A 56865-nucleotide genomic window follows, 5' to 3' on the forward strand; every position below is an offset into this window, starting at 1 on the left:
TGAGTTTATGCTCTGGGCTATTCTGCTGTTTTTTATTCCAGCAGTTGATGAGCCCGCTTTGAATGACGTGAGCGAACTCAATAACCAGCGGGATTTCTGGGGTCTGTTGGCGCTGACGCTGCTGGTGCTAATTGTCTTACCTGCGCCTGCCGCCCTCACGCGCCTGCTGTTTTAGGCTGTGGTATTGACGCATTTAGTCCTGTTGTCTATGTTTCAGTTAAATATTCGGTTTCCAGCATGACAGGCGATATTACCCAGTGGCTGACTGAAATCAGAAACCTGCAGCGACAGCTAGCTGACACGCTCAAGGAGCGAGATGCTGCCTACAAAAGCGCTGCCAACTGGCGACAGCTTTACGAGACAGAAGCCCAACAGCGACGCAGCACGGTTGAGCAACTGCAAACTAAAAATCAGGCACTACAGCAGGTCATCAATCAGCTCAGACAGCAGCCAGCCTCAAACCAAAGCCAAAACGTAGCTGAAATTGAGCAGCGAGTTGAGCAAATTGCAGATACAGCCGCACTGCGGCAGCAGCTAGTCGCGGCTTTGGCCCAGTGCGATCGCCTTGGTCAAGCGCTCAAGATAGAACAGTCAGAACATGCGCAAACCCGGCAAAGCCTCACAATGGCCTTAGGGGATGCTATTGATATGCTGGCCAAGGAGTCTCCGACCGCAGCCGCTTCAGGCAGCCCTGCTACCGACAGTGACTAAAACCCCATCGCGGCCGCTAAGCTCTCTAGGTTAGGTTCGATTCCCTGATGAACCTGGTTTTGACTGTGCTCAATAGCAGACTCTGGGTCTTTCAAGCCGTTGCCTGTAAGGACGCAGACTACCGTAGCTCCTGTCGGCACCTGATCTTTCACCTTTAGCAACCCGGCTACAGAAGCAGCGCTGGCCGGTTCACAAAAGATACCTTCTGCCGCTGCCAATAGCCGATAGGCCGCCAGGATTTCTGCATCAGTGACCGCATTAAAGGCGCCTTGGCTCGCTGACTGTACGGCCAAGGCGCGATCGCGATTGGCCGGATTACCAATGCGAATCGCCGTAGCCAAAGTCTCAGGTTGGGGGCAAGGTTTGCCAGTCACCAGCGGCGCTGCGCCAGCGGCTTGGAAACCCATCATTCGCGGCAGGCGATCGCAGCGTCCCTGAGCGTGATATTCACAAAAACCCATCCAGTAGGCTGTGATATTACCCGCATTACCCACCGGAATGCACAGCCAGTCGGGCACATTGCCCAGCGCATCAACTACTTCAAAAGCTGCCGTTTTCTGACCTTCTAAGCGATCAGGATTAAGGGAGTTTACTAACGTTACCGGGTATTTATCAGCGCTCTGACGCACCATTGTCAAAGCCTGATCAAAGTTACCTTCAATCGCTAGAATCTGAGCACCATAGAGCAGTGCCTGGGCCAGTTTTCCCAAAGCGACATAGCCATTGGGAATCACAACGAAGGCTCGTAGTCCTCCCCGCAGAGCGTAGGCTGCGGCTGCAGCGGAGGTGTTGCCCGTACTGGCACAGATGACCGCTTCAGCGCCAGCTTCCTTAGCCTTAGAAATTGCTAGGGTCATACCTCGATCTTTGAAGCTACCCGTGGGATTAAGGCCATCATATTTGACAAAAACCTGAACAGATCTGCCAATACGAGCGGCAATTGCGGGCACTGGGATCAGCGGCGTATTCCCTTCTAGAAGAGTTACGACAGGCGTCTGTTCACTGACGGGCAAGTAAGCCCGGTAAGCCTGGATCAAACCCGGCCAGCGATTCAGCAAAGTGGAGGGCTGAGTCGAATAGCTGTCGGGCAATAACTGATTGGGATTGAGACTAAGGGTCACGGGTTAATTCAGAATTTGAGCGAAAAAATTAAAGACGACAGCAGCCAGCAAATCTGGCTATTCAAGTCTACCGCGTCCCTCAGGCAAGCAGCGCATCGCCGCTATCCTAGCCGCTTGAAGAGCTGGCATAGCCGATCGAGGGTAAAGATTGGCGGCTGTTACGATTTTTGGATAAAGCGTGATAAGTATAAGATTGGGCCAGTGCCCTTGCTAAGTATAAATTCTCATCGTGTGTTTGAGATGAACGTTTCTTCCGCCAGTTCGCCTGCCGCGCCTAATTCTGAACCAGAGAGAACTGCTAACCAGCCAGAGGGCGAAAAAGTTTGCTGGATAGAGGTCAAACAGTCTGCTTTCCAGGCCAATCATCAAGTAGAACTGCTGCACCTGCTAGCAGAGGCAGACGCACTGCTGCTCCAGCTACAAACACTCAGTTCCAAGTAGCTGAAGCTGGCTGGTAAGTTGGTTGGGGCTAAAGCCGCAGCAGTGCTAGCGGTTCCAGGACGCTTCCCTGTTTTCTCCAGACAGGCAGGAAGCTGATTATCTTTGACAAAACTCAGTGATCCGATTGTCAGAGAATTGGCTATCCTGAGTGAGAATTGTGGGGATTAGCGTATGAAACAACTCAAGCCCAAAGCAACCTGGATTGCGGCTGCGATCGCGGTTGCTGTGAGTGTCGGTAGCGTAGCAGGCTATTTACAGCGTTCCGCTCGGCAAGCGGCTAATGACTCCCCTGAGTCAGCCGCAACCTTTGAGCCTGTCGTTGAGGGCTTTGGCCGTGAGAGCATTGGGCGATCGCCACAGTTTTTAGCCACAGCCAAGACAGCTCTTCTCCAAGCTACTCCCGTGGCCGAACGACTACCCCGAATTTCCACTGGTCGCAGCGATCCTTTCATTTCGCCGTTTATCCCGGCTCAGCCTGCGATCGCTGACAAAGCGAGACCCAACAGGGCACCGACGGCAGAGGCTACCGCTAATCCTGCTCCTGCCGCCGCCGCCCCCAGTCCACCACCGACCGCGACTGCGCCCAGTGCCCCCGTTGCCCTGCAGCCGCTACCGGCTGCTCGCTCACCCCAAGCTCTACCGCCTGTCCCAGCTAGCTTACCTAGCCTATCGGTTGCAAATCAGCCCCTCAGCCTGCCTGTTGCTGCCGCTCCGAGAGCGTCAGGCGCAGCGGCGATTCAAATATCGGGTGTGATGCAGCTAGCTGATCAGATCAGCATTTTAGTGCAGGAACCCAATGCCGAAACAGGCCGCTACGTCCAAGTCGGCGACTACTTAGCCAACGGTCAGGTGCGGATTAGCCGGGTGGAATGGGCCAGCGGACAGGATCCAGTGGTGATTTTGGAGCAGGCCGGTCGGGAATACGTTAAAACAGTGGGAGGAGCTTCGCTGGCTCAGGCCCGTTAGGGCGATCGCTTTTTTGATTAGTCTTGCAGTCGATGTTGTCTATGAGTTCATTACCTTCAGACAAGAGCGGACAGCAGATGCCAACAGCCGTCTCAGGTTCGGTTCTCGATCTTAGCGGCCGCTATCTTTGCCCAGTTTGCCGTCACGGGCAAATTGAAGCGCTGACGCTGATGGATGCCTTTGCCTGCGATTTCTGCCGTCATATTTTTACGGTCAATTTACAAAATCAAACCGTTCAGGTTGTCGATAGCGCCCAGCCCATGAGCTGGCGCTGGAAAGGACATACCTGGCGGGGCGTGCATCAAGACAACTGGAACCTAACCCTAATTATCTGGATTGTAGGCTTGGCCTTGGTTGGTTTTCCAACTGGATTAGTTTGGCTATCGTCCCACCTGTTTCCGCCCCTGCCTGGCAGCCCCGGAGCACAGCTTCCGGCTGTCTGGGCTGGCTTAACTTTGGCCTGTCACTCAGCACTGGTCTTGTGGCTGCTTTCGGAACACTATCAGCTACCGCTGTACGTATCTGCTAAGGTGCGGCTACAGCAGCTAGGTCAGCGTTGAAGCCAGACTGTTTTTGCTATTTGAAGTAGACCAAGTCTGGGATAAAACAGCGCATTAAGGGATTTATCGGTTTCTGCCAGAGTCATTCCGATGACCGCTATACTGCATGGATTGAAGGTCGCTAGCATTCCCACAGGGATTGAGCTATGGAATATTGGGAGTTTCTACTGCAGAAAGAGGGCGATCGCACCTGGTTACCACTAGAATCTGCTGAAGTCGAAATTTTAGAAGGTCGCTACCGCTTGATGGCCCACGCTAGTCAGGCCAATGCGGCTGTTGAGGTTCGCATTAGCCAACTACTACTAGACGAGATTCCTCCCAAACGTCGAGTTCTTAAACGTCAGGGGCAAACCAATCAAGACGGCCTCATGGTTGTTATGCCTTTTACTCAGCTTCAGGCAGGCACTTGGGAAGTGCAGTGCGTTGGCGGTGATCCCCTAAATGATTTGATGGGAGATAGCTGGCAGCAGACCATTCAGTTTCAAATTTTGCCTCGCAATCTCGACGAAACAGATGACTGGGAAGCCAACTGGACTCCCGTTCTAGAGCAAGAAACAGTAACTGCTGACCAAACCGTCACCAGCTCAGAGGCAGCTGCCACTGCCAGCCTGTTTTCGCCGAATTCTGAATCTATCCAGCATTTTGAAAACAGTTCTTTAATAACAGATTCAGAAGCCACCGTTCCCCCGAAAGCTGTACCGCCGGTTTGGGAGAAGAGCGCTTCGTTATCAGCGCTCTCCCCCGATGTTGAAGAGATAGCAGATCAGCTAATAGGCGAAGTCTTCGGCGATATCCTGGCATCTGATCAGGCGGCAACAGAAGCTGATTCGCACCCCGAATCGGTTGCGGCTTCTCACCTACCCCTACAGATCGAATTAGATCAGGCGACTTATTTGATCCGTTCTCGTCAGGCGCTCAGGCTGCAGGTGCAGATTCAGGCGACGGCCACCTATTCTGAGCTGCCTGAGAGCAAACTTCAGCTCGCCCTGCGCAATCCTCAGACCTCAGAGGTATTAGATATCGTTGAGCGATCGCTGCAGGCCCAGCCTTTGCCCGCCGAGCTCGGCATTGAAGTGAAAATACCTGCCGCCAAAACTCACCTGATTTTAGGAGAATTGACGCTACAGTCCTGCGCCCAGGAGGCGATCGCTGCCGCCCAGACATTTACGGTTGCCGTCATGCTAGACAATCTGATTGAAACGGTGGCCGATCAGGGTGAATATCTGCAAGATCCAAGTCAGTGGCATCGGCCTTTAGAAACAGCCGCTACAGAGGAGGCTCCATCTGCTGCTGCAGAAACAATAGAAGCAGAGCAGAAAAAATCGCTGCCAGTACGGCTGCCAAAATCAAGCGCCCAGTCAGGCAAACCCGTGTTCTTGCCCTCCGTCGGCATGTTCTTACCGCCTCAAATTCACGAACCGCTGCTAGCATCGTCCTCAATGGCGGATACGCGGACGCCGATGCTGCCCTCACTACCCGCTATTAGACCTCAACAGACAGCGTTTCCTGAGCCTACTGCCCCCTCGCCAGAACCTGATGTCCCTCAAGATGAAGTAGAACAGCCCGAAACAAATACGCCTACCCCCCACGACTCGGTAGCCGAGGCAGAGGTAGCTGAAACCTCCGAGGAGTCCTTAGCTGCTGGCGATGAGGCTGCAGTTTTGGCAGAGGATGCTAGTCCAGAAGTTAGCCCAGCGGAAGTAACGTCTCCCGTCAGTCCGGTCGGGCCGACTGGTATTGTTACAGCTGATGAGGCTGATGCCGATGCCGACCTAATCGCAGCCGCCCAAGAAGTTGATCTAGAACAAGACATTAGCGCTGATTTAGCACTAGATGAGAGCACCGAAGACGCGGCGGCACCTGTTGATACCGCCTTTCAGTCCTTAAATTTGAAGGAGCGCTTTTGGTCGCGGCTCAATGCCTTTGCCTTAGACAGTCACAGAGCAGCTCAGGAAATGCAGGCAGCTATCGAACACCAAGAAGCTGCCGCTGCCGCTGCTAACGCCGAGATGGAGGCGGCATTGCAGCCTGAGGCGATCGCCTCCAATCCGTCCCCGGTGACAGAAAACTCCAGCGATGAATTTGTCGTTTATGACGCTGTCGAGCAGCCTGCTCCCGCTGTTGCTGAAACTGCTGCTACCGCTGCGGAAAAAGAAATTAAAGAAATTGCTGAGTTGCCGCCGGTTCCCCGGCCACAGCTCAAGGTGCCGGTGGGGAATTTAGTAGCCGGTGAACTGATTTCAATTCAGATTATGCTGCCGGCAACGCCTGAGCGTCTCTGCGTCAAATTCTGGACCAGCGATTTGCAAACGCGGGCGCTCGTGGACAATCCTCGCTGGCTGATGTCTTTTGATCCCGATGGTCAGGGGCAAATGTCAACAACGCTGCGCATCAGCGTACCGCAGGGATGCCTGGAAGCTCGATTTGCGGCGATCGCCATTGACGTAGTGAGCCAACGAGAAAGCGATCGCGTAGTGGTAGATCGCGCTATCCTACCCGCTGACCTGCCCGATACCTCACTAGATGAGTTTGAGGTATAACCTCAAAGGGCGATCGCGTCTTCTCTGGCTCTGGGCGCGGCTTTTCAATTTAACGTTGCGCAAAGTTTGTAGAAGAATTTAAGCATTTTGGGCCGATTCGCAGTAATCTATTGACGTAATAATTTGTGTTGAGATAGGAAATCTATATGGCAGCTTCTTTTCTTCCCTCAGTTCTCGTGCCGATAGTGGGTCTTGTTTTCCCAGCAGTAGCGATGGCCTTCTTGTTTCTCTATATTGAGCAAGAAGACGCCGCATAGCTGCTAAAGCCCGTTTTGAAGAGCTTTTCATGTTCTCCAAAACGGCTAAAAATCAATAAAGGCCACAACAAAAAGCACCGCTGTTCAGCAGTGCTTTTTGCTTATTAGCGCATCAAATCGGCTTACATAGCAGAGCCGACACCTGCATAAGCGCCGTAGAAGAAAAGACCGACAACCACAAGGACGCCAGTGCCCGCAATCGTCGCCACGATCCACAAAGGAATTCTACCGCTTTGGCCCACCACACACCTCCAAAAGAATTAATCAACTAAAAAACAGGTCTTAAAAAACCGATCAATCCTCTAGTTAAAGAAGTAGCTAGAGAACAGCAATCCAAGAACAAATACGAGCAACAACCCTAAGTATAGAGAAGTTCGGTTAAGTTCAACTGGCTGCTTATTGGGGTTTTGTTTGCGATCCACAAAGTCCTCCTATCTCTGAATAAACTGCATTGCCGCAATAGCTCCCAAAAAGAAAACGCTGGGAACTGCAAGGGCATGAACTGATAACCATCTAACCGTGAAGATGGGATAAGTTACGGGTTCGTTAGAAGTATTGCTATTCATTTAAAAAACCTAGTCTGCTAGACAAAAGCGATTGGGCTACTGATTTTGGAACTGCTGAATCTCTTGACTGGCATCATAGCGATCGTCAACGATAGGCAGCTCCATGCGGTTATTGGGATAGTATTCGTTGGGACGAGGGGTGCCAAATGCATCGTAAGCTAAGCCCGTGCTTACGAATAACCAACCCGCAATAAAAAGCGCTGGAATTGTGATGCTGTGAATTACCCAGTAGCGCACACTGGTAATAATGTCTGAAAACGGTCTCTCTCCAGTTGTACCTGCCATCAAATATCTCCTCTAACAGCAATTTATCTACTTATTCCATCATACGGAACGGATTCTATCCTCACAAGAATAAAAGTCGCGTCAGCCTCTTTTACCTTAAGAACTAGGCCGCTTTTACTCCGTTATCGTACTTTAGCAAAATACCACGCTGACCTAAGACAAATCCCCTGTTGTCTGGCAAAAAGACAATTCGGTAAAAGTTGGAGGGAACATTCTCAAGCTGGCGATCTTTTAGCCAGGTTTCACCCCCGTCAAAGCTGCACATGAGATTGCCGCCGCCACCGGCTACCCAGATCTCCTCGTCAGTCCGGTAAGCCATATCCAACAGTCCCCAGCTCGTAGCAAATTCAGGATTGATGGGCTCTTGCCAGTCTTCTACGTCTTCCGAAGCTGAGAACTGTAGCTGGCCGCCACGGGCAATGAGCCAGAGATCGTCATGCTTGTCGAAGCCCATATTTTGCAGGCGTCTGGAGTTTTCTCGGTTATGAAGCTGCCAGGTGCGCTCTCCGGGCCGCCAGGTGGAGTAAAAATTGCCGCGTGAAGATACAGCCACATAGCGGCCTTCTGGCGATCTTGACATGTTGCGGACAACACCGACAGCCCCTTCTACCAGAGCTTTCCAATTGCTTCCCTTATTCTCAGTGACATAGATAGCACCGATATCAGTCGCCATTTCAGCCGAGCTAGGCCCTAAAGCCGTAATCAAAAAAGGACTACCGGGCAGTTTCTCACTCAGCGGAATCCGCTCCCAGGTTTTGCCCTCGTCCTCGGTATGGAGCAGCAGGCCAGGTTGTCCTGTAATCCAGCCCTCACTGCCGCTGAAGCTGACCGAGGTGAAAGTGTAGCGTTTGTCTTCTAGATCAAGCTGGCGTGGCTGCCAGGTTTCTCCACCATCTTGAGTTTCTAGCAGCGTGGAGTCGTTGCCAACCAACCAGCCGTGATCGCTATTGCCCGCAAAAGCAATGTCAGAAAAGGTTGCTTCCGTAGAGAGCTGAAGGACTTGCCAGGGATTTTTTTCCAGAGAAGGCAAAAAATATCCGGAACAACTGGCGGCCAGTAAAGCGATCGCTAAGATCGCAACTAGCTTTTTGCAAGACCTCAGAGTGGACTGGATTGCCATAAATAAAGGAAATAACTAATGTCAAAAATAAATCGAATTTCTGTCTCTAAACAGAAGATCATCCTAGGCCGTAAAGGCTAAGAAAGAACAAAAAGCCTAGCCCTAGTGCTCCAAAAATTAGCAGGTTCTTTTGACCTGGCGTCAGCGTGTTGACGCCGAGGCCGTAGCCCAAGTTCTCCTCAAAACCGGAGGGTTTACCCGTAGGCCCAATATTTTCAAACTGAGGCTTGCGGACGCCGCAGACCGGACAGCGCCAGCTAGCAGGGAGTTGCGAAAATGTCGTGCCAGCGGCAATATTGGCCGTATTGTCTCCCTTGGCAGGCTCATAGACATAGCCGCAGGAACGACACTCGTATCGATCAGGCTGTTTTGGCTGGGAATCTGCTGTGGCAGTGCTGTCTTGACCCGGCTGAGGGGCAGAAGCATCAGCACTAACATTAACTTCCGGCTCGGTGCTCATGTATCCCTTCCTCAATACTCTCTGAATGCAGAATTTTCTGCCTAAAGCTAGAGCCTATCTAGCAAAAACTTACCTAATATGAGAATAACTGTTAAAGATTATGACATATTGTGGGTTGTCTTCTAACTGTTCTAGAGCGATCTCAGCGGGCAGTGTGAAGTAAGCGGCGATCGCCAGCGACAGACAAAGCTAATTCGAGGGCATTTCGCTGCGGTTGCCCTGTATTTCAGAGATTGCACTATAGAATGGTAAAGACAAATAACTTTACCTAACGACCTACTTCAGAGAGCATTGCACCGTGTTTGTTTTAACCGGTTACGAGTACTTTCTAGGATTTTTGATTATCTGCGGTCTGATTCCCGTTTTGGCGCTGACCGCTTCCAAGCTGCTACGCCCCACCAGTCGTGGCCCCGTGCGCAGAACGACTTACGAATCTGGGATGGAACCCATTGGGGGCGCTTGGATCCAGTTCAATATTCGTTATTACATGTTTGCCCTGGTGTTTGTCATTTTCGACGTAGAGACGGTTTTCCTCTACCCCTGGGCAGTTGCATTTAGCCGATTGGGTTTGCTGGCTTTTGTAGAAGCCCTCATCTTCATTGCAATTCTGGTAATCGGCTTGGTCTATGCATGGCGAAAAGGAGCCTTAGAATGGTCATAAATTCCAATACATCGAGTCCGCTGCTCAAGCCGGATGAGCGCATTATGAATCCGGCAGCGCCACCAACAGTGACGCAAGATCTGTCTGAAAACGTCATTTTGACAACGTTAGACGATCTCTACAACTGGACACGGCTGTCCAGCTTGTTTCCGCTGCTATACGGTACAGCCTGCTGCTTTATTGAGTTTGCCGCTTTGATTGGTTCGCGTTTTGACTTTGATCGCTTTGGTCTTCTGCCGCGATCGAGTCCACGCCAAGCCGATCTGATCATCACTGCAGGGACAGTCACGATGAAGATGGCGCCTGCCCTAGTCCGCCTTTATGAGCAAATGCCCGATCCCAAGTACGTAATTGCGATGGGCGCCTGCACGATTACCGGCGGCATGTTCAGCACTGATTCCCCTAGCGCAGTGCGCGGCGTAGACAAGCTGATTCCGGTAGATGTCTATATTCCCGGCTGTCCGCCGCGACCTGAGGCGATTATTGATTCCATCATCAAGCTGCGCAAGAAAGTAGCCAACGAGTCCATTCAAGAACGGGGCTATACCCAGCAGACTCACCGCTACTACACTACGGCGCACAATCTCAAGCCCGTAGATCCAATTTTGACAGGACAGTACTTACGCTCTGATACCCGTCAGTCACCGCCGAAAGAGCTGATGGAAGCTGTAGGTGCTCCGGTTGAAAACTTAGCTGAAATGGAGACAGAAAAGGAAGCAACTGCTAATGAGTGAAGAAGAAAAGCAAGCGGCTGAAGAAGCTACTGGTGAACTGGTTGAAGCCGGTAAGGTTTCTAAGTGGCTGACCGAGCAGGGTTTTGATCATGAGATTCTAGAGCCTGATCATCTCGGCATTGAGATGATTAAAGTAGCTCCAGAGTTTTTAATCCCGTTCTCAACAGCGCTCTATGCCTATGGCTTCAACTACTTGCAGTGTCAGGGCGCTTATGACACCGGGCCTGGCGGAGAACTGGTTAGCTTTTATCACTTGATCAAGCTAGATGATAATGCCGATCAGCCCGAAGAAGTCCGCCTCAAGGTCTTTTTGCCCCGTGACAATCCCAAACTGCCTTCTGTCTACTGGATTTGGAAATCAGCCGACTGGCAGGAACGGGAAAGCTACGACATGTACGGCATCGTCTATGAAGGGCATCCCAATCTTAAGCGACTGCTGATGCCAGAGGACTGGCTCGGCTGGCCGCTGCGAAAAGACTACGTGTCGCCTGACTTCTACGAACTGCAAGATGCCTACTAGGCTTCGTTATCGCTATTAGGCTTAGGCTGTTTAGCCGCTTAGAGGCGCATTTCTTAACGAGATGCGCTTTTTTCTTCATTAGACTTTTTTCTTTTTATACCAAGTAGTTGAGTATTTTATTAAAAAGACTGTAACAGGGCTAAAGCAACGTATGCGGGCAGTTTTATGCGGCTATTATGGCATGGGCAACGGGGGAGACGAGGCATTGCTGGCTTCACTACTGCAGCTTTTGCCTGAGCAGGTAACGCCTATCGTGCTATCGGGCAATCCGGCAGAAACAACTGCTCGCTATGGAGTTGAAGCTTGTCCCAATAAATCTTTTCAGGCTGTTTTTTCGGCTCTACTCCGATCGCAGCTATTTATTTGGGGCGGCGGTAGCCTGATGCAAGATGCAACTAGTGCTTTAAACCCCTTTTACTATGGCGGACTGATGGCGATCGCTCAGCTTATGGGACTGAAAACCGTTGCTTGGGCGCAGGGAATTGGGCCGCTAGAGCGTAATCTGAGTCGTCAACTGGCGCGGTTTGTCTTACGACGCTGTGATGGCATCAGCGTGCGCGATCGCGCCTCAGCCGCTCTACTCAACTACTGGCGCGTTCCAGCCTGGGTTGCGCCTGATCCAGTCTGGGCGCTAGATTCTCAGCCAGTGGCAGGGCTTTGGGATTTGCCTGCTCCGCGCGTAGCTGTTGCCCTTCGCCCCCATCCGGGCCTGACCGCAGAACGCTTAGAACAGATTGGGCTAGCCCTGCGCGATTTTCAGCAGGCCACTCAAACCTGCATTTTGCTGGTGCCGTTTCAGCCCGCTAAAGACTTGGCGATCGCTGAAATCCTGCAGGCTCAGCTCAAAGGGCCTAGTCAAGTCTTTGTCATCGAAGATCCTCGACAGCTCAAAGGGATATTTCGCGGCGTTGAGATGGTGATTGGGATGCGGTTTCATGCGCTGGTGATGGCCGCGGCCGAGGGCTGTCGCTGCTTTGCGCTCAGCTACGATCCCAAAGTTGCTCAAATTGCCCAGGCGCTAAATTTACCCGCTTGGGATCTAACCTCCAATAGCGAACTTCCGCCCCTCCCCCAACAGACCAATGAAATTAGCAAAGCCTGGATAGAGCATTATGCCAATGGCACAGCCCTTTCCGATGACCAGCAGCATTCACTGACTGATAGGGCACTGCTGCATCAGGCGCTGCTGCATCAGGTGATCGGTATTCTTTAAGCTAGCTATGCTTGCTTGAGCATAGCCCTTACATTTATTAACCTGAAAAGATACCTCTCTTTTAATTTATGTGTTAAATCAGTAGGGATGGTTCAAGCGTGCCTAATGCTATCTGTCTTTCTGGCACAGCCTGATAACGAAAAACTGCTGAAAATCTAGCGCAGAATCATGAGCGAAGCGAACGTGCCTTCCCGCGACTCAGAGAACCTAGGCTGGGACTCTTCTGACAGCAGCCATGCAGAAGCAGCAGCGCTGCCAAATGTCTCGCCGGAACAGTCAGAGGCAACGTGGCAAACAGTCAATTTTCCGGGCACTTTGCCAGCCGAGGCGATCGCTCAAGCCAGTCAGCCACAAACGCCTAGTTCTTCAACTCAGATGACCAGAGAAGCTGAACTGCTGGCGCTAGTGCGAGATCTCAACCAGTGCAACGATCATCTCATTGCTAGAGTAGCTCATTTAGAAGACGCCCTAGAAACTTCCCAAATGGCGCTACAAGCAGAAGTAGCGCGATCGCAGGAGCAGCAGAGCTTAGTTAGCCGCAGCGAACAAATTGCCGTCAACAATCAGCAAGTTGCCCAGCTTGTCAGCGACCTTGACTTTGCCAATCAGGGCCTGCGGCGACAGCAGATGCTCAATGAAACCCTACAGACCGAACTCGAAAACAGCCGTCAGCGCGTAGCACAGCTAGAGCGGGAATGTGCCATTGTGCAGCAGCGCTATGGTGAACAATCTCAGTCGCTCAATCAGGCAGAAACAGCCTGCCGCGATCTGCGAGCGCGGCTACAGCGCCAGCAGCGCTATACAATGCAGTTCAAGGTGGCGCTGGAAAAATGTCTAGATGTACCCTCTAGTCGTCAGTCGCCGGTTGTTCCTGAGGCAATACCGGCCTTTGAAGCTGCCAATAATCCGGTTTCTATGCCCAAGGCAAAACGAATTCAGCCCTGGTCTGCTGTCGAAACAGCCCCTGTAGGCAATGACCTAGCCTCGCTGATGGCAGGCATGACTCAGCCCAGCGCGCTCGCTGAAACCTCAGGTGCTGAGAGCGTTGTCTCAGGCGGTGATGTGACAGACCCGGAAGCAGAAAATCGGCTTTGGCAAGATCTAGAACGGGTAATTGAAGGTTCTGCTGCTCCGACTGAGGATCTGACTGCAGATAGCGCTTCCGAACCGGCAGCGCCAGCTATGGCCGCTCCGGATGAAGTTGAGTTTACTGAACCTTCTCCCTGGGGTATGCCGATTAAGCTTGAGCGCCCGACAGGTCCTAGTCCGGCTGAAGCGCCTTCCTCTGCTGAATTAGACAAGGCTCCAAAGCCTGAGTCAGTAGGGGAGGCTGAGCAGCCTCATAGCGCTGTACTGGCTGATTCAGGAACAGCTTCACTGCCGTCTCCAGAACTGGCAGGTAATACCGCTAGCCCCCCTTCGCCGCTGGTTTATCCATTACGGCCTCAGAAAAAGCGTCAGTCTCTGGCAGCAGTTGATTTACCCAGCTTCGCTAAGAGCAAACGTTCTAGCGGGTAAGAACGGTCTTTACGTACAGTGAGCCTGAATCTTGATGAGCTAGTCTGGTGAGGGCGCCGCTGAAGCAGGACTAGAGGGCTTACGACTCTGTTTGACATTCGGCATTGACGATAGGTTATCTGGCTCAATCAGCCGTTTGACTGGCAGAGGCCGTCCCATACCATAGGTAATCTCGTAGCTACGGGCCTTGAGCCAAAAGGCGATCGCCGGACTCAAGCGTTCCAGCCAGGCTTCGCTCCCCTGCATCACCCACGGAAGCCAGCTAAAAAACCAGCTCCAAAAAGTGCTGAACGTAAAGTTGAGATAGCTACCCAGCCAGCGCCCAAGATCTTGGGGACCGGCAAGCTGCCAAATCCATTTTAATAAGGCGGGGTTGTGCCAGGCCGCTCTAAGGGCCATGCGGTTAAATTCGAGCCAGGTGAAGCGATCTTTAATAAAGCGGTTAGCGGTTTCAGGTGACTCTCGGCCAAGCACACCAAAAAATGTATTGAGCATGGAGTTGATGCGCTGGGGAGCAATTGTCTGCCCGGTGGGCACCATCATGCCTTTAGAAAACAGCCAGGTGACGGCGATATTGCTTTGAAAAGCGCGAATCTGGTCGAGTTGCGATCGCTGCAGCAAGTCATGACGCAGGGCAAAGTGCAGCAAATCGCTTAGGCGCGGTAGGTTACGCACCAGTGAACCAAAGCCCGTGAAGACTAGGGGGGACTGTAAAGAAGCTGCATCACCAATGGCAATGAGACGGTCGAAGGCCACTTGGCGATCGCGACCGCCAACGCTAAAGTGACCTGGAATATAGCCAAAGGTGGGTTTGCGCCAGGTGAGCTTGTCTAAGTTACAGCGGCGATACTCCGGCAAAATCGTGAAAAAATCCTCATACATCTCTAGCAGGGAGCCAGGATTCTCAGGATTCACCTGATGATAATGAAAGAGGTAGATCGTCAGCTCATCGTCACGGCCCGGAAACAGCTCCCAGATTAGCTGTCGCCCTTTGGAAATATCACCGTGACTAAACAGCACATCGCCATAGGCTGAATCCCAGACCCCCGGCTCAAATCCACCTGAGATGCAGGCTCCCACCGTCGGGCACACGCTGTCAAAGGCCCTTCCGCCATTGAGCTGCCAGGCAATTGGCGAAGCAGTACCCATTGCATCAACTAGCAGCCGTCCCCGGACGGCCCGTGGCTGTTGATCGATCATAGACTGGGTGAGGACGGTTACGGCCTGAGTCTCAATTTCAGCCCAGCAAAACTCCGTTTCATCCCAAATGGTTCCGCCCGCCGCCGTAAACTTTTCGCCGCAGAGCGCCAGCAGTCGGTCTGAGTCAAGAGCAATGTTGAGTACCCTTGGCGTATGCAGAATAGGCGCTTTGGCAACGGCAGGATTGTTGCTATCAAAAAACTTATTGAAACCGTCCTGATATTCCCGGGCAATCAGTGACTCGAATTCCGCCGGGGTAAACAAGCCCAAATCAATCAGTGACTGAAACTCTTCTCGTGAAATATTCCACTCCCGGTTCATGCGGCCAAACGGCAACCGTTCAATCAGCAGCACCCGATAGCCCAAACTGGCCATGACAGCAGCATGTAGGATACCTAAAGCTCCTCCCACATAGATCAGGTCGTAAACCGGCCCTGCCGCTGATTCTGCCTGCGCTAGCACCTGCCGCTGTTCGGCTGAAACTTCTTCCGGTTTAAAGAGAACCTGAGCTGGTTGCTGAGGCATTTTCACCGATTCACGCCAGCGCTTTTCCCACCAGTAGGCCCGCTTCAAGTCCGCTTCGCCATTGGGCATTCGCTGAAAATACTGTACGGTTTTGGGGTATCGGCCTCCCAGCGCATCGAAGATAGACTGCTGAGCTAGATCTATCTCTGGCGGCGTCGGATACTGTTGGGGAAACTGCTGGCGAATTTCAGCAGTGAGGCGCTGCAGCGTGAGATTTTCTTGCGGTAGGGGTGTAGTAGTCCAGCGAAAAGCTTTGAGGTAGGTAGTTCGCTGGAGGGACCAGACGATGATTGAGAGGGCTGGCGGCAAAACTGGCTGCGATCGCTCAGCCTTCGGCCAGGAAAATTCTAAGCGTATACCATCTGGTGTGCAGTATTTTTGTCCTGTCGCAGGGGTGAAATCGTCCTGTAGCCAAGCTTTCACCGCAGCCACATCCGGGGTCGGAATTTCCGTATATAAAACTTCTTGCATTGGAACGCAGGAGGACTCTTTAAAAGTAGGCAACCTAATCAGCAGATTTAAGGCCGTCTTTAAAGAAATACGCTAAGCTTGCCGAACAGTAATTGCCGTCAACAAATCGCCAACGACTGCTAAACTTCAACAAGCTTCGCTTTTCTATCAAGCCGTAATGCAACATCCTACTTCAGAAGTCCTGGCAGATTCAACGATCCCTGCCTCTACAGAAGTCACCCTCGAGCAAATCGCGGCGGCTTTGGCGGGCGTTGTTTTGTCAGCTCGCTCTCAGGGACAAAGCCTAGAGGAGCTACTGGCAGAAGTTTTAGCCGACGATGCGATGTTAGCTAGACCTTTGCGGCAGCAGTTGGGCCGCGTGGTCAGCCAAGCATGGGAAGTGATAGAGGATGAAGAGCCACTGCCTTAATCTTCTTTATGCCCCATTGCCATCTGGACAACGATCGGCTTACCGCCTGCCTGGTGATATTTATCGGCCCACGCTCGAATCACTTCATCCAGTTCGGCCATCGCTGTGTCTAAGTGTTCGGGGAGAACGTCCAGTTCTTCTAAAATACGCATCGTGTCCGGGCGGCGATCGGCCCAGTTGCGCAAGAGCCTAAAATACTGAGCAGTATCTTCTACCATGACGTAGGTGCGTTCTTCCGGGTCAGCGGGAGAATAGGAAGCGCGGGTGAGGACGTAAAAGGGTAGGCTCCAGGGCGTATCAACCCTCGTCACCGTACCCGAATAAATCAGCCGTCGCCGGATATGCTCTGCTAGCGCCTCACTCAGCATCATGCGTCGTTCGGAGGGCAGATCATCTTGTGCCTTAGCGTGCAGCGATTCCACCAGTTCCATGAACTGAAACGCATTAATTACCTGCGCATTGGGCAGATTTAGCGGTAGCTTTTCTTCAATTTGGCGCTTTTCATCTAGGGTAAGGCTAGTGCCGGAAATACGCGATCGCCCCGATTGCCAAGGATATTTTTCCATCCAAACATAGGGCAGCTGAATCAGATAGCGAGGCTCCTGAGATCCCAGCATCTTCAGCAGTTTGCCCTCCATCAGAGCCTGCTGTACCTCTTTAACAATCACCTTGACCCGTTTGGGTTCAATATGATGCAGATGTCCGGTCATGCGCAGGTTTTCGCCCTGCTCTAAGTAGGTCATGTAGATGGCGCACTTAGCTGCCGTCGCCGCCGCATCTAGAAAGGCTCCGTGCCGATGGCCACCCAGCCTCATGGCGCTGAAGGCTAAGTACAGCATAATTTGATCCATCGAGCTGGGGCTAAGCTGCTTGATCAAATCAAGGTCATTACTAACTGGTGACATATCGGACATGCAAAAAAAGAGGAAACACAGGGCCAAATTTTTGACTGTGCTGTCTAGTAAAGCAAGGACAAACCCAGACAAATCAAGATGCTGCTATAGCTTAAACCATTTTCTCAACGTGAGTAAAAATGAGGTTCTGCCATAGTTTGCTTTTAGACCAGCACTTAGGAAACCAGGCGAAAATGACGCTACTTTATGTCTGAAAAGTAAATTAATGGCAGCTAGCGTCCGGTGCCGCGATAACCGATAGGAGAGCCTGAGGTTGTCCGTTCGGTATTACGGGGCGACGGGATGGATTTCGAAGATGTAGCAAAGCGCCCGCTGCCGCGATCATCTTCAATTTCTGCTAGTTCTACACTAACCCAGGCTTTAACCCGACCGCTGCCCCGATTGGACTTGAGGCTGATCGAGTTGCTCTCGAGACTATTAATTGCAGATAAGTTTAGAGGCTTGGCTGCTTGAGCCGCAGTCGTTAAACCCACGAAGCCGGTCGTCAGGGTTAGAACCGTCAGGGAGTCAAACACAATCTTGTAGGCAGTCTGCATGAGAAATCATCCGTGTTGTGCGTTTCTAATACCTGTTACGTCTCAACCGGGGGTGAGTCAGGAAAAAGCAATTGCCTATATTTACGGAACTTAAAAAGCGATCGCGTCTTAAATTCCGTCCCAGAGAAACACGGAAAATTATTTACCTTTAGCTCAAAACCTCTGCAAAGAAAGGATTTGAGATTTTTTCAGGATTTGAACCTCAGGGTTTGAACCCACAAAAATTAGGTGTAAACCACTACACTTGACCCAATACTTACAGAGATGAAGTTTTAGTAGAAATCAGTTGTCTGCTGACCGCAAGCGCAGAGACTCAATCCGAATCCACCGGCCCGCTCGGTTCAGCCAGCCCGTAATACTGACATCACTGATAGGAGCAAGCTGCTGCAGTTGCTGATTGACGACCGGGCAAAGGGTGACAGCCGCATAGTTGACCAGTTCAGCAGACTCAAAACGATAGGTCTGCGGCGCGGACTGAACGATCCGCCCCCGGATTTCGCAATACTGAGGGGAGCGCCAGCAATCTCGCATTTTAGAGACGCTAGTAACTTGGGGAGCGTTGCCGCTGTGGGGATAGGCGTTGAGATGCTTGAGATAGTATTGCTGCCGTTTGAGCCAGTCAGGATGCGTAGGCGGCAAATTAAATAGAGGAATGACAGCAGCAGGTGCGATTGGATCGGTGAGCAAAGCCTGCTGTAGCTGATAGACGGGCAGCGATCGCGGCTCACACTCAAGCTGTACACACAGGGCGGCTGCCATGCCAGCGGCCTGTCCCACGGCCAACACCACAGGCTGCAGCCGCGTAGCCCCATTTGCGATGTGGGAAACCGAAATATTTTTATCGCAGACCAACAGTCCGGCAGCAGTTTCAGGCACCAAGGCTTCGTAGGGGATAGTAAACGGAGTTCCTGTCCAACGTCCGCCCCAGCGCAGCGATTTGGGTGCTAGCGCCAGCTCAAAGCCGGGATAGTGGTGATCGTTTGGATAGGTGCCGATGGCGATCGCGCTCACTTCTGCCTGAGCGTTGCGGCAGAGCGGAGCTACCTGTCCCCGCTGCACTGGCAGAATGTCGGGTTCACAGAGCGTCACCAGCCCCCGCAGCCGCCGACTTTCCCGGTAGTAAGGCTGCAGAGCAAAAGCACCGCCCCCCAGGGCACCGGGCAGTTTAGGAAACACCTCATTAGCCAGCCCATAGCGGCGGCCTAGCTGCTGCTGGATGAAGCGAGCAAAGCTCTGGGAATGCCAGCGAGCGGCCTGCAGAAAACTAGCGCGATCGCCTGCCGACTGCACTAAACGATGTAGACCAACCCCATAATCGTTGCCTCGCTGGGGCCAATTGACCATGATGAGTTTTTCAGGCAGCTGACCGTAGGCCAGAAACTGCTCTCCGCTATATCCCTGCCAGGCATCTTGAAATAGATCCAGGTTATCGTGGGGAGGCGCTGCAATCTCAGGGGCGCGGCTGCCGGCTCCGTAGTCCCGCAGGATCACAACCCAGGTCGGGGCCTGAACTGGGTAGCGGCACGTTAGCGGATAGGTGGGTGCAGTCGTATCCTCTAGGCTGACTGGAGCGCTGGGTTCTTGCCAAAGCGATCGCGGCTCCCATCCCCAGCGAAAAGGCACCTGTCCCAGGGCCAACAAATCGCCTAGCTCAGTGCCATCAAGCGTAATTTTGGCCCGAATAATCCAGTCCTGAAAAACGACTCCCTCAATCTGCCGTCCCTGTCGCAAAACCGCCTGCGGAGTTTGACCGTGAATCCAAGTGAGATCGGTCAATTCCGCCACCCAATCAGCAAAAATAGCGGCTCCTATCCTGGGGTCATGGTTGAAAAAGCTGACCCAGCCATGATCGAGTCCTTCAGCCTGGCGCTGCCTTAGTTCCCGCAGATAAGCGCCCCAGATTCCGGTTTGAAAAGCTAGCAGTTCGTTACCATCAGGAGCCGAAACACCCGCTGCTGTCAGCATACCTCCCAACCAGGGAAACTCACTGACCAAGATGGTTTTAACCCCGCGCCGGGCTGCTTGAATAGCGGCAGCAGTGCCGCCAGTGCCGCCGCCAACAACTAAGACATCAGCGGCTAAAGTTTTAACCACTCAGCCTACTGCAAGTAAGGTGTTACATCTTCATTGCAGTCATCGGCTAAGTAAGAAAGCGCCCGAAATCGCAGGCCCACTAGCTGATCGTAGAGCGGGTTCAGCTTACACATTGCTGGAATATGTACCAGCTTGCGACCAAATAAATTCACGTCTCGCTCAAAAGGACATTGAGAAGGAATCATCTTGCACAGAAAGCGGGCCAGCCTCGGATCGTGAACTTCTAGCTGGTCTAGCCACTCACGGGCAGGCTTGAGCGGATCAGGGCCTACTTCTGCCGCAGACGGTGCTACACCCTGCTCTGCCGTCTCGCCAGGGGCGACTTCCTCTGTCACTGACTGCAGGTTGTACAGAGTGGACTGCAGCGACTTCAGCACCTCAGGATTGAGATCGAGGGCCTGACAAAACTCTATAAGTTTTTTGTCCTCTGCGGTTGAATAGACACCGTCTGCTAAAGCAACCATCACGGCCATACGAAGAAAATGCTCGGCCGTGACGGGATCAGTTCCCAAAACAGAAGCTAAGTCCTGTGGCGAAACGGGATCGAAGGAGTCAAAGTTAACGCTGGGCGCCAGTTCATCTTGAGTGATAGCAGAAATTAACTCTTTCTCTTCCTGATCAAAATGACCATCTGCCCAGGCAATTGTAAGCAGGCCACGCAGCCAAACTTGGATTTGTTCTTGAGTGTAGGGCGACTCTGCAATGGCAGCCATAACAGTACCTAAACGGAGGTGAGCGTTACAAATCTGGTTCGCCAGACTTGCGAGATTAACTTGCGAGATTAAATCTATATAATTGCGTCCTCATTGTAGCGCCGACTCACGAAAATAGCCGTCCCGCTTCACTTAAGGCAGCTTGTGGCGACTAATAGACTGGCCCCAATCAGAACCCGTTTGGCCGGTAAAGATCCAGAGAACAGCGCGCGCGCCATCTCGCAGGCTGCGCACCAAAGTTTCAGACTCGCCTTCAGAAGGCACGGCTATCGGCTCAAAATGAATGCCCCGACTGCCTAAGACAATCTGACCGATAATGCGGGCTCGCCTCATGTGATAGTCCGAGGTGATCAAATAGATACTGCTGATATCGGCAGCGGCCAGGTCATCCACAAGAGAAGTAAAGTTTGTCACCGTATCGACCGCTTCGTAGTCTAACCGGACGCGATCGCGGTCAATTTTAGCCTCGGCAAAGACCCATTCGGCATACTCTGGGTTGCTGCCTGAAGATACCCAAACTTCTAGTTCAGGGTGAGACTGAGCAAACTCAGCCGCAAAGAATTCGCGCTCAGTGGATCCTCCCAAGACCAAAGCCACCTGGGGCTGTCTAAACTGAGATCGAAGCTGGTGCTGCCCTAGCCATAGCAGCCCACCCAGGCAGACTATCTGCCAGGGACGTAGAGATTTACGGGAGCGCTTGCGGCGGTGCGATCGCATGTAAAGTTCTAAGCTCAGGCGAATAAATACAAACAGGCAGATACGATTTTAACGCCTAACCTTCCGAATAGCTTTGGTCAGCAGTATAAAAACACGGTCTGAGAAAAAGCGGCCTTACCGGCAAAGTGAGGCAGTGGTATAGAGCCGCGTCCGCCTAAATATGTTGCAAAAAATTGCGAAATGTAAACCTGATTGGGCCGTGGAGTTCATGTTTTCAGGGGATCTCGCTTAGTGCTCAACTGCCCGTGATAGACTGACTTCTGGGCTGACTCGGCGATCCCATATGCGTCGTTTTAGGCGGGGGACGCTCAGGTCTAAGCTGCTAAATGAATAATATCAACCCGTTAGTTAAAGATCTGCGGGCAGTTTCCAAAACTGCCTCCAAGAGTCTCCATAGAATCTGTAACGATTAAGGAGTAAAGCTTTAGCAGCGGTACTCGATAAATAAACACGATTTTGCTTGCTTGCGGATAGTTGAGAGAGGAATTCCATGCGGGATACAGTGACAAGTTTAATTAGCAATTACGACAGTATTGGTCGTTATCTCGATCGCGCTGCCCTGGATTCACTGAAGTCCTACTTCGACAGCGGTATGGCTCGCGTTCAGGCAGCAGGCGTCATCAGCGCTAATGCGGCTGGAATTGTCAAAGAAGCGGGATCGAAGCTGTTTGAGCAGGTGCCAGAACTGATTCGTCCGGGTGGCAACGCCTATACGACCCGTCGCTATGCCGCCTGCCTGCGGGATATGGATTACTATTTGCGCTACGGCAGCTATGCTCTGGTTTCTGGCAACGTAGATGTGCTAGATGAGCGAGTTTTACAGGGACTGCGCGAAACCTACAACTCTTTGGGCGTGCCTATCGGCCCTACCGTTGTCGGTATCCAGATTATGAAAGAACTGATCAAGGCCAAGGTTGCCGAAGCTGGCATTGAAGAAACTAGCTTTATCGATCAGCCGTTTGACTACATGACGAACGAGCTGAGCGAAGTTAGCATCTAGGAGCGCAGCCACGTAAAGGAAGGAGGAAGATTCCTTAAAAACTTGGCGTTACGGCGATCGCCGCTGCTTACTTCTGATCGAGAAGCGTCCAACAGGGCGCTTTTTTAACACCCATGCGCCCAACATACTCTTTAGGGATTGACTTTGGCACCTCTGGAGCCAGAGCGATCGCGCTTGACCCTCAGCAGCAGATTGAGGCTGAGGCAAAAGTTAGTTTCAATTCAGCTGCTTCACTAGCTCAGCAGTGGCAAGAAACCCTATGGATGCTGCTGGCAGATATTCCCGTGGCGGTGCGGCAGCAGCTAGGCGCGATCGCCCTCAACGGTACGTCAGCCACCGTGTTACTCTGCGATGCTGCCGGACAGCCAATCACCGAACCGCTGCTCTATAACGACGACCGCGGCCAGTCAGTTCAGGCAACAGTGGCTCGAATCACTCCCCCTAATCATGTCGCCAGCAGCGCCACATCTAGCTTGAGCAAGCTGCTGTGGTGGTGTAGCGATTCGCAGCAGCTTCCAGCAGAAGCCCATTATTTAATGCATCAGGCTGACTGGCTCAGCTTTCTACTACACGGCCAGCCAGGTATCAGCGACTATCACAATGCGCTGAAGCTGGGCTATGACGTTGGCGCGCTGCAGTATCCCAACTGGCTATCCAGCTTGCCCCTAGCTACTCTCTTGCCCCAGGTAGTTGCTCCAGGCCACCCAGTTGCAACCGTCTTGCCAGCGATCGCCCAGCGATTTGGTCTGCCTTCTAGCTGTCATGTTTGCGCTGGTACCACAGACAGCATTGCTGCCTTTTTAGCCAGCGGCGCGAATCAGCCTGGCGATGCCGTCACCTCTCTGGGATCAACCCTCGTACTCAAGCTGCTGAGTCAAAAGCGGGTTGACGCCAGTCAGTACGGCATTTATAGCCACCGCCTGGGCGATCGCTGGCTAGTAGGCGGGGCGTCTAATACAGGGGGGGCTGTCCTAGCCAAGTTTTTCAGCGCTGAGCAGCTAGCCCAGCTCAGCCAGTCGGTGCAGCCGGATCAGCCCACCCGCTTAGACTATTATCCGCTGACAAAGCCGGGAGAACGCTTTCCCATCAACGATCCGCAGCTATCACCCCGGTTGACGCCGCGCCCCCCGAATCCTGTGCTGTTCTTGCAAGGACTGCTAGAGGGCATTGCTAATATTGAAGCTCAAGGCTATGGGCGTCTAACGGAACTCGGTGCTTCACCGCTTAAACAGGTGTATACCGCTGGCGGCGGTGCTCACAATCAGGCATGGACAGCTATTCGCGCTCAGCGTCTACGGGTACCGGTCAGCGTCTCTGCCCATACAGCAGCTGCTTATGGCAGCGCTTTGCTAGCGCTGAGGAGTCTATCTACCAAGAATGCGTCTTGTGGTCCAGCAGCCTCTTTGGAAAAAATTAAGGGCCAGGATAACTCCTGACCCCTGCTAGCTGCTTAAGCCCAGTCTTAGAGATTGAGCTGATTTCCACGGCGGTACTGCATGTAAGCGGCGACAAACAAACCGGCCAGCGTCACCGGAATTAGACCTAGAACGATACCAGAGAGTAAAGGTTCTACCACGTCAAGACTCCTTAGAATTTTGAGCGTCCCTAAACAGGGACTAATACATATTATTTAATAGTAAGCGCTGCCTGTCCTCAACTGTTAACAACTACAACAGGTGTAATAATTTTTCTGGGCTTCAGAGAAAAAGCGGCGATCGCCAGCATTCTTAAGGAAGAATGCCAATTTCGGGGGATTTTAGCGGTCTGAAAGGGTTGCCTTATTTCCTGAGAAAACTTTAAGCTGTGTAATCATAAAGATAAATTCTGTAACCAGAGAAACAGTTGGCCTTGACCCACAATACCCTCAATGAACAGCCTACCGAAGCGCCTAGCCTGATTCAGCGGGCGGTAATCGCTGTAGCCGGGTTATTGCTGACCTTAGGGCTAGTCGTGTGGGGTATCCAGCACTTTCGCATTTCAGATCCCTACATTCTGCAGGTGCTGGCGCTCAATGGCGATCGCGATCGCGGTGCGCTTATTTTTCAGATGAACTGCGCTGTTTGCCACGGTTTTGAAGCCTCCGGCGAGGTAGGCCCCAGCCTGCATAACGTATCTGAACGCAAATCCAAGGTCAATCTTATCCGCCAAGTCATCAGCGGCCAAACTCCCCCCATGCCGCAATTTCAGCCCGAAGCCAAAGACATGGCTGACCTGCTGGAATACTTAGAAAGCCTTTAGCCCTAGATTTTTACAACCGTTCCTCTCTTAAAACCTCCCCATCTCCCATTCGACTTCGCTCACGGCAGGCCCTTTTTCTGATCTCCTCGTCTCCGCGTCCCCTCATTCTCACCAACTGCCTCCCTCGCAGGCCAGCAGCTTATCCAGCACAGCGATCGCTCCCGGATCGCCACTCTGACGAACTTTTTCTGCCATGCCAATATTGAGCAGTTCCATGCGCAGACGCATCAGATAGGCTTGCTCGACTTCATCTAAATCCTCGATAGAAGGCAATTGTCGTAAATTAGCGCGAAATGACAGCGCTGGATCTAGCCTCATCTTGGCGATTAGAGAGCGAATCACGAACTGCTGCTCTGGGCGGCCCTGATTCTGCCAGTCGGTTAGGGGCTGCTGCAAAATATCAGCGATATCTGACTCGGTTGCCTGTCGCTGCAGCCAGCTTTCTGAGGTGGAAATGGGCCAGTCAGGAGTTTCCTCATCTACTTTGGCAAAGGCGTGGGCTTCAGCATAGGCAATCCGACCATCTTGGTTATAGTCGGCTGACGCAACGGCCTCGCCAGTACGATCAATACCGCTGAGTCCGGCAAAGAAGCTGGAACTGTAGTCTTTGTAATCCGCTTCGTTGACTTCGGCGGTGCAGCCTACAGAGGGGCGATCGCTGACGGTGGCGAAAAAGCCGCAGCGGGTCTGCAGCGCTACCGGATTGTCGGGATTACCGTCTTCGTAAATCAAATTGGCAAATGATCCGGCAAAGCACTGGGCCATCATGGTGACAAATGGCTGATCAGCGGGAAGCTGATCGAGCTGAGCGGCCAGATCTTGTACTGACCAGGTCTGATCGCGCCAGAGATAGAGCGTATTGTTGTCTTCATTTTGAGGGTTGTAGCCGCCGTGCCCGGTGAAATAGAAAAAAGTGGAGCAGTCGCGATCGCCCACGGTCTGAGCCGTAGCAAACCAGGTTTCTAAGTTTTCCACAGTGGCGGCTCCCTGCAAATTGTCGATAGCGGGCGGCTTAAACTGCTCGCGTCTTAGCAGATCGAGATAGCGAACGGTGGCTTGACCGTCGTTGCCGTTGGCAAAGAAAATATCTGCCATAGCTGGGTTAATTCCCAGCGCCTGCAGGGTGCGCTGGAAATAGAGGACATTTTTTTCTAAGGCAATTTCGTTGTAAGCCGGAACGGGGCCACCCGCAAAGACTAAAAACTGGGGTAAATCTTTGGTTCTAAAGACGGGATCTTGAGCGAGTAGAGCTTCCAAGTCGCGATCGCCAGCCAGCGTAGCGCCTACCAAAGCACTGCCAACAGTCAAGGCAGTGGTAACCCCCCAAAAGGCTAACGACCGCATCATGTCAGTTCCAAGTTCTACTGATTCAACCTAGCAGATTTAAATCGGCTTTTTAGAACGGTCTCAGCGGTATCGGCTGCAGAGAGCGCTAAGATTCTGCCAGAGTTAGCGGCAGGGAGTCTGGATGTCAGAAATTTCGCCGGAGTTTTTAGCAGAGCGGAATGTCCGGTTTGTCCGGGTATTGTGGTGTGACAACGGTAACGTTATTCGAGCTAAGGCAATTCATGTCGGTGCCCTAAAGCGCCATTGGCAAAGAGGCGTAGGACTTTCGGTAGCGCAGCAGGCCGTACCTGCAACGGTAGACGCGCCAGCGGCAGGCAGCGGACTAGGCCCGGTAGGAGAAGTTTGGCTGGTGCCGGATGAAGCTACGCTGACGGTCTTGCCCTATGCCCCCAGCCACGCCAGGGTATTAGGCAACCTGGTCAAAGACGGTCAGCCGTGGCCTTGGTGCCCCCGTGGCTTTCTGCAGCGCATGGTGCAGGCGGCAGCCGATCTAGGACTAGAGATACAGGCCGCCTTTGAAAATGAGTTTTACCTGTTGCAAAAGCAGGGCGATCGCCTCATCCCTGCCGACCAAATGCCCTTTGCCGCTAGCCTCTCGATGGATCTGCAGCAGCCGATTATTGACGCGATCGCTGACGCACTGATAGCCCAAAATATTGAAATTGAACAGTACTACCCCGAATCTGGCCCCGGTCAGCAAGAAATTTCGGTGCGCTATACCCAGGCGATCGCCGCGGCGGATCAGCAGATTGCCTTTCGTGAGACTGTGCGGGCGATCGCTCGTCAGCACGGCCTGATTGCCTCTTTCTTGCCCAAGGTGTTTGAGAACTCAGCCGGGAGCGGCTGTCATCTCCACTTCAGCCTCTGGCAGCAGGGCCAAAACATCGTGCCCAACGGTCAGGGACAGCTCACCGCGATCGCCCGCTCTTTCGTCGCTGGCATTCTCAACCATCTGCCAGCGCTGATGCTGCTGACCGCCCCTAGCACCAACTCCTACCGCCGCCTACAGCCTCATGCCTGGAGCGGCGCCTTTCGCGCCTGGGGCTACGACAACCGGGAGGCAGCCGTGCGGATTCCGACCAATCCCAGCTCGCCCAGTCCCACCCACATCGAGCTTAAAACCGTAGACGGGGCTGCTAATCCCTATCTGGCTCTAGGCGCGGTCATTGCAGCTGGACTAGACGGCGTTCGCCAAAAGCTCAGCCCTAGCGATCCGGTTGATATAGATCCAGGGCTGATACCTGAGGCTGAGCAAATGCGGCGGGGCATCGATCGCCTGCCTACTAGCCTAAAACTGGCTATGGAGCAGTTTCAGCAGGACACGGTGCTGACTGAGGCACTAGGCCAACCGCTTGCCCAGACTTACCTGGCAGTGCGTCAGGCAGAGTGGGAAGCGCTGCACAGCCTGAGTTTGGAAGAGGAAGTAAGACTGCTGGTAGAGCGTTACTAGGAAAAAGGGCTTGCCGTTCGGCTTCGCTCCCGGCAAGCGCAGTGGAACAGGTAGAGAGGCTTAACTGACCTGATGGGCTTCGCGGTAAGCGGCGTAGACACTTTTGACGTTGTACCAGTTAAGGAAAATGCGGGCGATTTCTAGCGCGAGTTGGGGTTTGCCACGATCGATTAGCCACTGCAAGAGGGGAGCCATTGTGCGCTCGTTGAGGGTGCCACCCAGGGTAAGGCCGCCCCAGAGAATGCGATGCAGCCAGGTCATCTGAATCATCAGTCGCACGTCCCAGGTGGGGTGTTTTTGATAAAACAGAACTCCCATGCGGCCCCGCTGAATTTCTTTGTCAATCAGGTTGGGGATTTGCTCTAGGGAGAAGGGAGGGTGCCAGTGGTAGCCCACCGCATCCGGGCAGCTAATCAGCTTTAAGCCCAGCTGCTTGAGCCGCACGCCCAGTTCCAAATCTTCCCAGCCGTAAAGCTGAAAGCGAGTGTCAAACAGCCCGGCTTTTTCTAGCCATTTGCGGGCGATCGCCACGTTGCCTGTTGCAAAATAGGCCCGCGAGTAGTCAGTAATTTTGAATGGCTCAGCGGTAGGCCGCTCGAAGTTGCAGGTATTGATCACGGTGCCATAAGTAAAGACGCGATCGCTGCCTGTCTCTGCTATGCCCTGCTGCAGCGCGTTAGCGTGAGCCTGCAAAAAGCCCTCCAGTACGACTAAATCGCTGTCAATAAAAATAATATAGTCACCCTGCGCTTTTTCCACCCCCAGGTTTCTGGCAGCAGCGGGGCCGAGATGAGACTGCTCAAACAGGCGCACGTGGGGAAATTCTGCGGCTTGTGCTTGCAGCCAGGTAACCGTGCCATCAGTGGAACCATCATCTACCACCACAATCTCATAGCCCATTACAGCAGTCTGCGGCGCTAGAATCTGCTGCTCCATCGCCCGCAGGCACTTTTCTAGAATGGGCCTACGGTTGTAGGTAGGAATGACAACGCTAAAGAACATGACTCGCGGACAGAGGGCATAACGATTCTAGCGGAAACCCTAGGCCGCGCGATCGCGAATCGGCTGCGAGATTACCTGAGTCAAAATCACGTAAAGGATGGCGGCGCTGATAATGCCATTGACTGGCGCAACGCCCCAGCCGTAGCTGCCTGTGAAATAGGCAATGAGTGAACCAATCACGTAGGCAATCACGCCCGCCCAGTTGAAAGCAGGTAGGCGAGCTGAGAGAGAGGGAAACTGACCCTGATGCCGAATCCAGAAATCGGCCATAATAATGCCGCCCACAGGCGGAATCACCGTTCCTAGAAAAATCAGATAGGTTGGCAGTAGATCGTAGATGCCCGAAAGCGTCAGCACCAGCGCCAGCGTCGCCCCACCTAAAACAAAGGCATGACGCTTGGGCGTGCGAAACATGTTAGCCCCAGCTACTGAGAAGGCGTAAATTGTATTGTCCTGCGTTGTCCAGACGTTCAGAATCAGCAAAATCAGGCCGCCAGCCAAGATTCCCTGAGTCGCCATTGCCTGAATCAAGTCCTGGGTGCCGTACACCATTGTTGAGAAGGCTCCAGCAAAGACCAGCAGTCCGTTGATCAAGAAAAAAGCGCAGAGGGTTGATAAAACTGCGCTTTTGCCAGAGCTGGCAAAGCGGCTCCAGTTAGTTGCCTGAGTGCCGCCGGAAATAAAGGTACCAATGACGATGGCTAGGGCCGCTCCAAAGCTGAGTTCACCGGAAGGCGCTGCCACTCTCGCGGCATCAAAGTCCTGCAGGGCCAGCATTAGGCTAATCGCTACCAAAATCAGCATGGCAGGCACAGCCAAGCGGCTCAGCCAGTCAATCGCCTGGTAGCCAATGTAAGCCGTAGCGCAGAAGCCATAGTTGAAAATCAGCACCAAAGCGCCATAAAGAATTGGGTTGGCTGGCAAGTTCAGCAGCTCTACTAAAACCTGGACAATAACGGCAGTTGTAAAGGCATACCAGCCGATTTGCGTGAACCCCATAATAAAGTCCACCCAGCGAGAACCAACATTGCCAAAGCTGAATCGAGCCATTAAAACGGTAGTCAAGCCGCTTTTAGCCGCAATGTAACCCAAGGCCGCGCAATAAATACCCAAAATGGCATTGCCCAGCAGGATGACGCCCAGCATCGTAGAAAAGCTAAAGGCAGGGCCAATCGCGCCCCCGGCAAACAACGTAGTGGAGGTGAGGGCAAAGCCCATCAACAGCAGAGCCAGTGACCAAACAGGCTTGCGCGCTGTGGCTGGGACAGCGCTCAGCGGATAATCTTCGCCAGCCTGGGAGCGATCGACTGACTGAGTATCTACCGTAAACGTCATGAGATAGCGCGTCCTTATTTTCAAAGAAACCTTGTTTCTTTAAATAAGATGCTTCTCAAGTAACGGCAGTATCGTAGACGACGAGAGTTTGATGCAATTTAAGGCTGGTTTAATCTGGAATGCCGGTTGGCTTATGAATTTGCTTGTCTGGGCAGGGGGACGGAGCCTGCCAGCCGTAGGGATGAATGGCGCACACCAGTAAATGACGGGTATCTTTGCTGCTGCCGTAGCTGAGGCCATGATAGTTGAGGCAGCCGAGGCAGGCTTTGGGGCGAGAGCAGGCCGATTCAGTAAATCCTACCTGCGATCGCAAAATTTGCAGCTTGCTCTGGAGCCGATGCCACTGGGCATATCTTTTCTTTCGCAGCAGATAATTGGCTTTACTAAAAACTTCATCGGCGCTCATTGTGGCTTCGCTCCCTGGCCTGTAGTTCTAGCCTACCCAGGATTTGAGCGATCGCACAGGGCTACTTAATCAGGCAAAATTGGGACAGCGGCAGACTGAGAGCCTTGGTAGAGGTAGCGATTAACCTATTGGTTTCAATCTACGCGGCGTCAGCAGGCTTGAGAAAACTTAATTAATTGTTAACAGAGAATCGCCAGCGGTGAGCTTTGCTATATTCGGACACAGCATTTGTCAGGGATGGCTGTATGAAAGGTTGCGGCTGGCTTCTACGTTGTTGAGTCAATCGCTCCAACCTAATTACATCTGAAGTCCAAAACTTGGCCAGTTTGAAAAAGAAACGGTTAACTTTCAGGAATTAGGCTGTGTTCCTCTGAATTAAGTCAAGAACATACATTTTATACACTGAGATAGCGATGTTCGAACCTATTGCAGCAGGCATTATTGCATTTGTCTTGTTTGTCTGGTCTGTTGAGATGCTGGGCGGTGCCGAGAAAACTGGCAAGCCGAGCGGTCTGCCTCTGCCAGAGTGGCTGTTTAGTAAGCCAAAGAAAAGGCCCTCTGCTGAAGAGGAACTGGGCAAAAATCTAAGCGCAATTATTAAAGAAGCGCTCAAAGATAAATAGGTTGTAGTGAAATGACACCCCTAAAATGGTGCAAATTATCAATAGGCTAAAACCCTTAAATCCGGTGCGTTACGCTGCGCTTTTCTGCTATGCCCTTCGGGCTATACAGCACCCTACTTAATGCTCTATTTTAGCTGTGTGCCCCACTACAATTTCCACTTAAACGGTGTTCCTTTGATCGGGAATTTTTTTATCCGCTTCTATTTTTCCTGACTGCAGCGGGCGAATGATTTTTTCTAGATGCAGCAGCAAGGCTTGAAACTCGGCTTCGGTTTGGAGTCCAGTAATTTCGATCGCCTGGTTACGGTCAGCAATCAGCAGCATCGGTTCGGGCGATCGCAGGTACAAGAGCGTCTCAATCTTGGCCGTGTTGAGCTGGGCTATGTGGCGGCGGTTGAGGCAGAAGGTGAGCTGTTTAGCATCGATATAGAGATGTTCCTCCTGACTAATTTCTAACCCTTTCCAAAGCACAAGGCCGAAGGCGATCGCCACTTCCAGCCAGTCCCACCATTCCGGACTGAGGCCGATGAGAGAAGGCAAATAAATAATTGAGGTATTTTGCCACAGGAGCTGATGCAGCAGTTCCCCTGTCACAGCCATAAATTTAGTAGTCAACACCACAAACAGCAAAAAACCCGACTGCTGCAGCGCGTCTTTAATCATGCGCCCAGAACTGCCCAAGTTCCAGCGGGAAAAGAGATGCCACTGCTGGGCCTGCTGCCTGAGATGAATTGTACTCACTGCGGCTGATTGAACTGCAAGCGCACTGATGGGCAGCAGTTCTGCCGCTTTGCTTTCTAAGCCCTGGCTGCAGGCGAAGATAATGGGAATATCCTGCAGGTGACGCTGCAGCTTGCGGGCAGCCTTGAGTGCCGTCATCACCGAGCGTTTTTCAAATACCAAATACTGAGAGCGATCGCGCAGCACAATTTTGCCGCGCCAGGTATGGGTCAGCGCCTCCTTAAACGCGCCGCCGCGTACCTCAACCCGCTCAATCAAAATGTAATTCGCCTGCGATCGCCGGAAAGACTCTTGGTATAAAAGCTGACTCTGATTGCGAACGGCTATCTCTAGGTCATCCTCGTCGGCTTTCACAGCTACCTGCTGGTAGGATTGCTCCGCAAAATACTGCTGTTTAGCAAAGCCGACATCAAACCACCAAAGCAGACCAAAGAGGACAAAAATCCAGTGGTCGTAGTCCCGCGCATAGTAGGACAGCAGCGACAAAACGCCGAAAATCAGCAAAAGCAGCAGACTTGTAGCCGTATCGGTATAGCTGCGGCGCTTAGTTAGCTCGTCCCACATGATGCCTAGCAGCAGGCTGTAAGCAAGCTGGAATAGCTGTTTGACCTGCACCAGAGGCCAAATCAGGTTGGCATAGGGCTGACGGTTGAGGCGATAAAGCCGCCCCTGCAAAATAGGCTTCACAGGCATGGGCTGGCACTAGTAACTATCCTTAATTTGCCCAGTCATAAGCGATCGCCTGACGCTAATCCCCAGAACTCAGAGCATCGGACCGAGTTAGCTCAACTTGCTCAGCCGCGAAGCGAATTTGCACCTGATGACCATAGGTAATCCCCAGAATCTGCGGCGCTAAAACCTCCACCAGAGTATCAGATTGAAAATGCCGCACCTTGGTTTCAGGATGGGGATAGTAAACCAGACCGCTGTAAGTTTTTCCCTGAAAAACAAGCTGACAGTCGCAGAAAGAAAAGGTCTCCGGCGGGCAGAGGTCAGTCCAATGAAGGTGGGGAAACTGGTAGGCCGGAGACTTGAGGGCAAAGTGATAGGGAGCGATCGCCAAGTTGAGCGTTGCCGGATAGTAACCGCTCAAATCCAGTCCTCGCGCTTGAAAAGCAGGGGTTTGCATGGCAATAGTGCCCTGGGGATAGGGACTGTTGCTGGCCGTGCCGGAAGCAACCCGGTGTCCGGCGGTGACGACAGCTTCAATCTGTAGCCAATCAGTGCTCATAGAATGAGGGGCAAAATATCCGGAAAATGACTGAACCCACTTGAATCAAAACCTGTCAGCAAATTCAGTCCCCCTTATTTTCTCAGAAATCTACCTATGGCTTACTCTACTCAGAGCATCCGCAGTCGCCGCCGCAATCGAGTTCGTAGCAAGACGGCCTACCGACCCCCCAATAATAGTAAGCCCGGACGCCTAGATTCTGGCGGCGGTCGTTAGAATATGGGCTATGACGATTGAATTAGGTCGGGAAACGTGCCGTCACTTAGCGATCGCGGCTCAGCGCGAGTGGCTAGTCACCAACGGCATTGGTGGCTATGCAGCCGGTACAGTGGCAGGACTCCTGACCCGGCGATACCACGGACTTTTGGTCGCGGCCCTCAATCCCCCTTTGGGCCGGACCTTGCTAGTTGCCAAGGCTGACGAAACAGCCCTCTACCAGGGCCAGGTTTATCCCCTATCCGTCAATGGCTGGGCCGATGGTAGCTGCAATCCACGCGGCGATCGCCAGATTGAAAGCTTTCACCTCGACGGTACCCTGCCAGTCTGGAACTTTGCCTGCGGTGACGCGCTGCTGCAAAAGCAAGTCTGGATGCCCCAGGGAAGCAATACAACCTACATTCGCTATACCCTGCGCCGCGCCTCTCAGCCCCTGACCCTATTGCTCAAAGTCTTCGTCAACTACCGCGACTACCACAGCGATACTCAGGCTCAGGACTGGCAGATGGCGATCGCTCCGGTAGCCCACGGCCTGAAGGTACAGGCATTTCCCAAAGCTACGCCGTTTTATTTACTCAGCGACAAGGCCGACCTCCAGCCTGTTCACCAGTGGCACTATGGCTTTGATTTAGCCCTAGAGCACTACCGTGGGCTACGTGACCAAGAGGATCATCTACAGGCGGCAACGGCTGAAATCGTCCTGCAGCCCAACGACTCTGTCACCCTGATCGTCAGCACTGAGGCCGAGGCTGACCGCAACGCCCAAGCCGTCCTAGACCAGCGCCGCGCCTATGAGCAGAGTCTGCGCGATCGCTGGCAGGCCAGCTCTGCCAAAGCGGCTCAGGCTCCCGCCTGGATCAACCAGCTCGTATTGGCTGCCGATCAGTTCATTGTCGATCGGGCCACAGGTCGCCCTGGTGAAGGTAAAAGCCTGATTGCTGGCTATCCCTGGTTTGGTGACTGGGGCCGCGATACGATGATTAGCCTGCCGGGGCTGACTTTGACGACCGGACGCGCAGAGGTCGCAGCGGCAATTCTACGCACGTTTGCCCGCTACGTGGATCAGGGCATGTTACCCAATCGCTTTCCCGATGTGGGAGAAACGCCCGAATACAACACGGTAGATGCTACGCTCTGGTACTTTGAGGCGGTGCGGCTCTATTACGAAGCAACAGCCGATGAGCAGTTGTTAGCAGCTTTATTTCCCGTACTAGCGGACATCATAGACTGGCACCGTCGCGGTACCCGCTATGGCATTCACCTAGATACTGACGGTCTGCTTTACGCCGGAGAAGCCGACGTTCAGCTTACCTGGATGGACGCCAAGGTAGACGACTGGGTAGTCACGCCCCGTATGGGCAAGCCAGTTGAAATCAACGCTCTCTGGTACAGCGCCTTGCAAACGATGGTGCAGTTTGCCCGCCAGTTAGGTAAGCCCGGCCAAGACTACGAGGCGATCGCCCAGCGCACCCAAACCCAGTTCAGCCGCTTCTGGAATGCTAAGGCGGGCTACTGCTACGACCTGATTGACAGCCCTACCGGAGCCGATGTCAGCCTGCGCCCCAATCAAATTTTTGCGGTTTCCCTACCGCTGGCGGCGGGACGCAGAGCACCGTCCCTGCTGACAACCGCTCAGCAAAAGCAGGTCGTCGATTGCTGCGGCCGCACTCTGCTGACCTCTTACGGTCTGCGATCGCTAGCCCCTAGCCACCCTGACTATCAGGGGCACTACGGCGGCGATCGCTGGCAGCGAGATGGAGCTTATCACCAGGGAACCGTTTGGGGCTGGCTGCTCGGCCCGTTTGCGCTGGCCCACTATCAGGTCTATGGCGATCGCCAGCAGGCCCTGACTTTCCTTGCTCCCATCGCGCATCACCTCTACGATCACGGCATCGGCAACATCAGCGAAATTTTTGACGGCGATGCTCCTTTTGCTCCGCGCGGCTGTCCGGCTCAAGCCTGGAGCGTAGCTGAAGTGCTGCGGGCTTGGCTAGCGCTCATCTAGCTCTAGTAGAGCTGCGAGTTACGCTTTGCTTTAGGCTAGAGACGAAGGTTTCTAGGTTGACGAACCGTTTACCTGGTACAGATAGTTCTAATCAACTCAGGGCAGAGTAGAACCAGTGCAATAGTGCCAAAGGAGTTACGCCAGCGTGAAACTGGAGTCGTCTAAATCTGAGCAAATTGAAAAGCCGCGATCGCTTATTGTCCCCCCACCCCAGCCATCTTGGCTCAAGAAAACTTTTTCAGCCGAGGTGATTGCGCCCCTGATTGTAGGCTTTTGCGTGCTGCTGGGCTGGGAAATTTTGGTACGGCTGCTGCAGATTCCGCCCTACCTGCTACCGGGGCCGCTGCTGGTGCTGCAAACTCTGTTTCAGGAATGGCCCGATCTGTTTCCCTCGCTGCTGGTGACGGTGCAAATTACGCTGATGGCCTTTGCCGCCGCAGTGGTGTCAGGACTGGGAATGGCAGTTTTATTTACCCAGAGCAAATGGATTGAGCGCAGCCTGTTTCCCTATGCGGTGATTCTACAGACGACGCCAATCGTGGCGATCGCCCCCATCATTATCATCTGGTTTAAGAACAATACATTTGCAGCGCTGGTGGTCTGCGCCTGGATCGTAGCCTTTTTCCCAATTGTGTCCAATACCACCTTGGGTCTTAACAGCGCCGATCACGCCCTGCAGAACCTATTTCAACTGTATGGAGCCAATCGCTGGCAAACCCTACGGTACCTGCGCCTGCCTAGCGCTATGCCCTATTTTCTGGGGGGCTTGCGCATCAGCGGCGGGTTGGCGCTCATTGGCGCTGTCGTGGCTGAGTTTGTGGCGGGGACGGGCGGTGCCCGCTCGGGGATTGCCTATCAAATTCTGATGTCAAGCTATAACCTGCAGATCCCACGGATGTTTGCGGCCCTGCTAATGACAACGGTGCTGGGTGTCCTGATTTTCGTGGGCCTAACGCTGCTTTCTGATACTTTACTGAGCCATTGGCATGAAAGCGCCATCAAGCGGGAAAACTAGGGCTGGACAAACTGGCTGATTCAGGTTCTCCGGTGAGGCAGCCATTCCTTACCTAAAATTTTGACCATCGGTGAAACTTAGGTAAAGATACGGCATCTTTCAGGCAGACGAATCTGATTCAATGCACTTTAGAAACAGCCCGTAAAATTACATAGACTATTTCTCTAGCGTTCTCTAAATCTCTGAACTATCCGGCTAAGCTGTCTTAATTTATCTTCAATAGGCCAATGACTCATGTAACCAACCCAGCGGACTATCAGCTTGAAGTCCAGGGGTCAGCGTGCATTATCCGGCTGCCAATCTCCTTTACGGTACTCAAAGCAGCCGCTTTCAAAAAATGGTTTCAAACGCTGCATGAACAATACCCTCAGACCAACTGTATGGTTTTGGATCTGAGCGAAACGACTTTTATTGACAGCAGCGGTATCGGGGCGCTAGTGATTTGTCGGCGGCTGTGTCAAACCCGCAACAGCGAACTGATTTTGCGGGATGTTTCGGCTCAGGTGATGATGGCCTTATCGGTCACAGATTTAAACCAAATCTTTACGATCGAAAATAGTGTCTCAGCTTCGCCTGCAACTGTCCCAGTCGCAGCCCACTGCCAGCTATTAGCGGCGCATCCCTCAGTGAATTCGCGGGCCAAGCGAATGATGGACATTGTCGGCGCTCTGGTCGGTCTAAGCATTACCAGCATTCTGTTTGTGCCGATTGCGATCGCCATCAAGCTAGACAGCAATGGCCCGGTTCTCTTCGGTCAGGTGCGCTGTTCCTGGATGGGCAAGCGGTTCCGCATCTGGAAATTTCGCTCAATGGTGACGGATGCCGAGGCCCTTAAACACCGAGTCCAAAATCAGGTAGAAGGGCCGCTGTTCAAAAACGAGAATGATCCGCGCGTCACTAAAGTCGGTCGCTTTCTGCGCAAAACCAGCCTGGATGAGCTACCGCAGTTTTGGAACGTGCTTAAGGGGGAGATGAGCCTGGTAGGTACTCGCCCACCCACCCCGGATGAGATCGAGCATTATGAAGTGCCAGAGTGGCAGCGGTTGGACGTGAAGCCGGGAATGACAGGGGAGTGGCAGGTCAACGGCAGATCAACGGTCAAAAAGTTTGAGGATGTAATTCGCCTCGACCTGCGCTATCAGGAAAACTGGAGTCTGATGTACGACGTCAAGCTGATCCTCAAGACGGTTTTGGTGCTGTTTTCTAAGAAGGCAGGCGCGTCTTAAAGCTAGATTCTAATTAAAAACTCATTTTTGCCTCAGGGGTTTTCTGGTTAAATCTTGAATACTCAGAGAAATCTGAGAAGACTGTAACGAGGCATTGCATGTTCACCATTACCCTCACTTGGGCGCTGCTGGCCGGATACGGCTTTTTTATCTACCGCATTGTGCAGGCGACTACTCCCGATAAGGTTTCCGCTTCAGAATTTTTTCAGGGACAATCCCGGCAGGGACAGGCTCCGGGGCTATGGCTGTTAGTAGCCAGCGCTGCCATTTCCTGGATTTTTGCTAAGTCAATTGACAACGCTGCTAGCCTGGGTAACGCCTTTGGTATTACGGGCGGCATCGGCTACGCCATCTACTATCTCAGCTTTGTTACAGCGGCGATCGCGCTCTATTTTATCCGGGTGCGGGGCGGGCACCAGTCGATTCCTGAATTCTTAGTCAGCAAATACGGCAAAATTTGTGCGCGGTTGTTCCTGCTAGCGATCGCCATTCGCTTGCTCAATGAGGTCTGGTCCAATACCAAAGTCTTCTCCCTCTATTTCGGCCCGGAGGGCAGTTTAGGCTATTGGATTGCGGCCCTTTTAGTCACCGCTTTCACCGTCTACTACAGTCTGCTGGGGGGACTACGCAGCAGTCTGCTCACAGACGGGGCGCAAATGCTGCTGGCAGCAGTGCTGCTGGTAGTAATCTTAGTGGTGCTGGGGCCGGGGCTGATGACTCAGGGCCTGCCCGTGGTGGAACCAGAGACGCGGTTAGCAGGTCTAACCTTCTGCGGGCTGGCCTTTGTCCAAATTTTTAGCTATCCCTTCCATGATCCGGTGATGACCGATCGGGCCTTCATCACTTCACCTCGCGTTATGCTAAAGGGCTTTATTATCGCCGGGATTATCAGCGGTGGATTTATCTTTCTCTTCAGCTCAGTCGGTCTTTATGCCAGAGCCAACGGGATTGAGGGAAACGCAACCTTAGCAGTGCCCGCTTTGTTTGGCCTGCCAATGCTACTGGTGTTTAACGCCATCATGCTGACCAGTGCTGGCTCGACTTTGGATTCTACCTTTTCTAGCGTTGCCAAGCTAGGGGCGCGGGACTGGTCAAACCGCAAAGACAAACCAACCGAAATGCAGGCCTACATTGGCCGCTGGTGGATTGTGGCGATCGCGCTGCTGGGCAATCTACCCCTGCTGAGTATCTATCTAGGCGATCGCGTCGGGCCTGCCATCATCTTGGCGACGACGATCAGCGGCACGATGGTCATGGGACTAGCACCGATTTTTCTACTGTCCTTTATTCGTCAAGCCAGCAGCCTGAGCTTTCACCTGGCTTTTTGGCCCGGACTGATTTTTGGCGTATTGCGAGTTCTAGAGAATGCCTTCAGCACCCAAATTTTTCCCACCTGGATGGCGATGGGGTCAGGCAAGTATGCGGTGGACTTGGGGATCAACGTCTACGGCGTGCTGTTGTGTACCCTAGGCTATCTGCTAGGCGCGTTCTTGAATCACTCATTAGCGAGCCGCGAAGCAAGGCGGTAAATCAATTTTGCGTCTCGTAAGTCTGTATGGGGGCGCTGTGCTTACCCCAATCTCAGACTGGTTAAAGGCTGTACGAAATCCGTTCGTTAGAGGCTGTATCTATTGCCAAGAAGTAGGCTAGTCGGGAAACCCTCCCATGATGAAGCACCTTTTCGGTAGTAAGCGGCTGCGATGGTTAGGACTGGCAATTTTGGCTTGGGGAGTGGCACTATTGCTGTGGCAGGCTCCGGTCGTCCATCAAAGCAGACCCGCTTTTACAGAGCTGCGAGGGGTTTGGCTCACTAACTACGGCGCAGCTCTCAACTATTACAGCGCTCATTTAGACGAGGCGATCGCCCACTTAGCCCAGCATCATCTCAATACGCTGTATCCAGCAGTTTGGAACCGGGGTTATACTCTACATCCCAGTGCTGTGGCCAAACAGGCAGGCGGGGTGCGGCGCGATCGCCTGACCTCTTTACCCCTACCGTTTCAAGATACCCTGGCCGGGCTGGTGCATCAGGCACACCGTCAACATATTCGCCTGATTCCCTGGTTTGAGTACGGGCTGATGATGCCTGTTAATTCGGCGATCGCTCGTCAGCATCCTGACTGGCTCACCACAATGGCGAACGGCGAGCGAGTACAGCATACTCAGGCTCCGCCTGCAGTCAGTCCTGGCTGGCTGAATCCGCTGCGTACGCTGAAACGCGAGATGGTTGGAGCAGATCAGGGCTGGCTCAATCCCTTTCATCCAGAAGTGCAGCAGTTTCTGACTGATCTGATCGTGGAGGTGGTGCAGCGCTATCCGGTAGATGGGATTCAGCTTGACGATCACTTCGGCTTACCCATCGAATTTGGCTATGACCCCTATACGATCGAGCAATATCGCCAGGAGCATGGCGGCGTTGCCCCTCCCAGTAATCCAGCCGATCCGGAATGGATGCAATGGCGTGCCGAGAGAATTACCCAGTTTATGGCAAAAATTACCACGGCGGTTAAGGCAGTGCGACCGGAAGTGATTGTGTCCCTCTCGCCCAATGCGCCCGCGTTTGCCTACGATCGCTACCTGCAAGACTGGTCGCGCTGGGTAGAAATGAACCTACTGGATGAAGTCATTGTGCAGGTATACCGGGACGATCTCAACAACTTTGAAGCGGAGCTGTATCGGGGGCCACTGCGCCGCCTGAGTCAGGCTATACCCCTTAGTATTGGCCTGTATACCGGGCCTTTTCTGACAGCAAAACCTATGGAACAAATTCAGCAGGAAGTTGAAATTGTCAGGAAGGCCGGGTTTCGCGGCGTCTCGTTTTTCTGTTGGGAAACAACGCTATGGCTATTTCGCGGCAGTTCCCATACTCAGGTGAGTCAGGGAATGGAGCAGCTATTTTCGGCTACCAAAACAGGTGATTGAGTACGTGGCGAAACAGCTTCGGCCCTGGGGGTTCGCTGTAGTCAGCCGGTAGGAGCTGGCGCATGGCCTGCTCTAGCCTTTCTAAAGCGGCGTCAATTTCTAGGCGTTTGAGGCGATCGCGTTTTTCAAACTCCAGCGGTTCGCCAAAGCGAATTGTCAGCGTTTTGCGCAGGTAGAGATCCTGAGTACCCGTGATAGCCACAGGCACAATGGGGACGCCGTTGCGCAGGGCGTAGAGAACGGTGCCCCGCTTCAGCGGATAGAGCTTGCCTTCCTGACTGCCTAGGCGACCTTCGGGAAACAGCAGGATACCATCGCCATCGGTCAGGACAGTCTCCACCGTCCGATCGATTTGCCGCAGCGATCGCACCTCTCCCCCGGAAGGCACCTCCTGTTCTATCGCCTCCGCCATGTCGGCTAAGTCTTCGCGGCCCGCTTCAGCCGCCTCAACCACAGCAATCTCTTCTTTCCACCAGCGATCGAGGGGAATCACGCCGCCGGCCCAGCTCAGCACCCAGCGCTTCCACCACTTGTTATAGAGGGTGCGGGCATCCCCCAGGATGTAAAAGTAGGGGTCTGGCGGTAGTTTGGCTAGCAGCAAAAACGGATCGAGATGGCCGAGATGATTGGCCGCTAGAATCGCTGGCTGCCGGGGCACCGCCTCGATATTCTTCACCTCAACCTGAAACAGCGTCAGCACAAAAGTGCGCATTACCCAGCGCCGCAGTTCACCCGCAGCGCGGCGATCGCAGCCCCCTGCCGCCCGCTGCTCAAACTGCTCAAACGCCTCTCGCACCGACCAGCGCACCAGTTCACTCCGTCCGGCCTCGATTCCTTCTTCTACCCGCTGCAGAACATCGGGCGTCAGGGTCACATCGCTGGGGCGATCGCTAGCAGGCATGTATATTCAGTAGTCCTAAGTAGAGTGAGCGATGGATTTAAATCAAGTTCTGAGCCGCCTTTAGGTCATTGGGGAGGACGGCTGCCGGAAAAATCGGGGTCAAGCCCGCACCCGTCGAGCAACTGTTGTCGCCACAGCGTATCACGTTTGCGATCCCCAGAAATCTCCAGCAGCCTAATTCCGGTAGCGGGTAGGGTACTGATGGCCTGCTGCAGTCTCTCCCAGGTAGTCACGCGCTCATAGATGATGCCATAGGCGGCACTCAGCTGCTGAAAATTTACCTGCTGCGGCATGGCGAAGAATTGCTCAAACGGTGGCTCAAACTGCGAAATTGGCAGCATTTCAAAAATGCCACCGCCGTTATTGTTAATCATCACAATTGTGAGATGTCCCTGAAACTGCGGCAGGCTGAGAAAGCCGTTGGTGTCGTGCAGGAGAGCTAAATCGCCCGTGAGTAAAACACTGGGACGCGACTGATGCGCAACGCCAAGCGCCGTGGAGAGCGTACCGTCAATGCCGTTGGCCCCCCGGTTGAAAAAGGGCTGAATCTGGCGATCGCCCGGTTGCCAAAAATATTCCACATCCCGCACTGGCATACTGTTAGCAATGATCAGCGGTGTTTGCTCCGGTAGGTGCCGGGACAGCATCCAGGTCACTTTGCCCTCAAAGAGTGGCTCAATTGCCCGCAGTTCCGTTGCCAAACGCTGCCAAACCTGGCGATCACACTCAGCCCAGTCTTTCCAATAGGCAGGAGGCAGAGAGGGCGGGTGAGCTAACGCCTGGGCCAGTTGCTCCACCGACATAGGTAAAGTGCGAGTGCGCTGGTGCAGCGGATCGAGATTGCGATCGCCCGCCTCCACCTGCCAGCACAGCGGCTCATGGCACTGCAGCCACTGGCGCAGGACTTTGCTCGTAGGCAGGGGGCCAAGCTGAATCACCTGCTCAGGCACGAGCCGCTCGGCCCAGGGCAGCTGACGCAAAATAGCATCGTAGGCCGTGATTAGCTGCGGGTTGAGGCGGGCCTGATTGCGCAGCGGAGACAAGCCTTCAGCTAGAATAGGCCAGCCCAGGGTTTGAGCAATCTGAGCTACCGCTTGGCAGTAGGCTTGGGGCCAAAGCGGCTGGGCAGGACCCGCAATGATTAAACCGCGATCGCAGGTTTGCCACTGCTCTAAAAGCGTTTGATCGATGTTGAAGGATGGCTCGACCCTGAGGGCTGCTGCAGGTGAACCCAAATGGGCGAAAAAACGGGTCGAGTCAAAGCCGTCGGCGAAGGCTTCAGCCTCCGGCTCAGCTAGGGGAGCTAGCGGATCGCGAAAAGGGCAGTTGAGGTGAACCGGGCCGCCAAGGGGAAACTGCGATCGCTGCCAGGCTTGAACTGCCATCTGACGGGCATAGCGGAGGCTATCCAGAGTGAGGGCGGGCAGGGCCAGCTCAGCATACCAGTTAGGAAAGCGGCCATAGAGCTTTTGCTGATCAACGGTTTGCCCAGAGGCACAGTCTCTCAGCTCTGGTGGGCGATCGGCAGTGAGCACAATCAGCGGCACGCGGCTTTCACTCGCCTCAATCACCGCCGGATAGAAATTAGCCCCGGCTGTCCCCGACGTGCAAATGAGCACTACCGGGCAGTGCGATCGCTTAGCTACCCCCAGGGCGAAGAAAGCCGCCGAGCGCTCGTCTAAAACCGGAATGGCGTCAACTTGAGGCTGCCGGGCGATCGCCACCGTCAGCGGCGTAGAGCGAGAACCGGGACAGATGACAGCCGTCTTCAGGCCCAGGCGCACCCAGGTTTCAACTAAGACTGAGGCCCAAAGCGCATTGCAATTGCGAAAATCCAACCCCATACCGTTCCCTATTCCACTGCTAGCGCCTTCAGCAGCGCCTGCAGTTTAAGCTGAATTTCGGCTACTTCTTTGTCTGGATTGGAGCCAGCGACAATGCCTGCCCCGGCATAGAGCCGCGCCTGATTTTGATTGATCAACGCTGAGCGAATACCGACAATGAACTCGCTGTCGCCGTTAGCGTCCACCCAGCCCAGCGGCGCTGCATAGAGCGATCGCTCAAAACTTTCATGCTGCTGAATTAAATCACAGGCCGTTTCGCTGGGAAATCCGGCTACGGCTGGCGTTGGATGTAGCACTTCTAAAATTTTCAGCGGGTGATGCTCAGGGCTGAGCTGAGCGCAAATGGGCGTGTGTAAGTGCTGAATATTAGAGAGCCGCAGCAGATTTGGGGTGTGGCTGTGTTGAGGCTGGAGTCCTAGCTGGCGTAAGCGCTGACCGATAAAATCGACCACCACCTGATGCTCATAGCGCTCTTTGCGGCTGTGGCGGAGGCGCTGGGCGATCGCGGTATCTTGTCGTTCAGTTTGGCCCCTAGGAGCCGAGCCAGCTAGGGCATCGGTCAGCAGTTGGCCGCGACTAATGCTGATGAGTCGCTCAGGGCTAGCGCCCAAAAAGGTCTGTCCCCGGCCATTACTGGTGGAGAAAATATAGCAGTCTGGATAGCACTGTCGCAGATTTGCTAAAGAAGCCGGGAGCCAAAATCGAATTGACGTTTCGACATCTAGCGCATGGGCCAGCACCACCTTACGCATCTGCTGCTGCTGAATCTGGGTTAAAACGTGGGTGACGCCGCTACGAAACGAGGTTAGATAGCGGCTGTGTCTTAAGGATTGCTGCGGCGCAGCCCCACAGGCGGGTACTAAAGTCCGAGCCGTCTGCAGCGAGGTTGCCAGCATCCGACAGGTTTCCAGCCGGGTCAGACAAGTCTGGATCTCTCGCATAACCTTGTCTAGACTGCATTGGGCCGTAATCGGTAAGTTCAAGCTGAGGCTGAAGCGCTGCTGCTGGCGCACTAGCTGAAACCGTGGCAGAAAAGCGCTGGCGGCGGGGAAAGCCCCGCTAGCCTGTTCAAAAAAAGTAAAGCGACAAAAAAAACGCGGCTCAGCCGACTTAGCAAGTAGAGGACGATAGCGAACAATGTGGCTGAGCTGAGTTTTAATGAACTGCCGCACCTGCTGGAAGCGCTGAGAACCGCTGCTCTGATAGGCCGTAGCGCTTTCCCAAGCGACAACGGCTCGCTGCTGGGTTGGGGCTTCGTAGTAAAAGTGAACCGTCGTGCTCTCGGCTAGCCCAGAAAGTAAATCGATGGGATCTAATGGCTCAATCTCTAAGGAGAAACTGGCAATTTTGGCGCAGCGATCGCGGACTGCTTTTTCTTGGCAGTCCTGTAGAAAGTGGTGTATCTCTTCGCAGTTTTGAAAAAGATCAGGCCGATAGGGGACAACTGGCATGGATGGGCAATATCAAGGATTTATAAGTCCAGTATTTAAATCTGGCATGAGGCAGAGGGAAGCAGCTCCTTAGGCCAAATGCCTAAAACACAAAGGTGCTGGCAGGCACCCCGCAACCATCCTCAAATAAGCCAGTATCCCTACACGTAGCATATTTAGTTTAGCCTTCACCAGTGACCGCAATAAAGCCTCAGCAATGCTCCTTAGTAATGAGTGCCCGATTTGCGGTGGTGAACGGCGGTTTTCACCTCTGGCTGCAGCAGTTCACCGCTGGTGACAGTGGCATAGACAACCCAGTGATCGCCACATTCCATCCGGCTGCTGACCTCGCACTCCAGATAGGCGATCGCCTCTTTGAGTACGGGTGAGCCATTTTCAGCCGTTTCGGTTTCTATGTGAGCAAAACGATCCTCTCCGGGGCCAAAAGGCTTGAGGAAATGCTTCATCGGGCCTAAATGCTGCCCTTCAGCCAGAATATTCAGGACAAAGGGGCTGCCCGGATACATCAGCGCTTCAATCGCCCGATCTTTGGCAACCGCCACCGTAAAGCCGGGCGGGGTAAAGGTGGCCTGGGCCACCCAAGACGCTAGCATGGCACTGGCCACATCCCCCTGTTTGGCGGTGACGATACACAGCGACCCCACAAGCCGTCCCACTGCCTGCTCTACCGCCGAGGCTGGAGTACGAGTGGCCTTAGGTCGCTTGGCCTTCTTCAGAGCTTGGGCAAAGTCAGTGCCCGCCTCTTCGCAGTACTTCAGCGTCACATCGGTAGGCTTAAACTTGACCCGAATTGGCTCAAAGCCAAAGCTATAGCCCGCATCCTTCAGCTTATTTTCGAGTAGATCAATCGCTTCGCCGCTCCAGCCAAAGGAACCAAAGACCCCTGCTAGCTGAGTCTTAGAAGCGGCGGCCAAAATCGTTCCCAGCGCCGTTTGAATTTGCGTCGGCGCGTGACCGCCCAGGGTGGGCGAGCCGATCAAAAAGCCAGCCGATTTTTCAATCGCGGCTCGAATTTCTTCCGTCTCAGCCACTTCAGCATTGATAGACTCTACAGAAACCCCTGCTTTAGTCACGCCTCTGGCGATCGCCTGCGCAATGGTGGCCGTATTGCCATAGGCCGAAGCGTAAATCAGCGTGACTGAGAGAGTCTGAGCCTGCTGCTCCTGGCTGCGCTGGCGGTAGAGCTGGGTCAGCTCATTTTGGCCGTAGAGCACTAGCGGCCCGTGTCCGGGGGCGTAGAGATAGACCCTCGGCAGATCGTCTAGCTTTTCTAGGGCGGTGAGTACCTGACGAGCGCTGGGGGCCATCAGACAGTCAAAGTAGTAGCGTCGATCCTCCAGCAGCGCCTGCCAACCCAGGTCATAGACCAGTTCATCACAGACGTGAGCACCGAAGAACTTGTCGGTGTAGAGCACCTGACTGTAGGTGTCATACGTCCACAAGCCGTCCGGCCAGCGGGGAGTAGGCACCGGCAGAAACTGGAGCTGATGCCCCTGCCCTAGATCGAGCTGTTCGTCCGGCGCTCCCTTCATCACCTGAACGTTGATGGGCTGCTCAAAGGCTTCTCGCAGGGCGATCGCTGCCGGATTAGAGCAAACCAGAGTTACCTGGGGCGCTTGCTCTAGCAGCGCTTTTAGCGTCTCTAGGCGATTGGTGTTGACGTGACCCAGAATGACGTAGTCTAGCTCAGAGAGATCAATTTGCTGCTTCAGCGCCGCCAAAAAGCGCTCAGTGAAGGATTCGCCGGGTGGGTCAATTAGCGCCAGCTTGTCACCGCGAATCAAATAGCTATTAGCGGTCGTGCCCCGCTCCAAGGCGTATTCAATCTCAAAGCGCAGACGGTTCCAACTGCGCGATCGCAGGGCTAGGGTATCCGGGGCGATCGCCAATAGCTGCACGTCACGCGGCTTTTCCAGTGACGCTGGGGCCGGAGAGTCAGAAGTTGTCGTCATAGTCTTAGTAGTAGTTGCCAACCTTGCGGTGGTGAACGGCCGTCATGGCTTCGGGGTCTGAAACCTTACCGTCTTGCACGGTGCAGTACACCAGCCAGTGATCGCTCATTTCCATGCGGCTAGCGACCTCACACTCCAGGTAGGCCAAGGCATCGGCCAGAATTGGTGAGCCGTTTTCTGCCGGACGGGTGCGAACTCCCTGGAAGCGATCGGCTCCGGGGGGGAAGCGCTTAAGGAAGTGCTTCATTAAGTCGCTGTAGTTGTTTTCTTCCAGCACGTTGAGCACAAAGCGATCGCCCACCTGCATCAGCGACTCGATCGCCCGGTCTTTAGCCACCGCTACGGTAAAGCCCAGCGGCTTGAAGCTGGCCTGAGCCACCCAGGAAGCCAGCATCGCACCTTTAACGTCGCTCTTTTGAGCCGTGATGATGTAAAGTCCGCTGCTAATACGGCCTAGCGCTTTCTGCAAGTCGGCATCAAGCGACTTAATTTTCTTGATTTTCTTGGCCTGGTTAAGCTCCTGGCCCAGGTCGGTTCCCGTTTCATCTAAAAGCTGGTAGGTCGCTTCTGACGGGGTATCTTTAACCCGAATCGGCTCAAAGACTACCTTTAGCTCCAAATCCTGGAACTTGGTCATCAGCGGGTCAATCGGCTCGTCATCACCGCCATAGGATTCAAACAGCCCAACGGCCTGCTTGCTATTCACCGCCGCCAAAATCATGCCGAGCGTCTTTTGCGCCGTTTTGGCCTCTGGGCCAGAAGAAGGCGGCATTCCCACCAGCAGCGCCTGAGAGCGGCTGACCAGTTCCTGCACATCATGGGGATCTGCCGATCGCATATCCACCATTTCCACGTTTACCCCGGTTTTGGTAACGCCTCGTGCCAGGGCCTGAGAAAGGCGATCGCTGTAGCCATAGTCTGAGGTGTAGAAGACGCCAACGGTGGTTTCAGACTTGGCCTTTTCCTGACTCCAGCGGCGATAGCGCCCGGTGAGTTCTTCAATGTTGTGGCGCAGCAGCGGCCCGTGGCCCGTGGCGATCGTCGAAACCTCACCCAGGGCATCCATCCGCTTCATGGCGGACAGCACCGAGCGGGCATTGGGAGCCATGAGGCACTCGTAGTAAAAGCGAAAGTCGGGAGAGATTTTTTCTAAATCTTCGTCGTAGGTGGCGTCGCTGCAGTAGTGCAGGCCAAAGGCGTCACAGGTGTACATCACCTGGGTTTTATGGTCGTAGGTGAAGATGGTATCGGGCCAGTGCAGATTAGGCGCGTTGACAAACTCCAGCACGTGGCCGTTGCCCAAATCTAAGGTATCGCCATTTTTAATCACCTTTTTTTCAAAAGGCTGGTTTACCAGTTCCTCGAGGAAAGCGATCGCCACTTTAGCCCCGACGACCGTAATGTTAGGCGCTAAGGCCAATACGTCTTTAACCAGGCCGCTGTGATCCGGCTCGGTGTGGCTAATCACCAAGTAGTCAATCTCCGCCGGGTCAATCTGCTCCTGCAGCAGATCTAGGTAAAGCTGGCGGAACTTGGCGTGGGAGGTATCAACTAGGGCAACCTTCTCACCGCGAATTAGGAAAGAGTTGTAGGTGGTGCCGTTTTGCAGACCGAACTCGATATCAAAGCGATCGCGATCCCAGTCGAGCGATCGCAGCGTAGTCGTATCAGCGGCAATCTCAGCCATCTGAGTTGTTAGCCGTTTCTTGAGCTGGGGTGCAGTTGCAACCATAAATGACCTCCTATTCCTAGGGCCAGCCCTGACCCCACTTAAACAACATACATGTTTTTTATGTCTTTATTTTGCCGCAAATTCCATTTTCCTGCTAGTAACAATTGCTTATGAGACCGTTTAAGAAGCCTGCTTCGCCAGCAGCGGCGCGGCCTGCAGCAGTGTTTGGGTATAGGGGTGCTGGGGCTGGGTGAAGAGGGACTCGGTGGGGCCAAGCTCAACAATTTTGCCTTTTTGCATCACGGCAATGCGATCGCAAAGATAGCGAGCCACCCAAAGATCGTGCGTGATAAAGAGATAGGTGAGATCGAATTCTTTTTTCAGCGTCAGCATTAGCTCCAGCACCTGAGCCTGAACGCTGGCGTCGAGCATACTGACTGGCTCATCGCAGATTAGCAGTTTGGGCTGGAGAATCAGGGCACGGGCGATCGCTACTCGCTGCTGCTGCCCGCCAGAGAGATCGCCGGGATAACGCCGAAAATAGTCCTCAGTTGGGGTCAGCCCCACCCGCTCTAGCATGGCATGAACTTGCTTAGCAGCGGCGGCAGGGGTCGCCAAACCGTGAATCAGTAATGGATCGGCAATGCCGCGTCCTACCGTCATCATTGGGTTGAGGCAGGCGTGGGGATCTTGAAAAATCATCTGGATTTCTCGCCGCTGCCGCAGCAGAGCCGAACCGGAGAGGGCCGTGAGGTCAGTGCCGTCAAACTCAACTTTGCCAGCGGTCGGACGAATGAGCTGCAAAATGGTGCGAGACAGGGTGCTTTTACCACAGCCCGATTCGCCCACCAGCCCTAAAATCTCGCCGGCATAGAGCGACAGCGTCACGTCGTCAACCGCCTTAATAGCGGCGCTAGCTTTCTGAGAAAACAGCCGCGAAATAAAGTTTTGCTCCAGCACATAGTGCTTTTTCAAGTTTTCAATTTTGAGCAACGGCTGGGGGGTGGCCGCCAGGTCTGCTACCGAAATCTGCTGCCCGCCCTCAACTTGGAGCTGCTGCGCCGCCGCCAAAAGCGATTGGGTGTAAGCGTGCTGGGGCTGATACATCACCGACTGCACCGGGCCGAGTTCTACCAGCTGGCCCCGGTACATCACCGCTACGCGATCGCAGTATTCCGCTACCAGCGCCAAGTCATGGGAAATCAGGATCAGGGCCATGTTGCGTTCCTGGCAGAGGCGGGTCAGCTCCCGCAAAATCTGGGCCGAAACCGTGACATCCAGGCTGGTGGTAGGCTCGTCCGCCACAATCAGCTTGGGATCTAGCAGCAGCGCCAGCGCGATCGCTACCCGCTGCCGCATACCGCCGCTAAACTCATGGGGATACTGGCTCCAGCGATCGCGGGGAATATTGACCGCTGCCAGGGTAGCGATCGCTTTTTCTTTGGCCGCCTGTTTAGAGAGCTGCGGCTGATGCGCGAGCAAGGTTTCGACGCAGTGATCGCCAATCGTCATCAGCGGATCTAGCCGGGTCATCGGGTCTTGGAACACCAGCGAAACTGCTTCACCGCGAAACTGTCGCAGCCGCTGGGGGGAAAAGCTGAGGATTGATTCGTCCTCAAAAGTGGCGTTGCCTTCAATCCGCGTTCCTGACGGCATCAGCCGCAGAGCCGCCCGGCCCAGGGTGGATTTGCCGCAGCCCGATTCGCCCACTAGGCCCAACCGCTCCCCCGGTGCCAGGGAAAAGGAGACATCTTCCACCGCCCAGTCAGACTGACCGGGATAGGCCACATGAAAGCGATCGATTTGAAACAGCGTCATGATTCCCCAGAATGCAGCGTGCAAGGATGATATGGGTGGAAGTTTGGCAGTCTCCGCATTTAGTGGAGACTGAGCCAGACTCAACCCCTGCGGTTCATCATCAATGGCTAGCGGTTCGCTCTAACCCCAATTGAACCAGCCGATCTACCAAATCCGGAAATGAAACGCCGCTGGTCTGCCACAGCATCGGGTACATGCTGGTGGCGGTAAATCCGGGCATGGTGTTGATTTCATTGATTAACACCTCGCCAGTCTCCTCCACATAGAAAAAGTCCACCCGTGAAATGCCTGCCGCGTCTACAGCCTGAAACGCCTGCAGCGCCATTTCCTGAATCCGGCGAGTCACTTCATCTGGCAAATTTGCTGGAATAGTTAAATCTGCCTGCCCTTCGCTGTACTTGGTTTCGTAGTCGTAAAAGTCACTGTTAAAGCTGATTTCCCCCACAACCGAAGCTTTGGGATTGTCATTGCCTAAAACGGCACACTCCACCTCGCGGGCCGTCACGCCCGCTTCCACAATCAGGCGGCGATCGTAGCTAGCGGCGCTGTCGAGAGCTTTTTCTAGCTCATCGCGCGATCGCACCTTAGAGATACCCACTGAAGACCCCAAATTCGCCGGTTTGACGAAGCAGGGATAGCCCAGTTCTGCTTCAATGCGATCGCAGAGCTTAGGAAACACACAGGGATTTGACCAGACCTCAGCCCGGGTCACAGCCACATACTTTACCTGCGGCAGTCCGGCCTGGGCAAAAGCCGTTTTCATCGCCAGCTTGTCCATTCCCACAGCTGACCCCAGCACCCCAGAGCCGACAAAGGGCACCTGCATCAGCTGTAGCAGTCCCTGGAGGGTGCCGTCTTCGCCGTTAGGGCCGTGCAGAATCGGAAACCAAATATCGACGGCGGCGACCTGATTAAGGACAGGGAGGCGATCGAGGGGAGATTGTGGATTGGAGGTGAGCGCGGCTGTTTCTGACGGGGCTGAAGGGGGACTGGCTTGAGCCTCTGAGTCCGCTAACTGCAGCGGCGTGCCTGCGGCTAAGACCTGCTGTGCGGCTTCGCCCATCAGCCAGCGACCCTCTTTACTGATATGAACAGGCAGGACTTCGTATTTGTCAGTGTTGGCCCCGGTAGAGAGCGCTTTGGCGATCGCCTGAGCGGAGCGAATCGACACCTCATGCTCACCGGAACAGCCGCCAAACAATAGGCCCACCCGCATCTTTGCCATTACCCGTTTCCTCCACCGCTGCCATTAATTTTGGCTAGCCTATCACGTTGGGCCATGCTCTGGCGCAAAAGAAAACCCCCGAGATCCCTCCAGGTCTCTCAGGGGTTATCAATCAGGGTGCATCTACCATTCCACTCTTCTAAAAAACAGCCGCCTATCCGGAAAGGTCGCTAAAATTTCCTAATTTTCTGGGTTGGCGGCGGCTTTGAGCTGCTCTACAAACTGCTTGTGCTCAGCAGTTGCTAGCCCCGCCTGCAAGGTTGAAAATACCTGTAGCATTTGGCCCGCTAGCAGATCTTCAACCGCCAGCCACAGCCCTGGAAACTGACGGCTGCGAATGATGCCCGCTGAGTCAGCCTCTATGAGCTGATAGTTTCCCTCTTCTAGGGCGAACCAGCTTAAAACCTGATCTAGCACCTGCCAGACAATGTATTCCCTGACGCCGTTGCGACGATAGGCCCGCTTCTTTTCGTACAAGTCAATTGACACGCTGCTGGCGGCCACCTCGATCACCAGCTCCGGCGCACCCACAATATAGTCATCTGAACTAATAGTCGCCTGTCCACCAGCCTCCGGCTGGATCAGTAAAACCGCATCGGGTTGAGGTTCATTGTCTAAATCTAGCTGTACCGTAGGGTTGTCGCCGAACAATACGTAAGGGGTAGCGGCTTCATAAAGAGACAACCAGCCTATGATCCTGCCATGAGGTTGACCGTGACTTCTAAAACGTAGGGCGGCGGGCATGTAGACTTTTCCCTCAATCAGTTCAGCTTTTTTCAGATGGGGCATTTGGGCGTAGCGCCGATGAAATTCCGGGCGGGTTAGGCGATCGCCTGCTTCTAAAGGAGGAACTTGGGCTGAGGGACGGCTTACCATAAAGCTGCTTTATAAAGGCTGTGTCGTCTATTTTATCGGCTACCTTTAGCAACAAAAAAGAGCGCGGTTAACCGCGCTCTGGCAAAACCCTCACTTTTACAAGATTAAGAGCTTACTGTAGCTGAGCTTCTTGGGTGATGTTGCGGCTCAGACGCTCATTGGTAGTCAGCTCAATCTTGACGCCTGAAGACTTCCAGATATCCTCAGCGTATTCTGCAATCGAGCGATCGGAAGAGAACTTGCCCATCCGCGCCGCATTGAGAATAGACATGCGCGTCCAGCGATCGCGATCGCGGTAAGCTTGGCTCACTTTTTCCTGGCAGTCAATGTAGGACTGATAGTCTGCCAGCAGCAGGTAATTGTCCCAGCTCAGAAGCGAGTCAATTAGCGGTTTGAACAGGTCAGAATTGCCATCAGAGAAGTCACCCTGCTGGATGGCGTCAATCACCTGCTTCAGTTCGGCATTGGACTGGTAGTAGTCCCAGGGGCTATAGCCGCTGGCTTTTAGGGCCTTGACTTCAGCAGCCGTCAGACCAAAGAGGAAGAAGTTTTCTGGCCCAACTTCCTGCCGGATTTCAATGTTAGCGCCGTCTAAGGTGCCAATTGTTAGCGCTCCGTTCATGGCAAACTTCATATTGCCCGTACCAGAGGCTTCCTTGCCCGCCATTGAAATCTGCTCCGACAGATCGGCTGCCGGATAGATATGCTGGGCCAGCCTGACGTTAAAGTTCTTGAGGAAAACCACTTTGAGGCGATCGCGCACGACCGGATCATTGTTAACCACATCTGCAACTGACGTGATCAGCTTGATCATCAGCTTCGCCATCGTATAGCCCGGCGCCGCCTTGCCGCCAAACAGGAAGGTACGCGGCGTAATGTCTAAATCAGGATTGGCTTTAAGACGATGGTACAGAGTGATAATGTGCAGCGCCATCAGGTGCTGACGCTTGTACTCGTGGATGCGCTTGACCTGAATGTCAAACATCGAGTCTGGATCAACTGTAATGCCGTTATGTGCCTGAATATAAGCTGCTAAATCACGTTTGTTAGCCTGCTTGATCTCCCACCAGTTGTGGCGGAAGCCCGCATCTTCAACGTGATTTTCCAGCTTTTTGAGATGATCGAGGTGCTGAATCCAGCTATCGCCAATGGTGTTGTTGAGCAGATGGGTGAGACGCGGATTGCTCAGAACCATAAAGCGGCGCGGGGTCACGCCATTCGTTTTGTTGTTGAACTTTTCGGGGTACAGCTCGTAGAAGTCCCGCAGCACATCCTTCTGCAGCAGCTCGGTGTGGAGAGCCGCTACTCCATTGATGGCATAGCTGCCAACACAGGCCAAATTCGCCATGCGGACAAAGCGCTCACCCGATTCGTCAATCAGAGACATACGGCGAATGCGATCGCCCTCACCCGGAAACTTGGCCCGTACCTCATCTAGGAAGTGATGATTGATTTCGTAAATAATCTCTAAATGGCGCGGCAGCATTTGCCCAAACATCTCAACCGGCCAGCGCTCTAGCGCCTCTGGCATCAGGGTATGGTTGGTGTAGGCAAACGTATTGCGGGTAATTTCCCAAGCCTGTGACCAGGGAATGCTGTGCTCGTCTACCAGTAGGCGCATCAGCTCAGCCACGGCGATCGCCGGGTGGGTGTCGTTGAGCTGCGCCGTGAATTTCTGGCTGAACTCGCTCAGAGGCAAGCCCTGGCGTAGCAGAATCCGAATCATATCCTGCAGCGAGCAGGAGACAAAGAAAATCTGCTGGGCTAGCCGCAGCTGCTTACCCTGAGAGACATTGTCATTGGGGTAGAGAACTTTAGATAAATTCTCAGACGAGATCTTTGCCTGAACCGCGCCCAGATAGTCACCGGAATTGAAGGCTTCAAAATCAAACGATTCAGGCGCTTGAGCTGACCACAGACGCAGCGTGTTACAGGTGTCTGTCTTGTAGCCCAGAATGGGCGTGTCGTAGGGAACGCCTTTAACGATTTGACGCGGAATCCAGCGGACGCGGTAGTGACCGTTGGCATCCAAATAAGGCTCAGTGTGGCCACCCAGCTTGACATCAACAGCCCAGTCAGGCCGAGCCACTTCCCAGGGATTGCCCAGCTTCAGCCACTTGTCCGTAAACTCGACCTGCCAGCCATTTTGCATTCCCTGCTTGAAGATACCAAACTCATAGCGAATTCCGTAGCCCAGAGCTGGCAGCTCTAGAGTGGCCATTGAGTCAAGGTAGCAGGCGGCCAGCCGCCCGAGGCCACCGTTGCCCAGACCGGGTTCTTGCTCTTGATCTAAAAGCGTGTCTAAGTCCAGCCCTAATTCTTCAATAGCCTGCTGGACTCGGTCATAAATGCCCAGGTTGATCAGGTTGTTGCCGAGCTGTGGCCCCATCAAAAACTCAGCCGAAAGATAAGCAACCGTGCGTGAACTTTGTTCTGTGTAGGTAACCGCTGTGCTAATCCAGCGTTGTAGCAAGCGATCGCGCACAGTGTAAGCCAGCGCCATGTAGTAGTCATGCTGGGTCGCTAGCCGGGGAAACTTGCCTTGAATGTAGAAAAGGTTGTCAAGAAATGCCCGCTTGAGGGTTTCGATACTGAGTCCTGTTCTGTCGTCTTCGACGTGAGCAGTCTCAATTTGCAGTTTTTGAGCGGTTTGCATATATAGATTCCTGTGGCAATCATGCTTCCGACATCAAGCCGAAAGACAATGCTAAACGAATGCGTAAACTATTTAAAACGTGTATTCCCATACTCTGGGTATCGGCCTACACATTTTGCCTTAATTAAAAAGAAAGAACTATATTACGAGAAAGTACACGTTCCGTACAAAATCGTTGTACGGCTCTGAGAAATTAAGCCCTTTTGAGAGCGCCTACCTGAGTGAAGATGAAGTTCTTGTTATGTTTTGCCGGTAAGGTGGCGGCGTGAGCAATGGGTCTGCTAATGGCCCAGGCCTCCAGTCTGCACAAGCAGTTTAGGGATAAATGCGTTACTGCAGCGTTGTTTTGGAGACAATGCGGGTGCGTTTGCGATCGCGCTCTGACAGTTCTTCGCCAGTCTGCAGCCGCGTAGCGTTTTCCTGCAGCACCGTCGCCGCATTTTGATCGCCCATCTGCAGCGCTGTTTTAGCAGCGGTTTGCAGTAGGGTGGCCGCACCCTGGCGATCGCCCTGCTTCAGCTTGTTTTCAGCAATTTGAGTTTGGCGGTATTTAGCTAGCGCTAGTACGTGCTGCTGTACCTGGTCGTTAGGTACGGGCTGATAGGTAGACTGTACGCTGGCCTCAACCGTCACCCGTTCGGAAGTAAGCCCCGTCTGTCCCTGAGCCGGATCGTCATACTGCACCTGCACCGAGGCAATCGGATGCGTCCCTATCGGCAACTGACTGATATAGAGGTTAGTCAAAATTACTCTGGGCGCGTCCACCATCAGATCGCCTAGGCGAATGCTCAAAGGAGCTGCATCGTCTGGAACCGGCAGCTCAACCGTTTCAGGGGCCACCTGAGCAATCGGCTTGAGTTCGGCTAGCCGGGCCTGAGGCGCTAAATCTAGTTTCAGATAGGCATTGGTTAGGCCAACGGTTTGCACGCGGCTAAACAGGCGATTGAACACATCTATGGCCGCCTCCGGCTCCTGAATGTAGGACAAACTACCGTTACCGGCATCGGCAATTTGCTCCAGAATGTCCTGATTCCAGCGATCGCCAAAGCCCAGCGTACTCAAGGTCAGATTATAGTCAGCCGCAAGCTGAGCCAGCTTCAGGCAGCGCTCGTTGTCGCCGTGTTCGTTCTCTCCATCTGTGAGCAAAAAGACCTGGGAAATGCTGTTCTGTCGCCCGACGGCGGCCTCCTCAATCCCCAACTTGAGGCCGTCGTCAATGCAGGTGCCGCCGCTGGCCTTAAGCTGATCGATCCGGCTCTTGATCACGATCGGTTCTTCTACAAGCTGATTTGCCACCAGCACCTTGGCCTTGTGGTCAAAGACGATAATTGAAATGCGATCGTGGGGCAACAGACCCTCTACAATCCGGTTCGCGGCCTGCTTCACCGTCTTTAGGGCCTTGCCCTGCATCGAACCGCTGTGATCCAAAATTAGGCACAAGTTAAGCGGGGCATTGCGACCGGGCTGCTCAGCGATCGCCGAAATGGCGATAGAAAGCTGCCGCTGATTGCTCGGCTGGGCCATATTCAAATTGGCATCGCTCAAACTGCACTGCAAACCCACCCGCATAACCTAAGACTCCTTATCTAATAAAACGTGGCTAATAAGTTTTGCCAATTCAAAGCTATCGCTTATAAATCCATAATTCTTGCTTCACTCAAAAATATTCATTTTCCGGCAGTCCTCCGGCGAACACCCCCACTCTGAATTACCCAAACTGCAAACCGAAATTCTCAGCCCACTCCTCCATCTCTCTTGACCCAAGTAGGGTTATCCGTCACCACCGCTACGTTCAACCACGCGCTACACTGTAAAAACCATTCTGCCTTTGGGTTTGAGCCTGTTATGGCCTAATTCTGAAGGCTTTGCGGATGGACTTTAGCAAACACTGCCGCTTTCACAGCTTTATGGATATTCGAGCTGTTCAGTCTCCTTATTATGGTGATGCTTCTTATCGCACACCGCCCCCGGATTTGCCGTCTCTGCTTCTGAAGGAACGTATTGTTTATTTAGGACTGCCCCTATACTCTTCAGACAACGTCAAACAGCAGGTAGGCATCGATGTCACTGAGCTAATTGTGGCTCAACTGCTGTATTTGCAGTTTGATGATCCCGATAAGCCAATTTATTTTTATATCAACTCTACGGGTACCTCTTGGTATGACGGCAACATGATTGGCTATGACACAGAGGCTTTTGCCATCTGTGACACCATGAGCTACATCAAGCCGCCGGTTCACACCATCTGTATTGGTCAGGCAATGGGAACGGCTGCCGTCATTCTGTCGGCAGGCACGAAGGGCTACCGCGCTAGTTTGCCCCATGCCCGCATTGTGCTGCATCAGCCTCGTAGTGGTGCTCAAGGTCAGGCTACTGACATTGAAATTCGCGCCAAGGAAGTGCTGAACAACAAGCGTACGATGATGGACATCTTGGCCAAGAATGCCGATAAGTCCCCAGA

Annotated in this window: 54 protein-coding genes (2 of these 54 cut by a window edge); 24 read left to right on the forward strand and 30 right to left on the reverse strand. The window is 53.5% G+C overall.

The window, feature by feature from the left end; all coding sequences use genetic code 11:
• Together QJQ48_RS01015 and QJQ48_RS01020 are read left to right on the forward strand one after the other, a co-directional pair.
• On the forward strand, nucleotides 1-175 hold the end of the coding sequence (locus QJQ48_RS01015) for a site-2 protease family protein (RefSeq protein WP_346289311.1). 1304 nt of this gene lie to the left of the window's left edge; 175 of the gene's 1479 nt are visible here — the last part of the coding sequence; its start codon lies off the left edge, out of view; the stop codon is at nucleotides 173-175.
• Between the two features lie 62 nt (nucleotides 176-237).
• Nucleotides 238-711, forward strand: coding sequence for a hypothetical protein (locus QJQ48_RS01020; protein WP_346289312.1), 474 nt, complete (start codon nucleotides 238-240; stop codon nucleotides 709-711).
• Here QJQ48_RS01020 and thrC read toward each other — a convergent pair.
• On the reverse strand, nucleotides 708-1802 hold the full coding sequence (gene thrC / locus QJQ48_RS01025) for a threonine synthase (protein ID WP_346289465.1): 1095 nt from the start codon (nucleotides 1800-1802) through the stop codon (nucleotides 708-710). The genes QJQ48_RS01020 and thrC overlap by 4 nt on opposite strands.
• A 270-nt stretch (nucleotides 1803-2072) precedes the next feature.
• On the opposite strand from thrC, the gene QJQ48_RS01030 reads away from it, so the two are divergent.
• The 5 genes from QJQ48_RS01030 to psaI all read left to right on the forward strand — a co-directional run bounded on the left by QJQ48_RS01030 (nucleotide 2073) and on the right by psaI (nucleotide 6596).
• Entirely contained in the window at nucleotides 2073-2273 is a 201-nt protein-coding gene (locus tag QJQ48_RS01030; protein WP_346289313.1) for a hypothetical protein, read from the forward strand.
• 171 nt (nucleotides 2274-2444) lie between these two features.
• Nucleotides 2445-3239 (forward strand): hypothetical protein, encoded by a 795-nt coding sequence (locus QJQ48_RS01035; RefSeq protein WP_346289314.1) that lies wholly within the window; start codon nucleotides 2445-2447, stop codon nucleotides 3237-3239.
• Nucleotides 3240-3280: 41 nt separating this feature from the next.
• Nucleotides 3281-3799 carry a hypothetical protein gene (locus QJQ48_RS01040; protein WP_346289315.1) on the forward strand — a complete coding sequence of 173 codons (519 nt, stop codon included), beginning with the start codon at nucleotides 3281-3283 and terminating at the stop codon, nucleotides 3797-3799.
• Nucleotides 3800-3945: 146 nt separating this feature from the next.
• Nucleotides 3946-6339 carry a hypothetical protein gene (locus QJQ48_RS01045; RefSeq protein WP_346289316.1) on the forward strand — a complete coding sequence of 798 codons (2394 nt, stop codon included), beginning with the start codon at nucleotides 3946-3948 and terminating at the stop codon, nucleotides 6337-6339.
• A gap of 146 nt (nucleotides 6340-6485) precedes the next feature.
• The gene (gene psaI, locus QJQ48_RS01050) at nucleotides 6486-6596 is read left to right on the forward strand and encodes a photosystem I reaction center subunit VIII (protein ID WP_346289317.1); all 111 of its coding nucleotides are present in this window, start codon (nucleotides 6486-6488) and stop codon (nucleotides 6594-6596) included.
• Nucleotides 6597-6718: 122 nt separating this feature from the next.
• Here psaI and QJQ48_RS01055 read toward each other — a convergent pair whose 3' ends face one another.
• The 6 genes from QJQ48_RS01055 to QJQ48_RS01080 all read right to left on the reverse strand — a co-directional run bounded on the left by QJQ48_RS01055 (nucleotide 6719) and on the right by QJQ48_RS01080 (nucleotide 9027).
• On the reverse strand, nucleotides 6719-6838 hold the full coding sequence (locus QJQ48_RS01055) for a photosystem II reaction center protein J (protein ID WP_346289318.1): 120 nt from the start codon (nucleotides 6836-6838) through the stop codon (nucleotides 6719-6721).
• A 60-nt stretch (nucleotides 6839-6898) separates the two neighbouring features.
• Nucleotides 6899-7018: a photosystem II reaction center protein PsbL gene (gene psbL / locus QJQ48_RS01060; RefSeq protein WP_346289319.1), complete on the reverse strand. Its 120-nt coding sequence runs from the start codon at nucleotides 7016-7018 to the stop codon at nucleotides 6899-6901.
• A gap of 9 nt (nucleotides 7019-7027) precedes the next feature.
• The gene (gene psbF, locus QJQ48_RS01065) at nucleotides 7028-7162 is read right to left on the reverse strand and encodes a cytochrome b559 subunit beta (protein WP_346289320.1); all 135 of its coding nucleotides are present in this window, start codon (nucleotides 7160-7162) and stop codon (nucleotides 7028-7030) included.
• 36 nt (nucleotides 7163-7198) lie between these two features.
• Complete coding sequence (psbE, locus tag QJQ48_RS01070) at nucleotides 7199-7447, reverse strand: cytochrome b559 subunit alpha (protein ID WP_346289321.1); 249 nt, start codon at nucleotides 7445-7447, stop codon at nucleotides 7199-7201.
• Between the two features lie 103 nt (nucleotides 7448-7550).
• A complete protein-coding gene (locus QJQ48_RS01075; RefSeq protein WP_346289322.1) occupies nucleotides 7551-8567 on the reverse strand; it encodes a photosynthesis system II assembly factor Ycf48 in 1017 nt (338 codons plus the stop codon).
• 58 nt (nucleotides 8568-8625) lie between these two features.
• A complete protein-coding gene (locus tag QJQ48_RS01080; protein ID WP_346289323.1) occupies nucleotides 8626-9027 on the reverse strand; it encodes a rubredoxin in 402 nt (133 codons plus the stop codon).
• Between the two features lie 298 nt (nucleotides 9028-9325).
• Here QJQ48_RS01080 and ndhC point away from each other — a divergent pair, with 298 nt between their 5' ends.
• From ndhC to QJQ48_RS01105, 5 genes are all read left to right on the forward strand, one after another.
• Entirely contained in the window at nucleotides 9326-9688 is a 363-nt protein-coding gene (gene ndhC, locus QJQ48_RS01085; protein ID WP_346289324.1) for a photosynthetic/respiratory NAD(P)H-quinone oxidoreductase subunit C, read from the forward strand.
• The gene (locus QJQ48_RS01090; RefSeq protein WP_346289325.1) at nucleotides 9679-10422 is read left to right on the forward strand and encodes an NADH dehydrogenase subunit K; all 744 of its coding nucleotides are present in this window, start codon (nucleotides 9679-9681) and stop codon (nucleotides 10420-10422) included. Before ndhC ends, QJQ48_RS01090 begins: the two co-directional genes overlap by 10 nt.
• Nucleotides 10415-10942 (forward strand): NAD(P)H-quinone oxidoreductase subunit J, encoded by a 528-nt coding sequence (locus tag QJQ48_RS01095; protein ID WP_346289326.1) that lies wholly within the window; start codon nucleotides 10415-10417, stop codon nucleotides 10940-10942. The genes QJQ48_RS01090 and QJQ48_RS01095 overlap by 8 nt, the downstream gene beginning before the upstream one ends.
• Before the next feature lie 151 nt (nucleotides 10943-11093).
• The gene (gene csaB, locus QJQ48_RS01100) at nucleotides 11094-12155 is read left to right on the forward strand and encodes a polysaccharide pyruvyl transferase CsaB (protein WP_346289327.1); all 1062 of its coding nucleotides are present in this window, start codon (nucleotides 11094-11096) and stop codon (nucleotides 12153-12155) included.
• Between the two features lie 168 nt (nucleotides 12156-12323).
• Nucleotides 12324-13673 (forward strand): hypothetical protein, encoded by a 1350-nt coding sequence (locus tag QJQ48_RS01105; protein WP_346289328.1) that lies wholly within the window; start codon nucleotides 12324-12326, stop codon nucleotides 13671-13673.
• Nucleotides 13674-13712: 39 nt separating this feature from the next.
• On the opposite strand, the gene QJQ48_RS01110 is transcribed toward QJQ48_RS01105, so the two are convergent.
• Nucleotides 13713-15869, reverse strand: a complete 2157-nt coding sequence (locus QJQ48_RS01110; RefSeq protein WP_346289329.1) for an NAD(P)/FAD-dependent oxidoreductase — start codon at nucleotides 15867-15869, stop codon at nucleotides 13713-13715.
• Nucleotides 15870-16026: 157 nt separating this feature from the next.
• Between QJQ48_RS01110 and QJQ48_RS01115 the strand changes: the two genes are divergently transcribed.
• A complete protein-coding gene (locus tag QJQ48_RS01115; protein WP_346289330.1) occupies nucleotides 16027-16278 on the forward strand; it encodes a hypothetical protein in 252 nt (83 codons plus the stop codon).
• On the opposite strand, the gene hetR is transcribed toward QJQ48_RS01115, so the two are convergent.
• The 5 genes from hetR to QJQ48_RS01140 form a co-directional block, all read right to left on the reverse strand.
• Nucleotides 16275-17183: a heterocyst differentiation master regulator HetR gene (gene hetR / locus QJQ48_RS01120; protein ID WP_346289331.1), complete on the reverse strand. Its 909-nt coding sequence runs from the start codon at nucleotides 17181-17183 to the stop codon at nucleotides 16275-16277. The two genes, QJQ48_RS01115 and hetR, sit on opposite strands and share 4 nt — an antisense overlap.
• 221 nt (nucleotides 17184-17404) lie before the next feature.
• On the reverse strand, nucleotides 17405-17728 hold the full coding sequence (locus QJQ48_RS01125) for a hypothetical protein (protein WP_346289332.1): 324 nt from the start codon (nucleotides 17726-17728) through the stop codon (nucleotides 17405-17407).
• Nucleotides 17729-18010: 282 nt separating this feature from the next.
• Nucleotides 18011-19822: an FAD-dependent oxidoreductase gene (locus QJQ48_RS01130; RefSeq protein ID WP_346289333.1), complete on the reverse strand. Its 1812-nt coding sequence runs from the start codon at nucleotides 19820-19822 to the stop codon at nucleotides 18011-18013.
• Between the two features lie 5 nt (nucleotides 19823-19827).
• Entirely contained in the window at nucleotides 19828-20535 is a 708-nt protein-coding gene (locus QJQ48_RS01135) for a DUF533 domain-containing protein (RefSeq protein WP_346289334.1), read from the reverse strand.
• A gap of 132 nt (nucleotides 20536-20667) precedes the next feature.
• Nucleotides 20668-21252 carry a YdcF family protein gene (locus QJQ48_RS01140; RefSeq protein WP_346289335.1) on the reverse strand — a complete coding sequence of 195 codons (585 nt, stop codon included), beginning with the start codon at nucleotides 21250-21252 and terminating at the stop codon, nucleotides 20668-20670.
• 490 nt (nucleotides 21253-21742) lie between these two features.
• On the opposite strand from QJQ48_RS01140, the gene apcB reads away from it, so the two are divergent.
• Nucleotides 21743-22252, forward strand: a complete 510-nt coding sequence (gene apcB, locus QJQ48_RS01145; RefSeq protein ID WP_346289336.1) for an allophycocyanin subunit beta — start codon at nucleotides 21743-21745, stop codon at nucleotides 22250-22252.
• A 113-nt stretch (nucleotides 22253-22365) separates the two neighbouring features.
• Nucleotides 22366-23688 carry an FGGY-family carbohydrate kinase gene (locus QJQ48_RS01150; RefSeq protein WP_346289337.1) on the forward strand — a complete coding sequence of 441 codons (1323 nt, stop codon included), beginning with the start codon at nucleotides 22366-22368 and terminating at the stop codon, nucleotides 23686-23688.
• 26 nt (nucleotides 23689-23714) lie between these two features.
• Here QJQ48_RS01150 and petG read toward each other — a convergent pair whose 3' ends face one another.
• The gene (gene petG, locus QJQ48_RS01155; RefSeq protein ID WP_346289338.1) at nucleotides 23715-23828 is read right to left on the reverse strand and encodes a cytochrome b6-f complex subunit V; all 114 of its coding nucleotides are present in this window, start codon (nucleotides 23826-23828) and stop codon (nucleotides 23715-23717) included.
• 272 nt (nucleotides 23829-24100) lie between these two features.
• On the opposite strand from petG, the gene QJQ48_RS01160 reads away from it, so the two are divergent.
• A complete protein-coding gene (locus QJQ48_RS01160) occupies nucleotides 24101-24490 on the forward strand; it encodes a c-type cytochrome (RefSeq protein WP_346289339.1) in 390 nt (129 codons plus the stop codon).
• Nucleotides 24491-24598: 108 nt separating this feature from the next.
• Here the strand turns inward: QJQ48_RS01160 and QJQ48_RS01165 are convergent, their stop codons facing one another.
• Nucleotides 24599-25837 (reverse strand): Caspase domain-containing protein, encoded by a 1239-nt coding sequence (locus QJQ48_RS01165; protein ID WP_346289340.1) that lies wholly within the window; start codon nucleotides 25835-25837, stop codon nucleotides 24599-24601.
• A gap of 121 nt (nucleotides 25838-25958) precedes the next feature.
• Here QJQ48_RS01165 and QJQ48_RS01170 point away from each other — a divergent pair, with 121 nt between their 5' ends.
• Nucleotides 25959-27287 carry a glutamine synthetase family protein gene (locus QJQ48_RS01170; RefSeq protein ID WP_346289341.1) on the forward strand — a complete coding sequence of 443 codons (1329 nt, stop codon included), beginning with the start codon at nucleotides 25959-25961 and terminating at the stop codon, nucleotides 27285-27287.
• Nucleotides 27288-27347: 60 nt separating this feature from the next.
• Here the strand turns inward: QJQ48_RS01170 and QJQ48_RS01175 are convergent, their stop codons facing one another.
• The 3 genes from QJQ48_RS01175 to QJQ48_RS01185 form a co-directional block, all read right to left on the reverse strand.
• Nucleotides 27348-28289, reverse strand: coding sequence for a glycosyltransferase family 2 protein (locus tag QJQ48_RS01175; RefSeq protein ID WP_346289342.1), 942 nt, complete (start codon nucleotides 28287-28289; stop codon nucleotides 27348-27350).
• A 39-nt stretch (nucleotides 28290-28328) separates the two neighbouring features.
• Nucleotides 28329-29624, reverse strand: a complete 1296-nt coding sequence (gene codB / locus QJQ48_RS01180) for a cytosine permease (protein ID WP_346289343.1) — start codon at nucleotides 29622-29624, stop codon at nucleotides 28329-28331.
• 109 nt (nucleotides 29625-29733) lie between these two features.
• On the reverse strand, nucleotides 29734-30030 hold the full coding sequence (locus QJQ48_RS01185; protein ID WP_346289344.1) for a hypothetical protein: 297 nt from the start codon (nucleotides 30028-30030) through the stop codon (nucleotides 29734-29736).
• Nucleotides 30031-30443: 413 nt separating this feature from the next.
• On the opposite strand from QJQ48_RS01185, the gene QJQ48_RS01190 reads away from it, so the two are divergent.
• Nucleotides 30444-30653 carry a hypothetical protein gene (locus QJQ48_RS01190; protein ID WP_346289345.1) on the forward strand — a complete coding sequence of 70 codons (210 nt, stop codon included), beginning with the start codon at nucleotides 30444-30446 and terminating at the stop codon, nucleotides 30651-30653.
• Between the two features lie 159 nt (nucleotides 30654-30812).
• Here QJQ48_RS01190 and QJQ48_RS01195 read toward each other — a convergent pair whose 3' ends face one another.
• Entirely contained in the window at nucleotides 30813-32087 is a 1275-nt protein-coding gene (locus QJQ48_RS01195; protein WP_346289346.1) for a hypothetical protein, read from the reverse strand.
• Nucleotides 32088-32142: 55 nt separating this feature from the next.
• Nucleotides 32143-32625, reverse strand: coding sequence for a hypothetical protein (locus tag QJQ48_RS01200; protein WP_346289347.1), 483 nt, complete (start codon nucleotides 32623-32625; stop codon nucleotides 32143-32145).
• Nucleotides 32626-32851: 226 nt separating this feature from the next.
• Between QJQ48_RS01200 and QJQ48_RS01205 the strand changes: the two genes are divergently transcribed.
• The 5 genes from QJQ48_RS01205 to QJQ48_RS01225 all read left to right on the forward strand — a co-directional run bounded on the left by QJQ48_RS01205 (nucleotide 32852) and on the right by QJQ48_RS01225 (nucleotide 40009).
• Nucleotides 32852-34846: an amylo-alpha-1,6-glucosidase gene (locus QJQ48_RS01205; protein ID WP_346289348.1), complete on the forward strand. Its 1995-nt coding sequence runs from the start codon at nucleotides 32852-32854 to the stop codon at nucleotides 34844-34846.
• A gap of 196 nt (nucleotides 34847-35042) precedes the next feature.
• The gene (locus QJQ48_RS01210) at nucleotides 35043-35861 is read left to right on the forward strand and encodes an ABC transporter permease (RefSeq protein ID WP_346289466.1); all 819 of its coding nucleotides are present in this window, start codon (nucleotides 35043-35045) and stop codon (nucleotides 35859-35861) included.
• A 227-nt stretch (nucleotides 35862-36088) separates the two neighbouring features.
• Nucleotides 36089-37087, forward strand: a complete 999-nt coding sequence (locus QJQ48_RS01215; RefSeq protein ID WP_346289349.1) for an exopolysaccharide biosynthesis polyprenyl glycosylphosphotransferase — start codon at nucleotides 36089-36091, stop codon at nucleotides 37085-37087.
• Nucleotides 37088-37185: 98 nt separating this feature from the next.
• Complete coding sequence (locus QJQ48_RS01220) at nucleotides 37186-38616, forward strand: Na+/proline symporter (protein ID WP_346289350.1); 1431 nt, start codon at nucleotides 37186-37188, stop codon at nucleotides 38614-38616.
• Between the two features lie 136 nt (nucleotides 38617-38752).
• Nucleotides 38753-40009 (forward strand): glycoside hydrolase family 10-like protein, encoded by a 1257-nt coding sequence (locus tag QJQ48_RS01225; protein ID WP_346289351.1) that lies wholly within the window; start codon nucleotides 38753-38755, stop codon nucleotides 40007-40009.
• On the opposite strand, the gene QJQ48_RS01230 is transcribed toward QJQ48_RS01225, so the two are convergent.
• From QJQ48_RS01230 to QJQ48_RS01275, 10 genes are all read right to left on the reverse strand, one after another.
• A complete protein-coding gene (locus tag QJQ48_RS01230; protein ID WP_346289352.1) occupies nucleotides 39990-40910 on the reverse strand; it encodes a lysophospholipid acyltransferase family protein in 921 nt (306 codons plus the stop codon). The two genes, QJQ48_RS01225 and QJQ48_RS01230, sit on opposite strands and share 20 nt — an antisense overlap.
• 65 nt (nucleotides 40911-40975) lie before the next feature.
• Nucleotides 40976-42754 carry a 2-succinyl-5-enolpyruvyl-6-hydroxy-3-cyclohexene-1-carboxylic-acid synthase gene (gene menD / locus QJQ48_RS01235; protein WP_346289353.1) on the reverse strand — a complete coding sequence of 593 codons (1779 nt, stop codon included), beginning with the start codon at nucleotides 42752-42754 and terminating at the stop codon, nucleotides 40976-40978.
• Between the two features lie 8 nt (nucleotides 42755-42762).
• Nucleotides 42763-44205: an isochorismate synthase gene (locus QJQ48_RS01240; RefSeq protein ID WP_346289354.1), complete on the reverse strand. Its 1443-nt coding sequence runs from the start codon at nucleotides 44203-44205 to the stop codon at nucleotides 42763-42765.
• Between the two features lie 203 nt (nucleotides 44206-44408).
• Nucleotides 44409-46157, reverse strand: a complete 1749-nt coding sequence (locus QJQ48_RS01245; RefSeq protein ID WP_346289355.1) for a diflavin flavoprotein — start codon at nucleotides 46155-46157, stop codon at nucleotides 44409-44411.
• Between the two features lie 4 nt (nucleotides 46158-46161).
• A complete protein-coding gene (locus tag QJQ48_RS01250) occupies nucleotides 46162-47889 on the reverse strand; it encodes a diflavin flavoprotein (RefSeq protein WP_346289356.1) in 1728 nt (575 codons plus the stop codon).
• 120 nt (nucleotides 47890-48009) lie between these two features.
• A complete protein-coding gene (locus QJQ48_RS01255) occupies nucleotides 48010-49647 on the reverse strand; it encodes a dipeptide ABC transporter ATP-binding protein (RefSeq protein ID WP_346289357.1) in 1638 nt (545 codons plus the stop codon).
• Nucleotides 49648-49747: 100 nt separating this feature from the next.
• Nucleotides 49748-50872, reverse strand: a complete 1125-nt coding sequence (locus QJQ48_RS01260; RefSeq protein WP_346289358.1) for a D-alanine--D-alanine ligase family protein — start codon at nucleotides 50870-50872, stop codon at nucleotides 49748-49750.
• Nucleotides 50873-51052: 180 nt separating this feature from the next.
• Entirely contained in the window at nucleotides 51053-51748 is a 696-nt protein-coding gene (locus QJQ48_RS01265; protein ID WP_346289359.1) for a Uma2 family endonuclease, read from the reverse strand.
• Between the two features lie 112 nt (nucleotides 51749-51860).
• Nucleotides 51861-54404, reverse strand: a complete 2544-nt coding sequence (locus tag QJQ48_RS01270; RefSeq protein ID WP_346289360.1) for a glycogen/starch/alpha-glucan phosphorylase — start codon at nucleotides 54402-54404, stop codon at nucleotides 51861-51863.
• A 330-nt stretch (nucleotides 54405-54734) separates the two neighbouring features.
• Entirely contained in the window at nucleotides 54735-55973 is a 1239-nt protein-coding gene (locus QJQ48_RS01275) for a vWA domain-containing protein (protein ID WP_346289361.1), read from the reverse strand.
• Between the two features lie 338 nt (nucleotides 55974-56311).
• On the opposite strand from QJQ48_RS01275, the gene QJQ48_RS01280 reads away from it, so the two are divergent.
• Nucleotides 56312-56865, forward strand: partial view of an ATP-dependent Clp protease proteolytic subunit gene (locus QJQ48_RS01280; protein ID WP_346289467.1) — the 5' portion only. The gene runs 127 nt beyond the window's last position; 554 of the gene's 681 nt are visible here — the first part of the coding sequence; it begins with the start codon at nucleotides 56312-56314; its stop codon lies off the right edge, out of view.

This window comes from Sphaerothrix gracilis Ecp01, assembly GCF_030405905.1.
Lineage (GTDB): Bacteria > Cyanobacteriota > Cyanobacteriia > Phormidesmidales > Phormidesmidaceae > Sphaerothrix > Sphaerothrix gracilis.

Bases quoted from the DNA above. Each gene is read 5' to 3' on its own strand.
- QJQ48_RS01020 (WP_346289312.1), top strand. From the start codon at position 238: ATGACAGGCGATATTACCCAGTGGCTGACTGAAATCAGAAACCTGCAG.
- QJQ48_RS01030 (WP_346289313.1), top strand. From the start codon at position 2,073: ATGAACGTTTCTTCCGCCAGTTCGCCTGCCGCGCCTAATTCTGAACCA.
- QJQ48_RS01035 (WP_346289314.1), top strand. From the start codon at position 2,445: ATGAAACAACTCAAGCCCAAAGCAACCTGGATTGCGGCTGCGATCGCG.
- QJQ48_RS01040 (WP_346289315.1), top strand. From the start codon at position 3,281: ATGAGTTCATTACCTTCAGACAAGAGCGGACAGCAGATGCCAACAGCC.
- QJQ48_RS01045 (WP_346289316.1), top strand. From the start codon at position 3,946: ATGGAATATTGGGAGTTTCTACTGCAGAAAGAGGGCGATCGCACCTGG.
- psaI (WP_346289317.1), top strand. From the start codon at position 6,486: ATGGCAGCTTCTTTTCTTCCCTCAGTTCTCGTGCCGATAGTGGGTCTT.
- psbF (WP_346289320.1), bottom strand. From the start codon at position 7,162: ATGAATAGCAATACTTCTAACGAACCCGTAACTTATCCCATCTTCACG.
- psbE (WP_346289321.1), bottom strand. From the start codon at position 7,447: ATGGCAGGTACAACTGGAGAGAGACCGTTTTCAGACATTATTACCAGT.
- QJQ48_RS01075 (WP_346289322.1), bottom strand. From the start codon at position 8,567: ATGGCAATCCAGTCCACTCTGAGGTCTTGCAAAAAGCTAGTTGCGATC.
- QJQ48_RS01080 (WP_346289323.1), bottom strand. From the start codon at position 9,027: ATGAGCACCGAGCCGGAAGTTAATGTTAGTGCTGATGCTTCTGCCCCT.
- QJQ48_RS01090 (WP_346289325.1), top strand. From the start codon at position 9,679: ATGGTCATAAATTCCAATACATCGAGTCCGCTGCTCAAGCCGGATGAG.
- QJQ48_RS01095 (WP_346289326.1), top strand. From the start codon at position 10,415: ATGAGTGAAGAAGAAAAGCAAGCGGCTGAAGAAGCTACTGGTGAACTG.
- csaB (WP_346289327.1), top strand. From the start codon at position 11,094: ATGCGGGCAGTTTTATGCGGCTATTATGGCATGGGCAACGGGGGAGAC.
- QJQ48_RS01105 (WP_346289328.1), top strand. From the start codon at position 12,324: ATGAGCGAAGCGAACGTGCCTTCCCGCGACTCAGAGAACCTAGGCTGG.
- QJQ48_RS01110 (WP_346289329.1), bottom strand. From the start codon at position 15,869: ATGCAAGAAGTTTTATATACGGAAATTCCGACCCCGGATGTGGCTGCG.
- QJQ48_RS01115 (WP_346289330.1), top strand. From the start codon at position 16,027: ATGCAACATCCTACTTCAGAAGTCCTGGCAGATTCAACGATCCCTGCC.
- hetR (WP_346289331.1), bottom strand. From the start codon at position 17,183: ATGTCACCAGTTAGTAATGACCTTGATTTGATCAAGCAGCTTAGCCCC.
- QJQ48_RS01125 (WP_346289332.1), bottom strand. From the start codon at position 17,728: ATGCAGACTGCCTACAAGATTGTGTTTGACTCCCTGACGGTTCTAACC.
- QJQ48_RS01135 (WP_346289334.1), bottom strand. From the start codon at position 20,535: ATGGCTGCCATTGCAGAGTCGCCCTACACTCAAGAACAAATCCAAGTT.
- QJQ48_RS01140 (WP_346289335.1), bottom strand. From the start codon at position 21,252: ATGCGATCGCACCGCCGCAAGCGCTCCCGTAAATCTCTACGTCCCTGG.
- apcB (WP_346289336.1), top strand. From the start codon at position 21,743: ATGCGGGATACAGTGACAAGTTTAATTAGCAATTACGACAGTATTGGT.
- QJQ48_RS01150 (WP_346289337.1), top strand. From the start codon at position 22,366: ATGCGCCCAACATACTCTTTAGGGATTGACTTTGGCACCTCTGGAGCC.
- QJQ48_RS01165 (WP_346289340.1), bottom strand. From the start codon at position 25,837: ATGATGCGGTCGTTAGCCTTTTGGGGGGTTACCACTGCCTTGACTGTT.
- QJQ48_RS01170 (WP_346289341.1), top strand. From the start codon at position 25,959: ATGTCAGAAATTTCGCCGGAGTTTTTAGCAGAGCGGAATGTCCGGTTT.
- QJQ48_RS01175 (WP_346289342.1), bottom strand. From the start codon at position 28,289: ATGTTCTTTAGCGTTGTCATTCCTACCTACAACCGTAGGCCCATTCTA.
- codB (WP_346289343.1), bottom strand. From the start codon at position 29,624: ATGACGTTTACGGTAGATACTCAGTCAGTCGATCGCTCCCAGGCTGGC.
- QJQ48_RS01185 (WP_346289344.1), bottom strand. From the start codon at position 30,030: ATGAGCGCCGATGAAGTTTTTAGTAAAGCCAATTATCTGCTGCGAAAG.
- QJQ48_RS01190 (WP_346289345.1), top strand. From the start codon at position 30,444: ATGTTCGAACCTATTGCAGCAGGCATTATTGCATTTGTCTTGTTTGTC.
- QJQ48_RS01195 (WP_346289346.1), bottom strand. From the start codon at position 32,087: ATGCCTGTGAAGCCTATTTTGCAGGGGCGGCTTTATCGCCTCAACCGT.
- QJQ48_RS01200 (WP_346289347.1), bottom strand. From the start codon at position 32,625: ATGAGCACTGATTGGCTACAGATTGAAGCTGTCGTCACCGCCGGACAC.
- QJQ48_RS01205 (WP_346289348.1), top strand. From the start codon at position 32,852: ATGACGATTGAATTAGGTCGGGAAACGTGCCGTCACTTAGCGATCGCG.
- QJQ48_RS01215 (WP_346289349.1), top strand. From the start codon at position 36,089: ATGACTCATGTAACCAACCCAGCGGACTATCAGCTTGAAGTCCAGGGG.
- QJQ48_RS01220 (WP_346289350.1), top strand. From the start codon at position 37,186: ATGTTCACCATTACCCTCACTTGGGCGCTGCTGGCCGGATACGGCTTT.
- QJQ48_RS01225 (WP_346289351.1), top strand. From the start codon at position 38,753: ATGATGAAGCACCTTTTCGGTAGTAAGCGGCTGCGATGGTTAGGACTG.
- QJQ48_RS01230 (WP_346289352.1), bottom strand. From the start codon at position 40,910: ATGCCTGCTAGCGATCGCCCCAGCGATGTGACCCTGACGCCCGATGTT.
- menD (WP_346289353.1), bottom strand. From the start codon at position 42,754: ATGGGGTTGGATTTTCGCAATTGCAATGCGCTTTGGGCCTCAGTCTTA.
- QJQ48_RS01240 (WP_346289354.1), bottom strand. From the start codon at position 44,205: ATGCCAGTTGTCCCCTATCGGCCTGATCTTTTTCAAAACTGCGAAGAG.
- QJQ48_RS01245 (WP_346289355.1), bottom strand. From the start codon at position 46,157: ATGACGACAACTTCTGACTCTCCGGCCCCAGCGTCACTGGAAAAGCCG.
- QJQ48_RS01250 (WP_346289356.1), bottom strand. From the start codon at position 47,889: ATGGTTGCAACTGCACCCCAGCTCAAGAAACGGCTAACAACTCAGATG.
- QJQ48_RS01255 (WP_346289357.1), bottom strand. From the start codon at position 49,647: ATGACGCTGTTTCAAATCGATCGCTTTCATGTGGCCTATCCCGGTCAG.
- QJQ48_RS01260 (WP_346289358.1), bottom strand. From the start codon at position 50,872: ATGGCAAAGATGCGGGTGGGCCTATTGTTTGGCGGCTGTTCCGGTGAG.
- QJQ48_RS01265 (WP_346289359.1), bottom strand. From the start codon at position 51,748: ATGGTAAGCCGTCCCTCAGCCCAAGTTCCTCCTTTAGAAGCAGGCGAT.
- QJQ48_RS01270 (WP_346289360.1), bottom strand. From the start codon at position 54,404: ATGCAAACCGCTCAAAAACTGCAAATTGAGACTGCTCACGTCGAAGAC.
- QJQ48_RS01275 (WP_346289361.1), bottom strand. From the start codon at position 55,973: ATGCGGGTGGGTTTGCAGTGCAGTTTGAGCGATGCCAATTTGAATATG.